This is a genomic window from Acidovorax sp. 62 (assembly GCF_002754495.1).
Lineage (GTDB): Bacteria > Pseudomonadota > Gammaproteobacteria > Burkholderiales > Burkholderiaceae_C > Acidovorax.
Genome location: NZ_PEFJ01000001.1, coordinates 791,498 through 849,168 on the forward strand (window position 1 = coordinate 791,498; position 57,671 = coordinate 849,168).

41 protein-coding genes and 1 pseudogene (2 of these 42 running past the window's edge) are annotated in these 57,671 nt (G+C 65.4%); 25 read left to right on the forward strand and 17 right to left on the reverse strand.

Annotated features, from left to right (window positions below):
* Positions 1-1,482: the 5' portion of a gamma-glutamyltransferase gene (ggt, locus tag CLU86_RS03640; RefSeq protein ID WP_099740666.1), read on the reverse strand. It extends 312 nt beyond the left edge of the window; the window shows 1,482 of its 1,794 coding nt (coding positions 1-1,482); its start codon is at positions 1,480-1,482; its stop codon lies beyond the left edge, outside the window.
* 101 nt (positions 1,483-1,583) lie between these two features.
* Positions 1,584-2,291, reverse strand: a pseudogene (locus CLU86_RS03645) (GNAT family N-acetyltransferase); the annotation flags it as partial.
* 167 nt (positions 2,292-2,458) lie between these two features.
* Between CLU86_RS03645 and CLU86_RS03650 the strand changes: the two are divergent.
* Positions 2,459-4,009 (forward strand): PLP-dependent aminotransferase family protein, encoded by a 1,551-nt coding sequence (locus tag CLU86_RS03650; protein WP_099740668.1) that lies wholly within the window; start codon positions 2,459-2,461, stop codon positions 4,007-4,009.
* 229 nt (positions 4,010-4,238) lie between these two features.
* A complete protein-coding gene (gene uraH, locus CLU86_RS03655; protein ID WP_099740669.1) occupies positions 4,239-4,589 on the forward strand; it encodes a hydroxyisourate hydrolase in 351 nt (116 codons plus the stop codon).
* A gap of 151 nt (positions 4,590-4,740) precedes the next feature.
* On the opposite strand, the gene CLU86_RS03660 is transcribed toward uraH, so the two are convergent.
* Positions 4,741-5,292: a hypothetical protein gene (locus CLU86_RS03660; RefSeq protein ID WP_099658531.1), complete on the reverse strand. Its 552-nt coding sequence runs from the start codon at positions 5,290-5,292 to the stop codon at positions 4,741-4,743.
* Positions 5,293-5,377: 85 nt separating this feature from the next.
* On the opposite strand from CLU86_RS03660, the gene xdhC reads away from it, so the two are divergent.
* Together xdhC and CLU86_RS03670 are read left to right on the forward strand one after the other, a co-directional pair.
* On the forward strand, positions 5,378-6,184 hold the full coding sequence (xdhC, locus tag CLU86_RS03665) for a xanthine dehydrogenase accessory protein XdhC (protein WP_233195191.1): 807 nt from the start codon (positions 5,378-5,380) through the stop codon (positions 6,182-6,184).
* Between the two features lie 221 nt (positions 6,185-6,405).
* Positions 6,406-7,671, forward strand: coding sequence for a urate hydroxylase PuuD (locus CLU86_RS03670; protein ID WP_099740671.1), 1,266 nt, complete (start codon positions 6,406-6,408; stop codon positions 7,669-7,671).
* Between the two features lie 20 nt (positions 7,672-7,691).
* Here the strand turns inward: CLU86_RS03670 and CLU86_RS03675 are convergent, their stop codons facing one another.
* Positions 7,692-9,539, reverse strand: a complete 1,848-nt coding sequence (locus CLU86_RS03675) for an EAL domain-containing protein (RefSeq protein ID WP_369803803.1) — start codon at positions 9,537-9,539, stop codon at positions 7,692-7,694.
* A gap of 337 nt (positions 9,540-9,876) precedes the next feature.
* Here CLU86_RS03675 and CLU86_RS03680 point away from each other — a divergent pair, with 337 nt between their 5' ends.
* Positions 9,877-10,371, forward strand: a complete 495-nt coding sequence (locus tag CLU86_RS03680) for a hypothetical protein (protein ID WP_199175081.1) — start codon at positions 9,877-9,879, stop codon at positions 10,369-10,371.
* A 198-nt stretch (positions 10,372-10,569) separates the two neighbouring features.
* Here the strand turns inward: CLU86_RS03680 and CLU86_RS03685 are convergent, their stop codons facing one another.
* On the reverse strand, positions 10,570-11,607 hold the full coding sequence (locus CLU86_RS03685) for a porin (protein ID WP_099654895.1): 1,038 nt from the start codon (positions 11,605-11,607) through the stop codon (positions 10,570-10,572).
* Positions 11,608-11,961: 354 nt separating this feature from the next.
* Between CLU86_RS03685 and CLU86_RS03690 the strand changes: the two genes are divergently transcribed.
* Positions 11,962-12,585, forward strand: a complete 624-nt coding sequence (locus CLU86_RS03690; RefSeq protein WP_099654896.1) for a Crp/Fnr family transcriptional regulator — start codon at positions 11,962-11,964, stop codon at positions 12,583-12,585.
* Positions 12,586-12,904: 319 nt separating this feature from the next.
* Positions 12,905-15,001, forward strand: coding sequence for a diguanylate cyclase domain-containing protein (locus CLU86_RS03695; RefSeq protein ID WP_099740672.1), 2,097 nt, complete (start codon positions 12,905-12,907; stop codon positions 14,999-15,001).
* A gap of 28 nt (positions 15,002-15,029) precedes the next feature.
* Here CLU86_RS03695 and xdhB read toward each other — a convergent pair whose 3' ends face one another.
* Positions 15,030-17,318 (reverse strand): xanthine dehydrogenase molybdopterin binding subunit, encoded by a 2,289-nt coding sequence (xdhB, locus tag CLU86_RS03700; protein WP_099743253.1) that lies wholly within the window; start codon positions 17,316-17,318, stop codon positions 15,030-15,032.
* Positions 17,319-17,377: 59 nt separating this feature from the next.
* The gene (xdhA, locus tag CLU86_RS03705) at positions 17,378-18,898 is read right to left on the reverse strand and encodes a xanthine dehydrogenase small subunit (protein WP_099740673.1); all 1,521 of its coding nucleotides are present in this window, start codon (positions 18,896-18,898) and stop codon (positions 17,378-17,380) included.
* 99 nt (positions 18,899-18,997) lie between these two features.
* On the opposite strand from xdhA, the gene CLU86_RS03710 reads away from it, so the two are divergent.
* The 10 genes from CLU86_RS03710 to dcd all read left to right on the forward strand — a co-directional run bounded on the left by CLU86_RS03710 (position 18,998) and on the right by dcd (position 31,272).
* Positions 18,998-19,930 carry a LysR family transcriptional regulator gene (locus CLU86_RS03710; RefSeq protein WP_099654899.1) on the forward strand — a complete coding sequence of 311 codons (933 nt, stop codon included), beginning with the start codon at positions 18,998-19,000 and terminating at the stop codon, positions 19,928-19,930.
* 90 nt (positions 19,931-20,020) lie between these two features.
* Positions 20,021-21,616 (forward strand): ABC transporter ATP-binding protein, encoded by a 1,596-nt coding sequence (locus CLU86_RS03715; RefSeq protein WP_099740674.1) that lies wholly within the window; start codon positions 20,021-20,023, stop codon positions 21,614-21,616.
* Positions 21,609-22,679: an ABC transporter permease gene (locus CLU86_RS03720; RefSeq protein WP_099740675.1), complete on the forward strand. Its 1,071-nt coding sequence runs from the start codon at positions 21,609-21,611 to the stop codon at positions 22,677-22,679. The genes CLU86_RS03715 and CLU86_RS03720 overlap by 8 nt, the downstream gene beginning before the upstream one ends.
* Positions 22,679-23,599: an ABC transporter permease gene (locus tag CLU86_RS03725; RefSeq protein WP_099654902.1), complete on the forward strand. Its 921-nt coding sequence runs from the start codon at positions 22,679-22,681 to the stop codon at positions 23,597-23,599. The genes CLU86_RS03720 and CLU86_RS03725 overlap by 1 nt, the downstream gene beginning before the upstream one ends.
* Before the next feature lie 55 nt (positions 23,600-23,654).
* The gene (locus CLU86_RS03730) at positions 23,655-24,821 is read left to right on the forward strand and encodes a BMP family ABC transporter substrate-binding protein (RefSeq protein WP_099740676.1); all 1,167 of its coding nucleotides are present in this window, start codon (positions 23,655-23,657) and stop codon (positions 24,819-24,821) included.
* A 126-nt stretch (positions 24,822-24,947) separates the two neighbouring features.
* On the forward strand, positions 24,948-26,000 hold the full coding sequence (locus CLU86_RS03735) for an adenosine deaminase (protein ID WP_099740677.1): 1,053 nt from the start codon (positions 24,948-24,950) through the stop codon (positions 25,998-26,000).
* Between the two features lie 444 nt (positions 26,001-26,444).
* Entirely contained in the window at positions 26,445-28,025 is a 1,581-nt protein-coding gene (locus CLU86_RS03740) for a methyl-accepting chemotaxis protein (RefSeq protein WP_099740678.1), read from the forward strand.
* A gap of 84 nt (positions 28,026-28,109) precedes the next feature.
* On the forward strand, positions 28,110-29,237 hold the full coding sequence (locus CLU86_RS03745) for a BMP family ABC transporter substrate-binding protein (protein ID WP_099740679.1): 1,128 nt from the start codon (positions 28,110-28,112) through the stop codon (positions 29,235-29,237).
* Between the two features lie 69 nt (positions 29,238-29,306).
* Positions 29,307-30,608: a guanine deaminase gene (guaD, locus tag CLU86_RS03750; protein ID WP_099740680.1), complete on the forward strand. Its 1,302-nt coding sequence runs from the start codon at positions 29,307-29,309 to the stop codon at positions 30,606-30,608.
* Between the two features lie 91 nt (positions 30,609-30,699).
* Positions 30,700-31,272, forward strand: coding sequence for a dCTP deaminase (dcd, locus tag CLU86_RS03755; protein ID WP_099654908.1), 573 nt, complete (start codon positions 30,700-30,702; stop codon positions 31,270-31,272).
* Positions 31,273-31,327: 55 nt separating this feature from the next.
* Here the strand turns inward: dcd and CLU86_RS03760 are convergent, their stop codons facing one another.
* Positions 31,328-33,028, reverse strand: a complete 1,701-nt coding sequence (locus CLU86_RS03760; protein WP_099740681.1) for a diguanylate cyclase — start codon at positions 33,026-33,028, stop codon at positions 31,328-31,330.
* A 377-nt stretch (positions 33,029-33,405) separates the two neighbouring features.
* Between CLU86_RS03760 and CLU86_RS03765 the strand changes: the two genes are divergently transcribed.
* Both CLU86_RS03765 and CLU86_RS03770 read left to right on the forward strand, forming a co-directional pair.
* The gene (locus CLU86_RS03765; protein WP_099740682.1) at positions 33,406-34,281 is read left to right on the forward strand and encodes a neutral zinc metallopeptidase; all 876 of its coding nucleotides are present in this window, start codon (positions 33,406-33,408) and stop codon (positions 34,279-34,281) included.
* A gap of 218 nt (positions 34,282-34,499) precedes the next feature.
* Positions 34,500-35,996, forward strand: coding sequence for a DEAD/DEAH box helicase (locus CLU86_RS03770; protein WP_099740683.1), 1,497 nt, complete (start codon positions 34,500-34,502; stop codon positions 35,994-35,996).
* A gap of 129 nt (positions 35,997-36,125) precedes the next feature.
* On the opposite strand, the gene CLU86_RS03775 is transcribed toward CLU86_RS03770, so the two are convergent.
* The 8 genes from CLU86_RS03775 to CLU86_RS03810 form a co-directional block, all read right to left on the reverse strand.
* On the reverse strand, positions 36,126-36,812 hold the full coding sequence (locus tag CLU86_RS03775) for a nitrous oxide reductase accessory protein NosL (RefSeq protein ID WP_099740684.1): 687 nt from the start codon (positions 36,810-36,812) through the stop codon (positions 36,126-36,128).
* 7 nt (positions 36,813-36,819) lie between these two features.
* A complete protein-coding gene (locus tag CLU86_RS03780; protein WP_099740685.1) occupies positions 36,820-37,401 on the reverse strand; it encodes a nitrous oxide reductase accessory protein NosL in 582 nt (193 codons plus the stop codon).
* Positions 37,398-38,213 carry an ABC transporter permease gene (locus tag CLU86_RS03785; protein ID WP_099740686.1) on the reverse strand — a complete coding sequence of 272 codons (816 nt, stop codon included), beginning with the start codon at positions 38,211-38,213 and terminating at the stop codon, positions 37,398-37,400. The genes CLU86_RS03780 and CLU86_RS03785 overlap by 4 nt, the downstream gene beginning before the upstream one ends.
* Before the next feature lie 2 nt (positions 38,214-38,215).
* Entirely contained in the window at positions 38,216-39,166 is a 951-nt protein-coding gene (locus tag CLU86_RS03790; protein ID WP_199175082.1) for an ABC transporter ATP-binding protein, read from the reverse strand.
* Positions 39,141-40,418: a nitrous oxide reductase family maturation protein NosD gene (locus tag CLU86_RS03795; protein ID WP_199175083.1), complete on the reverse strand. Its 1,278-nt coding sequence runs from the start codon at positions 40,416-40,418 to the stop codon at positions 39,141-39,143. Before CLU86_RS03795 ends, CLU86_RS03790 begins: the two co-directional genes overlap by 26 nt.
* Positions 40,418-43,039 carry a NosR/NirI family protein gene (locus CLU86_RS03800; RefSeq protein WP_099740687.1) on the reverse strand — a complete coding sequence of 874 codons (2,622 nt, stop codon included), beginning with the start codon at positions 43,037-43,039 and terminating at the stop codon, positions 40,418-40,420. The genes CLU86_RS03795 and CLU86_RS03800 overlap by 1 nt, the downstream gene beginning before the upstream one ends.
* Before the next feature lie 321 nt (positions 43,040-43,360).
* Positions 43,361-45,286, reverse strand: a complete 1,926-nt coding sequence (gene nosZ / locus CLU86_RS03805; RefSeq protein ID WP_099740688.1) for a TAT-dependent nitrous-oxide reductase — start codon at positions 45,284-45,286, stop codon at positions 43,361-43,363.
* Between the two features lie 21 nt (positions 45,287-45,307).
* The gene (locus tag CLU86_RS03810) at positions 45,308-45,664 is read right to left on the reverse strand and encodes a hypothetical protein (protein WP_143226655.1); all 357 of its coding nucleotides are present in this window, start codon (positions 45,662-45,664) and stop codon (positions 45,308-45,310) included.
* Between the two features lie 205 nt (positions 45,665-45,869).
* On the opposite strand from CLU86_RS03810, the gene CLU86_RS03815 reads away from it, so the two are divergent.
* Positions 45,870-46,271, forward strand: a complete 402-nt coding sequence (locus CLU86_RS03815; RefSeq protein ID WP_099658535.1) for a cytochrome c5 family protein — start codon at positions 45,870-45,872, stop codon at positions 46,269-46,271.
* A gap of 10 nt (positions 46,272-46,281) precedes the next feature.
* Positions 46,282-47,352 (forward strand): FAD:protein FMN transferase, encoded by a 1,071-nt coding sequence (locus tag CLU86_RS03820; protein ID WP_099740689.1) that lies wholly within the window; start codon positions 46,282-46,284, stop codon positions 47,350-47,352.
* A 109-nt stretch (positions 47,353-47,461) separates the two neighbouring features.
* Here CLU86_RS03820 and CLU86_RS03825 read toward each other — a convergent pair whose 3' ends face one another.
* Positions 47,462-48,307: a symmetrical bis(5'-nucleosyl)-tetraphosphatase gene (locus CLU86_RS03825; RefSeq protein WP_099740690.1), complete on the reverse strand. Its 846-nt coding sequence runs from the start codon at positions 48,305-48,307 to the stop codon at positions 47,462-47,464.
* Between the two features lie 397 nt (positions 48,308-48,704).
* On the opposite strand from CLU86_RS03825, the gene CLU86_RS03830 reads away from it, so the two are divergent.
* From CLU86_RS03830 to CLU86_RS03845, 4 genes are all read left to right on the forward strand, one after another.
* Positions 48,705-48,992, forward strand: a complete 288-nt coding sequence (locus CLU86_RS03830) for an H-NS family nucleoid-associated regulatory protein (RefSeq protein WP_099654920.1) — start codon at positions 48,705-48,707, stop codon at positions 48,990-48,992.
* 862 nt (positions 48,993-49,854) lie between these two features.
* Complete coding sequence (locus tag CLU86_RS03835; protein WP_099743256.1) at positions 49,855-52,806, forward strand: aconitate hydratase; 2,952 nt, start codon at positions 49,855-49,857, stop codon at positions 52,804-52,806.
* 334 nt (positions 52,807-53,140) lie between these two features.
* A complete protein-coding gene (locus CLU86_RS03840; protein ID WP_099740691.1) occupies positions 53,141-56,467 on the forward strand; it encodes an EAL domain-containing protein in 3,327 nt (1,108 codons plus the stop codon).
* A protein-coding gene (locus CLU86_RS03845; RefSeq protein WP_099740692.1) for a bifunctional diguanylate cyclase/phosphodiesterase crosses the window boundary here: on the forward strand, positions 56,464-57,671 show its start. It continues 1,327 nt past the right edge of the window; the window shows 1,208 of its 2,535 coding nt (coding positions 1-1,208); it begins with the start codon at positions 56,464-56,466; its stop codon lies beyond the right edge, outside the window. Before CLU86_RS03840 ends, CLU86_RS03845 begins: the two co-directional genes overlap by 4 nt.

The window sequence follows — 57,671 nt, forward strand, 5'->3', positions numbered from 1 at the left end:
CGTGGGCTTGCCGTCCTTGAGCACCAGGGTGGGCGTCATCGACGACAGGGGGCGCTTCTTGGCGGCCACGGCGTTGGCGTCGCCGCCGACCAGGCCGTAGGCGTTGGCCACACCGGGCTTGGCCGAGAAGTCGTCCATCTCGTTGTTCAGCAAGATGCCAGTGCCCTTGGCGACGATGCCGCTGCCAAAGTTGGTGTTCAGCGTGTAGGTCACGGCCACGGCGTTGCCCGCCTTGTCCACCACCGAGTAGTGGGTGGTCTGGTCGCTTTCATACGGTTGGGGCTGGCCGGGCTTGATTTCCTTGGCGGGGCGGGCGCGGTTGCCGTCGATGGTCTTGGCCAGCGATTCGGCGTAGCGCTTGGAGGTCAGGCCCTTGAGCGGGATCTTCACGAAGTCGGGGTCGCCCAGGTACTCGGAGCGGTCGGCATAGGCCAGCTTGCTGCTCTCGGCCATGTAGTGCAGCGTCTGGGCGCTGTTCTGGCCCCATTGGGCCAGGGGCCACTGCTCCAGCATGTTCAAAATTTGCACCAGGTGCGTGCCGCCCGAAGAGGGTGGAGGCATGGTCACCACTTCATAGCCACGGTAGGTGCCGCGCACGGGTTCGCGCTCGGCCACCTTGTATTCGCGCAGGTCTTGCAGCGTCACAGCGCCAGCGTGCGGCGCGGTTTCTGCGGCAATCTTCTGGGCGATGGCGCCTTCGTAGAAGGCCTTGGCACCTTGCTGCGCGATCAGACGCATGGATTGGCCCAGGTCTTTTTGCACCAGCAGGTCGCCGCGCTTGAGGGGCTCGCCGTTCTTCCAGAAGATCTCGGTGGTGGCGGGCCACTGGCCCATGTTCTTCTTTTCTTGCTGCAGGATTTTGGCCAGGGTTTCGCTGACGGGGAAGCCCTTTTCTGCCAGCGCAATCGATGGCGCAATCACCTTGTCGAGCGGCAGGGTGCCCCATTTCTTCAGCGCATGCTCCATGCCGGCCACCGTGCCGGGCACGCCCACGGCGTAGTGGGTGTAGAGCGACTTGCCGTTGATGACATTGCCCTTGTCGTCCAGGTACATGTTGCGGCTGGCCTTGAGGGGTGCGACTTCGCGGAAGTCCAGCGCCACGGATTTGCCGGTCTTGGCGTCGTGCACCATCATGAAGCCGCCGCCGCCGATGTTGCCCGCGTTGGGCAGTGCCACGGCCAGCGCAAAGCCAATGCCCACAGCGGCGTCGACTGCGTTACCACCGGCTTTCAGAATGTCCAGCCCGATGCGCGAGGCCAGCTCTTGCTCGGTCGCCACCATGCCGTTGTTGGCCACCACGGGGTGGAACACGTCCATGTCGAAGTCATAGGCGGCGCTGGCGGCTGCAGCGGCGGCCGTTTGCTGCACGGCGGGCGCAGCAGCAGGGGTTGCAGTGGCTTGCGGTGGGGTCGAGCCGCAGGCTGCAAGGCTGGCCAAGGCCAGCGCAAGGCTGGCGGACAGCAGGGTTTGCCGGATGTTCATTCAGTCATCTCCTGGTTGCTGAGGGTTGGGTGTGCCAGTGTAGGGCGGTTGGGGCCCTGTGCAATGTTGCTGGAGTCCCCGCCTCAATCAGTGCCCGGCAGCGCCGCGCGGATGGCGGCGAGCGACTGGCGCTGCTGGCCTTGCGCGCCCAGGTTGCTCTCGCTCAGCCAGGTCTGCAGCGCTGCGCACACGGCAGGCCATTCGGCATCGGTGATGGAAAACCAGGCCGTATCGCGGGTGCGGCCTTTGTAGACCAGGGCTTGGCGAAAGATGCCTTCAAACTGAAAACCCAGCCGCAGCGCGGCGCGGCGCGAGGGCTCGTTCAGGCTGTCGCACTTCCACTCGTAGCGGCGGTAGCCCAAGGTGTCGAAGGCGTAGGCCATGAGCAAAAACTGCGCTTCGGTGGACGCGGGGGTTTGCTGTAGCAGCGGCGAGAAAGTGACATGGCCCACCTCAATGCAGCCATGGGTGGGGTCGATGCGCATCAGCGACAGGGTGCCCACGGGCTTGCCGGTGGCGGTGTCGATCACCGCAAAGTGGCGTGGGTCGGTGCTTAGTGCGGCCGTCTCGGCGTGTCGGCGGTACTCGTCTTCGCTGGAAAAGGGGCCGATGGGCAGGTAGGTCCAGTTGCGGCCGTCGGGTGCGGTTTGGTAGGCGGTAAACAGGTCTGTGGCGTGGCGGGCCGCGTTCAGTGGCTCCAGATGGCAAAACCGGCCCTTCAGCGTGACGCCGGTGGGCGCAGGCCGAGGGCTCCAGTGGGGCATGGGCTCGCCGATGGGTTGGCCGTATTCGTTGGTGCGTTGGGTCATGGTGGCTGATGGCAAGTGATGTGAGGTAGATGGCCAAAGGATGCACGCAAGGTGGTGCGCCAGAGTGCCACTCTAAAATGTTGGTGGCTCTGAAAAAAGAGCCACGTCAGATTCATTTGATGGTGCCACGATGGCGCCATCGTTCGCTCCATCCGGGCCCCACATCCATGTCAGAACTTCATGTGTCACCTGTGGCCGATGTGCTGCTGCAAACCCCCCTGCTGCGCGGGCCGGGGGCCGAGCCCTTGCAGCGCCAGCTGCTGCAGCTGCTGCGCTCGGCGATATGGGCGGGACGCCTGCCTGCGGGGTGCCGCCTGCCGGGCTCGCGTGCGCTGGCGGTGGACTTGGCGGTGTCGCGCAACAGCGTGACGGCCGTGTACGAGCAATTGGGGGCTGAGGGCTACATCGAGCCGAGCCGCCAGGGCACGCGGGTGGCGGCGCTGGGGCGGGGCAACGCATCGGCCCAGGCAGGGCAGGCGGTGGGGGCTGGCCCTGCGGCGCCGTTATCCAGCGTGGCCGGGCAGGCCGTGGGGCAGATGGCCGAGCGGGTGGCAAGGGTGCGCCCTGGACCAGCCGCAACGATGACCCCTGCGACCGTGGGTTCTGCCTCTGACGGTGCGCAGGCGTTTCGCCCTGGCGTGCCAGCGCTGGCGCGGTTCCCGATGAGCGCCTGGAAGCGATCGGTAGACCGGGCCTACCAGCGCGGCGGGGTCAGCGCCCTGGGCTATGGCGACCCGGCGGGCGAGCCCGCTTTGCGTCAGGCTTTGTCGCACCACCTGGCGGTGGCGCGGGGTGTGCTGTGCACGCCCGAGCAAGTCGTCATCACCGAAGGCGCGCAAGAGGCCCTGGCCCTGTGCGTGCGGCTGGTGGCCAACCCTGGCGACACGGCCTGGCTGGAAGACCCCGGCTACCGGGGCGCGCAAACCGCATTTGCCTGTGGCGACATGAACCTGGTGCCCATGCCCGTGGATGGCGCCGGGCTGGCGGTGCCCGAGGGCGCCTGGGCCGCGCAGCCGCCCCGGCTGGTGTACACATCGCCTTCGCACCAGTACCCCACCGGGGCCGTGCTGTCGGCGGCGCGCCGCCTGGCGCTGATCCAGCAGGCACAGCGCCATGGCGCGTGGTTGATTGAGGACGACTACGACAGCGAGTTTCGCCACGCGGGCGAGCTGATTGGGGCCATGCAGGGCTTGCAGCCCGGTGCGCCCGTGCTGTATGTGGGCACGTTCAGCAAGACGCTGTTCCCGGCGCTGCGGCTAGGGTTTGTGGTGCTGCCCGCAGCGCTGGCGGCACAGGCCCACACGCTGCTGCACGAGACGCTGCGTGGTGGCCACCGTTTTGAGCAATTGGCGCTGGCCGACTTCATCGACACGGGCCAGTTCACCCGCCACCTGGGGCGCATGCGCCGCCTGTACCGCCGCCGCCAGCAGGCCCTGCGCGAGGCCCTGGCCCAGCACATGGCCGTGCCACACCAGGTGCTGGGGGGCGACAGTGGCATGCACCTGACGGTGCAACTGCCACCCGATTGCCCCGACACGGCCCTGGCCGAAGCCGCCCGCGCCTACGACATGGCGCCCGCGCCGCTGTCACGCTTTGCGCTGGTGCCACGGCCGGGCTGCAACGGGCTGGTGCTGGGCTATGGCAATACGTCTGAATCGCAGTACCCGGCGCTGGTGCAGCGCCTGTCGGCGCTGGCATTGCAGGCACTGCAGGGTTGATTGCCGCCGGTTGGGACGGGCATGAAACCTGCTGAACGTTGAACGCAGCGGGCCGGGCGATTTCGTGCAGCGCGTGTTTTTGATGAACACAAACTGCATACACTTTGGGAATCCATCACTGCTCGCACAGGGGGGCGGCGCGGACCCCGTGGTCCGCCGTCTGCCTGGGGCATTGCTGCCCAGAGCCGCTTTTGCTTTCTTTGTTTGACCCACTTGCCGGAGACACACCATGGGCCTTAGCACCCACGTTTTAGACACCATGCACGGCTGCCCCGCTGCGGGCATGGGGGTGCGCCTGTATGCCACCCAGGGCGAGCAGGCCACGCTGATCAAGGCGCTGGTGCTCAACCACGATGGGCGCACCGACGCGCCTTTGTTTGACAACGCCAGCCTGCGCACGGGCACTTACCGGCTGACGTTTGATGTGGCGGGGTACTTCAAGGCCCGGGGCGTTGCATTGCCCGAGCCGAATTTTCTGAACCAGGTGAGCCTGGACTTTGGCATTGCCCATGCCGACCAGCACTACCACGTGCCCCTGCTGGTAAGCCCCTGGAGCTATTCGACCTACCGGGGGTCTTGAGTCTTGGGGTGCTATCAGGTCTTTTTGCTACTTAATTGATAGCTTCTTGCGCTTATTGAATGCGCCTTAGCGGAGTTTTTTTCCATCAATCAACCCATGAAGGCGGCCGCAGAGCCCGCCTCCATGGCCACCCACGCGTTCAGCCAGACGCTCAGTGTTGGCCTTCGGTGAGGGTATCGAGTTGGAAATTGCCGCTCTTGTCCCACAGCCAGGTGTCGATGTAGGTCACCTTGCCCATGCGGCTGGGTGTGGGGTAGGGGGCGGCGGCGCGCACGGTGCGCTCAATCTCTGCCACCACCTCGGGCGCGTGGCGGGGGGCGCGGGCCCAGTGCAGACGGGCCACGCGGCCTTGGCGGTCAATGTCTACCTCCAGCACGCCAATGGCGTACAGCATGGCGGGCAGTTTGCCTTGGTAGATGCGCTGCTGGTTCTGGCTGTAGAGGTGGGCCGCGGCATCCTTGCGGTAGTCGCGCGCGGAGATGGCGGCAGACGCTTTGGGCGCCACCACCGTGGCAGTCAGGGGCGCCGCCGCAGAGTCGCGGGCGGGCATCTTGCTGTCTTGCACCGCAGGCGCTTCCGGCGGTGGTGACTTGCAGGCGGCCAGTGCGGCCATGGCGCTGGCCAGCAGCCAACGCAGCCAGCTGGGGCGGGCGCCCTGGGCACGTTGCGCACGCTGGGCGCTTGAGGGTGGGGTGGATGGCATGCTGGGCGTGGAGTCTGAAAACTCGAAACACAGGGGTTGCATGCGGTACTGCCGCGTGCAACCTTTGAAAGGTGAAAGGGCCGATGTGACGGATGTACGTTTGCTGGCGGAGGCGCTACAGGGTGGCGCAAGCGCGTGGCTGGTGAGGGTGGAGTCTACCGAAGGCTCGGCCCCAAGGGAACCCGGGGCCTGGATGGCGGTGCTGGCCGACCGCGTGATCGGCACCATCGGCGGCGGCCACCTGGAGCACCAGGCCATGGCCGATGCGCGCCGCCGCCTGGCGGGAGAGCCCGGCGAGCCGCAGATGCGCTACGCCCTGGGCCCGGCCCTGGGCCAGTGCTGCGGCGGGGTGGTGCACCTGCAGTTTGAGGCGCTGGGCCCGGCGGATGCCGCCGGCCTGCCTGAGCGGCTGCAAGGCCCGCGCACGCCCGTGGCCCTGTTTGGCGGCGGCCATGTGGGCCACGCCCTGGCGCGGGTGCTGGCGCCGCTGCCCTTTGCATTGACGTGGATTGACAGCCGCGACGGCATCTTCCCGCCCGCACCGCCCGAGGGCGTGGTCTGCGAGCATTCCGAGCCCGTGCACATGGCCGTGCCCACGCTGCCAGCGGGCTCGCGGGTGCTCATCATGAGCTTCAGCCACGCCGAAGACCTGGACGTGGTGGCCGCTTGCCTGCGCCGCCAGCGGCAGCAGCAGGATCTGCCCTTCATCGGCCTGATCGGCAGCAAGACCAAGTGGGCCACCTTCTCGCACCGGCTGGCCGAGCGCGGCTTCACCCCGGCCGAGCTGGCGCAGGTGACCAGCCCGATAGGCGTGCCCGGCATCCATGGCAAGCAGCCCGAAGTGATCGCCGTGGCGGTGGCCGCGCAATTGCTGCAGACCCTGACGCCGTAGCGGGCCACGCGGCTTACTTGACGGGGCCGAATCTGGAACAATTCGTGCATACACTTTTGGGTGTTATCGGTCGGTGATTTTCGGTCGCAGCGGTGCCCCGGCCCGCCGGTCTTTCTTGTGTGGAAAGGCCAGCCAGCCAAGGTGCGCGACCTTCGTTTTCTGCTCAGAGCGCCCGCAGTGGTGAGCAGGTTTGCGGCGCCCTGCGCTGCCAAGGTTGAGATATGGAAAGCTACGTTCTCGACTGGGCCAACCTGCTGTTGCGCTGGGTCCATGTCATTACCGCCATCGCCTGGATTGGCTCGTCGTTTTACTTCGTCTTTTTGGACAGCAGCCTCACGCCGCCCGAGGACGAAGACCTGAAAAAGCAGGGCGTGAGCGGCGAGCTGTGGGCCGTGCATGGCGGCGGGTTCTACCACCCGGTCAAGTTCGCCGTGTCGCCGCCCAAGCTGCCCGGGCACCTGCACTGGTTCTTTTGGGAAAGCTACAGCACCTGGCTCAGCGGCTTTGCGCTGTTCACGGTGTCTTACCTCTACAGCGCCAGCACCTACCTCATCGACAAGTCGCGCATGGACTGGGCGCCCGCCACGGCGATTGCGGTGGCGCTCGGGTTCTTCGTGGTGTTCTGGCTGCTGTACGACGCGATTTGCCGCATCTTTGGCCAGAAGAAGAACGACGACGCCATCGTGGGCGCGCTGGTGTTTGGGCTGGTGTGCATTGCCGCCTGGCTGGCCTGCCACTGGTTTGCAGGCCGCGCGGCCTTTTTGCTGGTGGGCGCGATGATCGCCACAGCCATGAGCGCTAACGTGTTCTTCTGGATCATCCCCGGCCAGCGCACGGTGGTGGCGCAGATCAAGGCCGGGCAGCCGGTCGACCCGATCCACGGCAAGCGCGGCAAGCAGCGCAGCGTGCACAACACCTATTTCACGCTGCCGGTGCTGTTTGCCATGCTCAGCAACCACTACAGCTTTACCTGGAACCACCCGCAAAACTGGCTGGTGCTCATCCTGATGATGTTTGCGGGCGCGGCCATTCGCCAGTTCTTCGTGATGCGCCACGGCTACAAGCTGGGCCGCAATGGCAACCCGTTGCCGTACGCGCTGGTGGGCGTGGCCGTCATCCTGGGCGCCATTGTGTGGATGCGCCCGGTGCCTGTGGCGCCGGTGCCCGCATCTGCACCTATTTCTGCTCCTGTTTCAGGAGCTGTCAGCGCAGGTGCAGCAAGCGCTACAGGCCAAAATGATGCCAAGGCTGACTTTGCAGCGGTGCAAGCCGTGCTGGAGCAGCGCTGCTACCTGTGCCACGGCGCGCAGGTGCAGATGAAGAATCTGCGGCTGGACTCGCCCGCTTTGGTCAAGCAAAACGCCCAAGCCATTTACCAGCAGGCGGTGGTGCAAAAGCTCATGCCCATGAACAACGCCACCCAGATCACCGACGCCGAGCGCGCGCTGATTGGCCGCTGGTTTGAGGCAGGGGCGCAGGTGCCCTGACGGGCGCCAACGGGGGGATGTCAGGCCGCCAGCGCGCTCAGGTCTGAGGGCGTGAGCCCGCTGTGCAGCACCACCCCGGCGGAGGTCTGCTTGGCCTCGTGCTTGGCCACGGCGGCCAGGTTGGCCACCTCTTCGGCATGCCGAAAGCGCCCCGGTGTGATGTGCACCGCGCCCATGGCCAGCGTGGTGCACGGGAAGAACCGGGGCACGCCGTGCCGGTCTTCAGCCTGGATGCCGCCCGCCCGCTGCGCGGCCTCGTCAAACAGGGCCAGTGCTTCGCGGGCAAAGTCCTGCACGATGTTCTTGCAGCGCTGGCGCCAGTTGCTGCTCTGAAAGATCAGCATGAAATCGTCTCCACCCACATGGCCCACAAAGTCGCGCCGCGCATCGCAGTGCGTGGTGGCCAGGCGCGCCACCAGCCGGATCATCTGGTCGCCGCGCCAGTAACCGTAGTGGTCGTTGAAGGGCTTGAAGTGGTTCAGGTCGGCGTAGCAGGCGACGAACTCGGTGCCGTTGTCCAGCAGCCGCTGCATGTGCAGGCTGATGGGGATGTTGCCCGGCAAGAACGTGAGCGGGTTGGCGTGGCGGGCGGCCTCGATGCGCGTTTCGGTCACCGCGCGCACCAGCTGGTCGCCCGTGCCCAGGCCCAGGTAGCGGCCGTTGTCGGTGACGATGTAGCCGTCGCTCAGGTAGCGCTGGTCTTGCGATGTGAGGATGCCCACCAGCTGCTCCACATCGCAGTCCAGCTCCACCACGCGGGGGGCGGTGTTGGCAAACGCCAGGCAGGGCTTGCGGCCATGCACCTCGCGAAAGTACAGCGTGGCGTAGTGGTTCATGAACTGCTGGCGGTTGATGAGGGCCACGGGCCGCGTGCCGTCCACCACCGCCAGCGCGTGCAGCTCGGTGCGCTCATGGAACATGGCGGCCACCGCATCGTTGCTGGTGGTGGGGGCCACGGGCGGGGCCTGCACCACCAGCAGGCTGCGCAAAATGCTGGGCCGCGCCATCTGCCCCAGGTGCGGCAGCACGGCCACGCGGCGGTCGTGCAGCACTTCCAGCGCCGGGCCGTCCACGGCATCGCGCGGGGCCAGCGCGGGGCGGCCCAGCAGCCAGCCTTGGCCAAAAGGAATGTCCAGGTCGCGCAGCGCCCGCAGGTCGTCGCGGGTTTCAATGCCTTCGGCAATCAGCGTGGTGCCAAACACATCGGCAATGCCTTTGATGGCCTGCAGCATCTGCAGGTTGTCCGGCCGGTCGCTGATCTCGCGGATGAAGTACTTGTCGATCTTCACGAAGTCCGGCTTCACCTCAGACCACAGCCGCAGGCTGGAGCGGCCATCGCCAAAGTCGTCGAGCGCCATGCGCGCGCCGCAGGCGTGCACCGCGTCAATCGCCTGGCGCAGCAGGGGCATGTCGGTCACGCGCTCGTGCTCGGTGATCTCCAGCACCAGCATGCGGGCGCTCAGGCCCAAGCTGCGCACCGCTTCGCCCAGCCGCTGGGCCCCGATCAGGCCCACGCCGTGCACCAGGGCGTCGGCGCTGATGTTCACAAACAGCCGCCCGGGCGCGGCCTGCTCGCTCCACTGCGCCAGGGCCGTGAAGGCGCAAAACAGCTCAAAGTCTTGGAGAATGCCCTCGCTGCTGGCCTGGGCCAGCAAGGCATCGGGTGTATGCAGGGGCGTGCCCTGCGGGCCACGGATCAGCGCTTCGTGTGCGTAGATGCTGCCCTCGCGCAGGTCTGCCAGGGGCTGATAGACGCAGTGCAGCCCGCCCTCGCGCATCAACCGGGCCAGCGCGCCCGTGCTATGGCGTGCAGCGGGCGACAGCTGCGCCACCATCGCCTCTCGTCGGCTGCACTGAATGTTTTGCATCGCGTGTGTTGGATCCCTGAGCAGGGGCTGACGATAGCGACGACTTGTGACAATGTGGTTACAAATGGCGAAAACAAGGGAGATGGCCGCAGCCCCTCTGCGCTCATATGCCCGCTGCTGCAGCGGATACTCCCAGTCCGTCCCCAGGGGCGGTGTCTTCTGACAAACCCCACCAGACCTCACACCACCACACCACCACACCACCACACCACCACACCACCACACCACCACACCACCACACCACCACACCACCACACCACCACACCACCACGCTGCCATGCGCCTTTCAAAACACCGACCCCTCCACGCCGCACAAAGGCCAGGCACTGCAGCCCGCTTGCGCGGCCAGCTTCTGGCGCTGGTGGCCCCGCTGGTTTTGGCGGGCTGTGCCTCGGTGGCGGCCCCCACCTCGATTGCGCCCTTCAGCACCGATGGGTGCAGCCTGTTTCCAGACCGATCACCCGCCATACCGGCGGATTGGTGCGACTGCTGCCTGGCCCATGACCTGGCCTATTGGCGCGGCGGGCTTGAGGAGGCGCGCCTGCAGGCAGACATGGCCTTGAAGACCTGTGTGGAGCAAAAGACCGGCAACCCGGGCCTGGCCCAGACCATGTTTCTGGGCGTGCGGGCGGGCGGCGGGCCGCAGGTGCGCACCCCGTTCCGCTGGGGCTATGGTTGGCCGTATGGGCGGGGCTACCGGGGCTTGACCCAGGCCGAGGCCGCCGATGTGAGCGCCCAGGAGGACGCATACCGCGCCACCAACCCCAGCTTGCAGTGCCAGGGTGGCGGGCAGGGCGCTGGGGGCGTTGCACCGGTGCGCTGTAGCCCCTGATTTGCTATTTATTTTATAGCTGCTAGCGCTTATGGATTGAGCGCTAGGCGCCAATTTTCCTTGTATTGTAGAGGTCTTCCCCTGCGCAAAGCCGCCCAAGAAAAAGGGGCCTGAAACAGGCCCCTTGGCAAACCGTGATGTGCCGGGCAAGCACCCGCAGCGCGGCGCTGCGGGCCTGCCCATCCACCTCATGCCGCGTTAGAAGCGGTGGCGAATGCCCACGCCAAAGCTGGTGCCAGAGGTTTGGTTGGTGATCTTGTCGCCCATGAACATGGCGTACACGTCGGTGCGCTTGGACAGGAAGTGGTCGTAGCCCACGGTGTAGGTCTTGCGGTCCACCTTGGTTTGCGAGAGGTCGGTCTTCACCCATTCGACCAGCACCTTGCCCGAGGGGCCCACGGGCACCGAGGCGCCCAGTTGCACGGTCTTGGCCTTGTTCAGGCTGTTGTCGGCCTTGGCCTGGCCATAGCTCACAAAGGGCTTCACCACGCCGAAGTCGTAGGCGCCCAGCAGCATCCAGTCCTTCTTGGTGGTGCCCAGGTAGGTGCCTGCGCCGGGGTTGCTGATCTGGTCGCGCTCATAGAAGCCGGTCAGCGTCAGCGGGCCGCCAAAGTAGAAGAAATTGGCGCCCACGTTCTTCTTGCCGTTGTTGCCAGCCTGCTCGCCAAACTGGTACTGCAAGTTGGCCTTGAAGCCGCCGATGTCGGGCGTGCTGTACACCAGCTGGTTGCTCCAGCCCGTGTCAGACGGGGTGGTGGAACCCCAGCCTGTGCCGTTGAACAGAGGCACGTTCATGTGCAGGATCAGGGGCGAGAAGGTGAACGAATCGCCCAGCGGGTTGCCCACCACGGAGGGCAGGAAGTTGGGGGCCATCCAGCGGCCCAGCATCACCGAGCCAAAGCCGCCCGACAGGCTGACGTTGGCATCGCGCGAGAAGAAGGTGTCGTTGGTGAAGCGGCCTTGGCTGCCTGCGTCCACCTTGATGAACGAGGTCAGCAAGAAGTTGGCCTTGAGCCCGCCGCCCAGGTCTTCTGTGCCCTTGAAACCAAACCACGAGGTGGTCAGGCCGCCGCTATCGACCACCGACTTGCGGCCCGCGTCGCCTGAGTTTTTGATGGAGCCGGCAAACGCATCGGCCAGACCGGACACTTCGACCGAGCTTTGCGCATGGGCGCCGCCAGCGCACAGCAGCACGCCGCCCACCGAAAGGGACAGTGCCAACAGGTTTTTTTTCATGGGTTCTCCTGGGGTTGGAAGGGTTGTAAACAAGGCAAAAACAAAGAATGCCGCTGCAGTGGCACCGCTGCGCATTCGGCTGCGGTGGCGCTGCCGTTTGCCGCCAAGTGGTGCACTTCGCCTGCATGCCAGAAGGCTGAGCAAGTTCTGTGCCCTGGCGGTTGCATGTTGTCACTTTTGGCCCAAGTGCCTGTGATGCACGCGGATGCAGGGCGCTGAATGCGCCGGATTGGCAACAGGCCGACGGCTGCCAAAGGGGCATGGCTGCGGGCTTTGAGCTAATCGGGGTAGGTTCAGCGCGGCTTTTGATCTTGCTCAAAGCCTGAAGCGCGTGGGGGCGGCACATTCAATCGCATGCTGCCATCCAACTTATTTTCCTTGCCCGTCCAGACGGAAGTATTTGCCGCCGGCGAAGTGCTGCGCAGGCGCCACGAGGTGTTGACCTCGGTGTTGCACCTGGAGAGCGGCAGGGTGCTGCGGGGCTTTTATGAAGAAGGCTATCTGCGGCACCAGTTGGGTGCGGTAGAAGGCCCCTTCTGGCTGGACGCCGCCTCGGCCCTGCTGGGCCTGCCGCTGCCGGTGGACATGGTGGCCGAGACCCGCGTGCAGGTGCGCCGCGTCCCGATTGCCGACTTTCGCAGCAGCCTGGCCGCCATGCCCGAGGGCGCGCGCGGCCTGCTGCTGGACATGGCCATGGGCTACCGCCAGCAGTCTGAGCTGGCCGTGAGCCGCCTGGCGCACGATGCTGAAACACGCTGCGCACAGTGGCTGCTCAACCACGCGCAGCAAGACCCCTCGGGCACCATGCGCGTCACGCTGCACCAGCGCAAGCGCCTGATTGCGGCGCAATTGGGCATCGCCCCCGAAACCTTCTCGCGCGTGCTGCGCCACCTGCGTGAGATGGGGCTCATCCACGGCACCGGCAATGTGCTGAACCTGCCGCAGCCACTGGCCTTGCAGACCATGGCGGGCAGCTGATCTTCAGCGGTTAGCCGTCCGTTCATTCGACGAATCGCCCGCAGGGGCTGAGCGCCGTTCGTGCCGTGGGTTGCGCGGACGGCGTTTTTGTTGGGGGCTACGTGTGAAGGCGATCTGGCGAGATCGTCGACGGGCTTTGAACAGGTTCTTAGGGTTTCTCCGTGTGATTTGATGAGGGTTCCACCCAACCCGGGGGGCAGGGGGGCTGCGTATATTTGCTGGAACCCACCACGGTTCATCCAGCCCCCATGCCAGCAATCTCCACTGCCCACGCCGCTGTAGCCCCCGGGGCGGGGTTGCGCCACTGCTTGGGTGCGCCATGACCGCGCCGCCGTCTGCCGTGCAGCCGCCCGAAGCGCCCAGCTGGCATCTGCCGGGGCCGCTGGTGCTGCGGATGATGGCGGTGGCGGTGTGCGCCGTGCTGTTGGCCGGTGTGGGCGCGGCATGGCATGTGTCGCAGGTGTCCAGCCAAGAGGCTGTGCGCCGGGTGGTGGCGCAGCAGACCGACGAGGTGGAGGTGATTGCCCGCCTGCTGGCCAGCAAGATCGAGCAAAGCCAGAAGGTGCTGCGCACCGTGGCGGCAGGCATTGCCCCGCGCATGCTGGAGCCCGCCAATGCCCCTGAAGCCCTGCCGTACCAGAGCCTGCCTGCGCTGGGTTTTTTTGACGCCGTGCAGATTGCAGGCAGCGATGGCGAGCTGCGGCTGAACCTGCGCGGTGGGCACGCAGTGCCACCGGCCTCGCTGGAGCCTGCCGAGCGCGATGTGCTGCGCCGCACGCTGGCGGATGGCAAACCCCAGGTGTCGGAGCTGATTGCCGGGGGCACGGGCGATGCGCGCATTGCCTTCACCATGCCGCTGCACCGCGAGGATGGTGCGGTGCTGGGGGCTTTGGCCGGGGCGCTCAAGCTGCAGTCACAAGGCTTGCTGCCCCCGTCGATGGCGCTGCCCGAGCGCGATGAATCGCGCCTGGTGGTCTTCTCGCGCGACGGCACCATCCTTGCGCATTCAGACCCCACCCGGGTGCTGGGCAATGTGCGCGATGAAGCGGGCCTGTCGGATGTCTATGCCCGGTGGCTGCAACAGGCGCAGCCGCTGGTGGGCCGTGGTGCGACACAGGTGTTGCCTGAGCACATTGTGAGCATGGCGGGCATGCCGCTGCCGCAGTGGATGGTGGCGCGGGTGAGCCACTCACGGGCGCTGCTGGCGCCCCTGGCCGGTGCCCAGCGCGATGCGTGGTGGGTGCTGGCGGGCGCCATCGGTGCAGGCGTGTTGGCCCTGCTGGGCTTGCTGGGCTGGATGGCCCAGCCACTGGCCCACCTGCGGCTGGCTGCCCAGCAGCTGCTGCGCCACGACACCAAGGCGCCCAGGCTGTGGCCCCAGGCGGGTGGCGAGGTGGGCGATGTGGTGCAGGTGCTGGAGCGTCTGGCCCGCCAGGGCAGCCACCATGCAGCGTTGCAAACCACGCTGGGTGGGCAGTTTCAGGCGATTCTGGACCACGCCTCGGTGGGCATTGTCATCACCCGCCACGGCATGCTGGAGGTGGTGGGGCGCCAGACCTGCTTGATGCTGGGCTACACCCCCAAAGAGCTGCAGGGCAAGCCCGCGCGCACCATTTACGCTTCGGCCGAAGACTACGCGCGCACCGGCGCCCGGGTGCAGGCCGAGTTTGCGGTGCACGGCGCGTTTGATGGCGACGTGTGTTTCATGCGCAAGGACGGCAGCCCGGTGTGGGCGCGTGTGCAGGGCCGTGGCGTGCGGGCCGATGCGATGGATGGCGGCACGGTGTGGATTCTGGAAGACATCACCGCCGTCCGCCAGGCGCAGCAGCAGCAGACCTGGGAGGCATCGCACGACGCACTGACCCAGCTCTATAACCGCACCGCCTTTGACCAGCGCCTGGGCGCCTTGCTGGCCGAGCGCAGCACCCGCGTGCGCGATGACGGTGCACCCGCCCAGGCTGGTGCACTGGCAGAGGGCGTGGTGCTGTTCATGGACCTGGACCACTTCACCGTGGTGAACGACCTGGCGGGGCACGATGCAGGCGACGATGCGCTGCGCCATGTGGCGCGGCTGCTGGAGTCGCAAGTGCGCCAGATGGGCTGGGCCGCCCGCGTGGGGGGCGATCAGTTTGCCGTGGTGTTGCCAGGCTGTGCGCTGGCACGGGGCCAGGCCGTGGCCGAGCAACTGCGACAGGCGGTGCAGGCCTGGGCGCCGTCCTACCAGGGCAGCAGTTTTACCTTGAGCATGAGCATCGGGTTGGTGGCGCTGGACGCTTCCATGCCCGATGTGGCCGCCGTGCTGTATGCCGCCGACATGGCCTGCTATGACGCCAAGCGCGCAGGCCGCAACCGAGTGGAAACCGGCCGCGCGCGCGAGATGCCCGCATCTGGGCGCATGGCGCTGGGCTCTGCTTGAGGGTTGCTCGGGCTTTCTAAACCGGGCTTCAGCCCAGCCGCCCCAAGGCCCGGAGCACGTTCTCTGCTGTGGCTGGCGCAGTCAGCACCACGGGTGTGCTGGCTGCTTTCTCGCCACGCCCCGCAGCCACCGCGTTGCGCAGCGCCTCGTACACGCTGATGGCCAGCATGAAGGGCGGCTCGCCCACGGCCTTGCTGCCGCCCACGTTGTCTTCGCGATTGGCCTCGGGCCACAAATCCACTTTGAAGTGGGCCGGGATGTCGCCCGTGGCCGGGATCTTGTAGGTGCTGGGCGCGTGGGTGGTGAGCAGGCCCTTGTCGTTCCACACCAGTTGCTCGGTGGTGAGCCAGCCCATGCCTTGCACAAAGCCGCCCTCGATTTGCCCCACGTCGATGGCTGGGTTGATGCTGTGGCCCACGTCATGGAGGATGTCTACTTTCAGCACGCGGCTCTCGCCCGTCAGGGTGTCTATCACCACCTCAGAGCAGGCCGCGCCGTAGCTGAAGTAGTAGAACGGCCGGCCGGTGAGGGTGGCCTTGTCGTAGTGGATTTTGGGCGTGCGATAGAAGCCGTCGCTCCACAGCTGGATGCGGTTGGCGTAGGCTTCTTTGACCACGGCTTCAAAACTGCGGGTGGCCTGGGGCGAGATGACCTGCCCCCCCGCGAAGCGGATAGCCCCGGCGCCACAGCCGTCAAGCCCGCACACGAACGATGCCAGGTTGTCGCGCACATGGCGCGCGGCGTATTGGGCCGCGCGGCCGTTCAGGTCGGTGCCGCTGCTGGCCGCCGTGGCGCTGGCGTTGGGCACCTTGCTGGTGTCGCTGGCCGTGACCAGCACGCGGTGCAGCGGCACACCCAACTCATCGGCCACGATCTGCGCCACTTTGGTGTGCAGGCCCTGGCCCATTTCGGTGCCGCCGTGGTTCACCTGCACGCTGCCATCGGTGTACACATGCACCAGCGCCCCCGCCTGGTTGAACAGCGTGGCCGTGAAGCTGATGCCGAACTTGACCGGCGTGATGGCGATGCCGCGCTTGAGCACTGGGCTTTGCGCGTTCCATACAGCAATGTCGGCCTGGCGCTGGCGGTAGCTGGCGGTCTGCTCCAGCTGCGGCAGCAGCGCATGCAGGATGTTGTCTTCCACCGCCATTTGGTAGTGGGTGACGTTGCGGCCCTCGCTGGCATCGCGCCCATACAGGTTGGCCAAACGCACATCCTGCGCGTCGCGGCCTAACGCCCGGGCGATATCGCCCAGGATGGCTTCGATGACGATGACGCCCTGCGGGCCGCCAAAGCCTCGGAACGCCGTGTGGCTCTGGGTGTTCGTCTTGCAGCGGTATGAAGCAATCTCCACATCGCTCAGGTAGTACGCGTTGTCGGCGTGGAACACGGCGCGGTCGGCCACGGGGCCGGACAGGTCGGCGCTGAAGCCGCAGTTGACGGCCATCTGCAGCTTGAGGCCCGTGATGCGGCCGGTGTCGTCAAAGCCCACGTCGTACTCGTAGGCAAACGGATGGCGCTTGCCGGTGACCATGAAGTCCTCGTCCCGGTCCAGCCGCAGCTTAACGGGGCGGCCCAGCTTGTTCGCGGCCACGGCGGCCCACACGGCCAGGTGGCCGGCTTGCGTCTCCTTGCCGCCAAAGCCACCGCCCAGGCGGCGGCACTCCACGCGCACGGCGTGGTTGTCAATGCCCAGCGCGTGCGCTACCCAGTGCTGCACCTCGCCCGGGTGCTGCGTGCTGGAGTAGATCCACCACTGCTTTTGCTCCAGCGGCAGGGCGTAGGCGATCTGGCCTTCCAGATAAAAGTGCTCTTGCCCGCCCGCTTCAAAGGCGCCGCTCAACCGGTGTGCGGCTTGTGCCAAGCCTGCGGTGGCATCGCCCCGGCGCACAAACACCGGCGGTAGCACGTAGCTTTCGGCCTGCAGCGCGTCTTGCACCGACAACACTGCGGGCAGGGGCGTGATGTCCAGCTTGACGGCGCGCACGGCGCGGCGCGCCTGCATCACCGAGTCGGCCACCACCAGCCCAATGACCTGGCCCATGTGCTGCACGGTGCTGTGGGCAAACACGGGCTCGTCGTGGGCAAAGGCGGCCAGCAGCTTGTCGCCGGGCACGTCCTGCGCCAGCACCACGCCACGCACGCCAGGCAGGGCCAGGGCCGCACTGGCATCCACGCCATTGAGCGTGCCGTGCGCCACGGTGGAGAGGATGGGCGCTGCATACAGCGTGCCCTTCACCTCGGGCAGGTCGTCGATGTAATGTGCGGCGCCAGCGACCTGGGCGCGTGCGCTTTCGTGGAAGTGCGATTGCCCCATGGCGGTGCGTGCAGGGGCGGGCAGGGCGGTGTCGGGCACGGTGTGGTCGGTGGAAGGTTTCACAGCATGCCCTCCAGGTGGGCCGCGTGCAGTTGCGCAATGCTGGCCGGGGCGCCGCCCTGGCTTTCCAGCCAAAAGCGCTGCAGCAGATTGCCCAGCACTGTGCGGCGGTAGTCGCCACTGGCGCGCATGTCGGAGATGGGGCTGAACTCGGCCTGCAGCACGCGCATGGCTTGCTGCACAGTGGCTTCGGTCCAGGGCTGGCCTTGCAGTGCGGCCTCGGTTTGCTGTGCGCGCACCGGGGTGGCGGCCACGCCGCCGGCGCCGATGCTGGCGCGCTGCACCGTGCCGCCTGCAATGTCGAGGTTCAACACCAGGCACACGGCGGAGATGTCGTCGTCAAAGCGCTTGGAAATTTTGTACGCCTTGAGCTGCTCTGTGGCCGATGGCTTCGGCACCACGATGCGCACCAGCAGCTCATCGGGCGCCATCACGTTCTGGCGGTAGCCGGTGTAAAGGGCTTCCAGGGGCAGCGCACGCTCGCCCCGCGCCTGGCTGGCCAGCACCACCTGGGCACGCAGCGCGATCAGCAGCGGCATGGAGTCGCCAATGGGCGAGCCGTTGGCCACATTGCCGCCGAGGGTGCCCGAGTTGCGCACGGGCAGGCCCGCAAAGCGGTGGGCAAACTCGGCCAGGCTGGGCCACTGGGCGGTGAGCTGGGCAAAAGCTTCGGTCAGTGTCACGGCGGCGCCGATGGCGATGTGCTCTGGCGTTTCGTCGATGCGGCGCAGCTCGGCGGCGCGCGTCACGTCCAGCACCTGGGGAAACTGGCGGTGTTGCTTGGTCACCCACAGGCCCACGTCGGTGGCGCCTGCCACCACCTGTGCCTGGGGGTGGGCAGCGCGGGCGGCCAGCAGTTCGGCTTGGGTGGTGGGGGTGATGTAAGCCAAATTGGCCTCTGGCGCTTGTGGGGTAAGCGCAAGCAGCTCTAATTTTTGTAGCAACTCGGTTTCATTCACGGCCATGGGAGGCAGCTGGGCCATCTGCTGCGCGGCGTCCAGAATGGGGCGGTAGCCCGTGCAGCGGCACAGGTTGCCTGACAGGTCTTGAGCAGCCTGGGTGCGCGAGATGCTGCGGCCCTGGCACACCTGGTTTTGGTACATGCCGAACAGGCTCATCACAAAGCCGGGGGTGCAGAAGCCGCATTGGGAGCCGTGGCACTGCACCATGGCTTCCTGCACCGGATGCAGTGCGCTGCTGTCCCTCGGCTGCGTTGAGGTGGCCACCGGCTGGATCAGCGGGTCTTCGGCCAGGTCCTCCGCCGTCCACAGTGCCATCCCGTCAATCGAATGGGCCAGGCGAATGCAGCTGTTGACGGCGCTGTAGCGCACCTTGCCGTGGCCATCGGCCTCGCCCAGCACCACGGTGCAGGCGCCGCAGTCGCCTTCGCCACAGCCTTCCTTGGTGCCGGTGCAGCCCAGGTCCTCGCGCAGCACCTCCAGCAAGGTGCGGTCGGGTGGTACATTGCCCAGCGCCACGGGCTGGCCTCGGCGCAAGAATTGCAAGGGTCGGGTCGTCATGAAAGATACCGCTTCAATTTCTATTTGTTCATCAGAGGGTAGGGCGCCGCGCCGCTGCCAGCATAAGCACAAGCTTATGACACCCATGCAAGCCCCGCTATGAGAGACCAAGCCCTTTTCGACAAGATAGACCTCCATCTGATAAGGGTCTTGCACACCGTGCTCACTGAACGCAGCGTATCGAGGGCCGCCGTCCGCCTGGGCATGCACCAGCCTGCGGTGTCGGCCGCGCTCAAGCGCCTGCGCGACCTGGCGGGCGATCCGCTGCTGGTGCGATCGGGCGCCAGCATGATGCCCACCGATGCTGCGCTGCGCATGGTGGAGCCCGCCGCGCTGATCCTGCGCTCGGCCGAGGCGCTGTTCTCCGACGCACGGGGGTTTGACCCCCGCACGGCCACCCGCACCTTTCGCGTGGCGGCCAGCGACTACCTGGACCCGCTCTTCTTGCCCCAGCTGGTGGCCCGCATCAAGGCACAGGCGCCGCTGTGCCCCATTGAAATTCTGCCCCTGTCGGCCGACGCGCACTACCACGCCCACCTGGCCCAGGGCGATGTGGACGTGGTGATCGGCAACTGGCCCCAGCCCCCGGAAGACTTGCACATGGGCCGCCTGTTTGGCGACGAGGTGGTGTGCCTGGTGAGCCAAGACCACCCGGCCGTGCGCCGGGGCTGGACCGAGGCTGACTGGCTGGCGGCCGAGCACATTGCCCCCACGCCCACCCACCCCGGTGCGCGTGGCGTGATCGATGCGCACCTGGACAGCCTGGGTCTTTCGCGCAACATCACCGCGCGGTGTGCGCATTTCAGCGCCATTCCACACATCGTGGCCTCCAGCCTGCTGGTGTTGACCACGGGGCGCCAGTTTTGCGAGCGGTTCACGGCGCAGCTGCCGGTGGCCATTCTGCCCAGCCCGGTATCGTTTCCGCGCCTGTTGTACTACCAGCTGTGGCATGCGCGCACCCACCATTCGGCAGCGGCCATGTGGCTGCGCGACAGCGTCAAGTCCGTCGCTGCATCGCTACGAAAAGAATAGCTGCTTGCGCATGCTGAATAAGCCGCAAGGCATGATTTGCCCCTATACGACCAAAGATAACAAGTTGTAATTCTGAGAGACAATCCCCGCATGAGTTCTCCCCCCATTCCTTCAGCGCCTGGTGCGGCGCCGCCACGGCTGCAGCTGGCGGGCATCACCAAGCGCTACCCGGCCGTGGTGGCCAACAGCGGCGTGTCGCTGACGGTGCAGCCCGGCGAGATCCACGCTGTGCTGGGTGAAAACGGCGCAGGCAAGTCCACGCTGATGAAAATCATCTACGGCTCGGTCAAGCCCGACGAAGGCAGCGTGCACTTCAATGGCCAGGCCGTGCAGGTGCGCAACCCGCAGGAGGCACGGGCCTTGGGCATTGCCATGGTGTTCCAGCACTTCAGCCTGTTCGACACCCTCACAGTGGCCGAAAACGTGTGGCTGGGGCTGGACAAGAGCCTGACGCTGACCGAGGTCACCAGCCGCATCACCGCCAAGGCCGCCGAATACGGCCTCGACATCGACCCCCTGCGCCCTGTGCACACCCTGAGCGTGGGCGAGATGCAGCGTGTGGAGATCATCCGCGCCTTGCTCACCAACCCCAAGGTGCTGATCCTGGACGAGCCGACCTCGGTGCTCACGCCCCAGGCGGTCGAAAAGCTCTTTGTGGTGCTGCGCAAGCTGGCGTCTGAGGGTTGCAGCATTCTCTACATCAGCCACAAGCTGCACGAGATTCGCGCGCTGTGCACCGCGTGCACCGTGCTGCGGGGCGGTAAGGTCACCGGGGTGTGCAACCCGGCCGAAGAGACCAACGCCTCCCTGTCGCGTCTGATGATTGGCGCCGAGCCGCCAGCGCTGGAGCACCGCGCGGTGCAGACCGGCGCCACGGTGCTGCGCGTGCAGGGCCTGTCGCTGCCGCGCGCTGACCAGTTTGGCGTGGACTTGATCGACCTGGAGTTTGAGGTCAAGGCGGGCGAGGTGGTGGGTATTGCGGGCGTGTCGGGCAATGGCCAAAAAGAGTTGCTGTACGCCTTGTCGGGCGAAGACCAGCGCGCCGAGCCCGCTAGCATCCAGGTGGCAGGCCAGAGCGCAGGCCGCATGGGCCCCAGCCAGCGCCGTGCCCTGGGCCTGCACTTTGTGCCTGAAGAGCGCTTGGGCCGGGGCGCCGTGCCCACCATGGGCCTGGCGCACAACCTGCTGCTCACGCGCACCAACTCGGTCGGCGGCAGTGGCTGGATCAAGGTGGGGGCGCTGCAAAAGCATGCCGAGGCGCTGATCCAGCGCTTCAACGTCAAGGCCGGTGGGCCCAACGCGCCCGCCAAGTCGCTGTCGGGCGGCAACCTGCAAAAGTTCATCGTGGGGCGTGAGATCGATGCCGCGCCGAAGCTGCTCATCGTCTCGCAACCCACCTGGGGCGTGGACGTGGGCGCGGCCGCGCAGATTCGCGGCTCGATTTTGGCGCTGCGTGACGCGGGCTGCGCAGTGCTGGTGGTGAGTGAGGAGCTGGACGAATTGTTTGAAATTTGCGATCGGCTGCATGTAGTGGCCAAGGGGCATTTGTCGCCCTCTGTGCCGCGTGCCGAAGCCACGGTGGAGCGCATTGGCGAGTGGATGAGCGGCCTGTGGCACGCCGATGTGCAGGCCCATCTGGCCCATGCTGCGCAGCAGGCCACCGCCGGGGAGGCTCAGCATGTTTAAGCTGGAACCGCGCCCCCAGGCTTCGCGCCTGTGGACCTACGGCTCGCCGCTGCTGGCGCTGGCCGTGACGGTGCTCATTGGTGTGGCCCTGTTCATGGCGCTGGGCAAAGACCCGGTGCGGGGCTTGCAAGTGTTCTTCTGGGAGCCGATCAAGTCGCAGTACGCCCTGGGCGAACTCATGGTCAAGGCCACGCCGCTGCTGCTGATTGCGCTGGGGCTGGCGGTGTGCTTTCGCTCCAACGTCTGGAACATTGGCGCCGAAGGGCAGTTTGTGATCGGCGCCGTGGTGGCGGGGGGCGTGGCGCTGCTGGCCGACAAGACCACCGGGCCGTGGATCGTGCCCGCCATCTTGCTGGCCGGGGTGCTGGGCGGCATGGCGTGGGCGGGGCTCACGGCGCTGCTGCGCGACAAGTTCAATGCGAACGAAATCCTGGTGAGCCTGATGCTCGTGTATGTGGCCACGCTGGTGCTGGGTTACCTGGTCTATGGCCCTTGGAAGGACCCCATGGGCTACAACTTTCCGCAGACCAAGACGTTTGAGAAGGTCACGCAGATCCCGCGGCTGATGCAGGGCTCGCGCGTGTCCATTGGCCTCCTGCTGGCGCTGGCCGGGGCGGGGGCGCTGTGGGTGTTTCTGTTCCGCACCCGGGCGGGCTTTGCCCAGCAGGTGGGTGGGTTGGCACCGGCAGCGGCGCGTTACGCGGGCTTTTCATCGCGCCGCGCGCTGTGGACGGCACTGCTGATTTCGGGCGGCGCAGCGGGCCTGGCGGGTGCGTTGGAAGTAGCCGGGCCGATTGGTCAGCTCACACCCTATGTGCCGGCAGGCTACGGCTTCGCCGCCATCATCGTGGCCTTTGTGGGGCGCTTGCACCCCGTGGGCATGATCCTCTCGGCCATTTTGATGAGCATGTTCTACATCGGCGGCGAGCTGGCGCAATCGCGCATGGGCCTGCCCAAATCGCTCACGGGCGTGTTCCAAGGGCTGCTGTTGTTCACGCTGCTGGCGTGTGACACGTTGATTGCCTACCGCATACGCTGGGTGGCCTCGAAGGGAGGCAAGTGATGGAATCGTACGCACTGCTTATCGGCGCCACGCTCAGCGCGGGCACCGTGCTGGCCATTGCGGCCCTGGGCCTGCTCATCAACGAAAAGGCGGGCATCGTCAACCTGGGGGCCGAGGGCATGATGCTTTGCGCCGCCATTGCGGGCTTTGCCACCGTGGTGCACACAGGCAACACCTGGCTGGGCTTTGCCGCAGGCATGGCCGCAGGCGCGTTGCTGGCTGCCATCTTTGGTGTGCTGGTGATCTGGCTCAACACCAACCAATACGCCACGGGGTTGGCGCTGAGCCTGTTTGGCGTGGGTTTCTCGGCATTTGCGGGCATCAGCTACGTGCAGGCCAAGCTGCCTGAGTCGCCCAAGTACGCTGTTCCGGTGCTCGGCGATATTCCGCTGGTGGGGCCTGCGCTGTTCCAGCAGCATCCGCTGGTGTACATCACCATGGTGCTGGTGGTGGCGCTGGTGTGGTTCCTGTATCGGTCGCGCGCCGGTTTGGTGCTGCGCTCGGTGGGCGAGTCGCCCGAATCTGCCCATGCCCTGGGCTACCCCGTGCGCCGCATCCGGCTGCTGGCCGTGGTGGCGGGCGGGGCGCTGTGTGGGTTGGCGGGGGCTTACATCTCCACCGTCTACACCCCGCTGTGGGTGGAGGGCATGGTGGCCGGGCGCGGCTGGATTGCGCTGGCGCTCACCACCTTTGCCACCTGGCGCCCGGCACGGGTGTTGCTTGGTGCTTACCTGTTTGGTGGGGTGACGATGCTGCAGTTTCATTTGCAGGCCACGGGCGTGCAGGTGGCCAGCCAGTTGCTGAGCATGTTGCCCTATCTCGCCACCATCGTGGTGCTGGCCCTGATCTCGCGCAACCCTGCATGGATTCGCGTCAACATGCCTGCGTCCCTCGGCAAGCCGTTTTACCCCGGCTCATAATGGTTGTTTTCCGTTTTTCCCCTCCGTTTTCACTGTTTTCTCTCAAGGAATCGACATGACCGATTTGCAAAAGCGTTCGTTGTTCAAAGTGGCGGCGCTGTCTGCCCTGGCTGCCGCTGCCGTCGTGGGCTGCGGCAAGACCGAGGCCCCAGCGCCCGCACCGGCCCCAGCACCTGCGCCGGCTGCCTCTGCTCCAGCACCCAAGCCTGAGCCACTGAAGATCGCTTTTGCCTACGTCGGCCCTGTGGGTGACGGCGGCTGGTCTTTTGCGCACGACAACGGCCGCAAAGCCATCGAAAAAGAGTTTGGCGACAAGGTTGTGACCAGCTTTGTGGAAAGCGTTCCTGAATCTGCGGACGCCGAGCGCGTGCTGCGTGATCTGGCTGGCCAAGGCAACAAGCTGATCTTTGGCACCACCTTCGGCTACATGGAGTCCATCCAGAAAATCGCTGGCGACCTCAAGGATGTGAAGTTTGAGCATGCCACCGGCTACAAGACGGCCGAGAACGTACGCACCTACGACAGCCGCACCTACGAAGGTGCCTACATGGCTGGCGTGATCGCTGGCGCCATGACCAAGTCCAACACGCTGGGTGTGGTGGGCTCGGTGCCAATCCCTGAGGTGATCCGCAACATCAACAGCTTCACGCTGGGTGCGCAATCGGTCAACCCCAAAGTCAAGACCAAGGTGGTGTGGGTGAACGAATGGTTCAGCCCGCCCAAGGAAACCGAAGCCGCCACCAGCCTGATCAACGGCGGCGCTGACGTGCTGTTCCAGAACACCGACTCCCCCGCTGTGCTCAAGACTGCGCAAGAAAAGGGCAAGCGCGCCTTTGGCTGGGACAGCGACATGACCGCCTACGGCCCCAAGGCCCACTTGGCATCGGCCGTCATCAACTGGGGCCCTTACTACGTGAAGGCCACGCGTGATGCGCTGGAAGGCAAGTGGAGCACCGGCCAAAGCTGGTGGGGTGTGAAGGAAGGCGCGATTGACATCGTCTCCATCGCTGAAGACGTGCCTGCCGAAACCAAGGCCAAGGTCGAAGAAGTGAAGAAGGGCCTGGCCGACGGCAGCTTCGTCATCTGGAAGGGCCCCATCGCTGGCCAGGACGGCAAGCCCGTGCTGGAAAAAGACGCCGTGGCCGACGACAAGTTCCTGGGCGGCATCAACTTCTACGTCAAGGGCGTGGAAGGCAAGATCCCTGGTGCCGACAAGAAATAAGCCACCGCTTTTTACTTCACCGGGCCGCCTTCGGGCGGCCTTTTTCATTCTGTCCTTGGTTTGAACGGTTTGCATCCGGGCACCAAAAGGGCATGATGTTTTCAACCCTACCCACGGAGCTTGCCGATGTTCAAAGTCCCTCCCATTTCCGCCGAGCGCTTGCCCGATCTGCTGCGCCAGATGCCCAAGGCCGAGCTGCACATTCACATCGAAGGCTCGCTGGAGCCTGAATTGATCTTTGCACTGGCCCAGCGCAATGGCGTCACGCTGCCGTATGCCGATGTGGAGAGCCTGCGCAAGGCCTACGCCTTTACCAATCTGCAGAGCTTCCTCGACATCTACTACGCAGGTGCCAGCGTGCTGCTGCACGAGCAGGACTTTTACGACATGGCCTGGGCCTACTTTGAGCGGGCTGCGGCCGACAACGTGGTGCACGCCGAGTTGTTCTTTGATCCGCAAACGCACACCGAGCGCGGCGTGCCGATGGTCACGGTGGTGCAGGGCCTGCACCGGGCCTGCGTGGACGCAGGCCAGAAGCTGGGCGTGAACGCCTCGCTGATCCTGTGCTTCTTGCGCCACCTTAGCGAAGAGTCTGCCTTTGAAACGCTGGAGCAAGCCCTGCCGTTTCGCGACCAATTCATCGGCGTGGGGCTGGACAGCAGCGAAGTGGGCCACCCGCCCGAGAAGTTTGCGCGCGTGTTTGCCCGCTGCAAGGAATTGGGCCTGCACCTGGTGGCCCATGCGGGCGAAGAGGGGCCGCCCGCTTACATCTGGAGCGCGCTCGATGTGCTCAAGGTCGAGCGCATTGACCATGGGGTGCAGGCGGTGCACGACGCGGCGCTGATGCAGCGCCTGGCGCAAGACCGCATCCCGCTCACGGTGTGCCCGTTGTCGAACCAGAAGCTGTGCGTCTTCCCCAACCTGGCCGACCACAACCTGGGCAAGCTGCTGGATGCGGGCCTGGCTGCGACGGTCAACTCCGACGACCCGGCCTACTTTGGCGGCTACATCAATGAGAACTTCACCCAGCTCTTCGCGGCCACGGGCCTCACGGCCAAGCATGCTTACCAGTTGGCTTTCAACAGCTTCGAGGCCAGCTTTGTGTCCAACCCCCAAAAGCGGGCCTGGGAGCACAAGCTCAAAGAGACCTTTGAGACGTTTGTCGAGCACGACTATTGAGGTGCCGGGGTCTGGTGCCCCGGGTTGGCGATGCGTTGCATGAAGACGCCGAGAGTCGCTGCCACGCTGCGTTGCAAGTCTTCGCGATAGCTACGGCTCTACGGCTTTCGCTGCGGTTGGCGCCTTGCCTGGCGGCGATTTCGACCTCTTTGTCATCAACGAACTTCCACCGCGGGACTCCAGGGCCGTAACCCGCGGCCCTGGCTGCGCCCCTTTGGTTGGGGTGTGGCGGATGGGTTTGACAATCCGTTCACCATTTGTGTTTTGTCAGGTGTGCGGGGTATCATGTTGCACTTTGTTGCGTTTGGCCCTGTGCGCCCGACGCTCGGACTGTGGCGCGACGACTCCCATGAGCGGTTTCGGACGGAGGTCGTGCTGCTTGCTGCCAGGCCCCCACACGCGGGTGCTGTTCGGCCAGTTCCGTAACCCACACCCTCATCACCTATGTTTCTCAATCAGCTATCCATTGCCAAGCGCCTGGCCTGCGTGCTCGGCCTCATTCTTTCGCTGTCGCTGCTGACCAGCCTGTTTGCCGTGTTCAAGCTGCGGCAAATGGGCGAGGTCACCGATGCCATGCTGGCGGTGAACCTGAAGACCGAGCGCGCTGCTGCAGACTGGCTGCGCAACACCACCGCAGGCGTGCAACGCGCAGCCGCCATTGCCAAGAGCAGCGACGCCAGCCTGATCGAGTACTTTGCCCCCGCCACGGCGGCGGCCATTTCTGAGACCAACGAGCTGCAGAAGTACGTCGAATCGCAGATGGTGACGCCTGAACAAAAGGCGCTGAACGACAAAATCTCGGACATGCGCAAGGCGTACCTGGCGGCGCGTGAAGAGGTGAGCAAGCTGAAAAAAGCAGGTGACACCGAGGGCGCTGCCAAGGCCTTTGCCGAGCGCTTTGAGCCCATGGCCCGCACCTATGTGGCAGGCGTGCAGGAAGTGGCCACAGGCCAGCGCGCCCAGCTGGACGCCGCCGCCAAGCGCAACGACGAGCTGCGTTCGCAAACCAGCATGCTGCTGGTGGTGTGTGGCCTGGTTTCGCTGCTGCTGGGGCTGGTGCTGTCGTGGTACCTGTCGCTCAGCATCACGCGCCCGCTCAAACGTGCCGAGGCCAGCGCCCAGGACATCGCCAACCTCGACCTGACCGGGCAACCTCAGGCGTCTTACTCCAACGATGAAACCGGGCACTTGCTGCGCGCCATTGACCAGATGCGCACGGTGCTGCAAACATCGCTGCAACAAGTGCGGGGTGTGGTGGACAACATCTCCACCGCCAGCCACCAGATCGCCTCGGGCAACCAGGACTTGAGCGCCCGCACCGAAAACGCCGCCAGCAGCCTGCAAGAAACGGCCAGCTCCATGGAAGAGCTGACCAGCACCGTGCAGCACAGCGCCGATGCGGCCACCCAGGCCAGCGTGCTGGCCAACTCGGCCGCGCAAGTGGCGCAACGTGGGGGCGATGTGGTGGCCCAGGTGGTCAGCACCATGGACCAGATCAACAACAGCTCCAAGAAGATCTCCGACATCATCGGCGTGATCGACAGCATTGCCTTCCAGACCAACATCCTGGCGCTGAATGCCGCCGTGGAAGCGGCCCGCGCTGGTGAGCAAGGCCGTGGCTTTGCCGTGGTGGCCAGCGAAGTGCGCAGCCTGGCCCAGCGCTCTGCCAATGCCGCCCGCGAGATCAAGGGCCTGATTGGCGCCAGCGTGGAGAGCGTGGATGCCGGTGCCCGCCTGGTGAGCGATGCGGGCTCGACCATGGACGAGATCGTGGCCAGCGTCAAACGCGTGACCGACATGATGGGCGAGATCAGCGCCGCCACCAAAGAGCAAAGCCATGGCATTGGCCAGGTCAACATTGCGGTGACGCAGCTGGACCAGATGACGCAACAGAACGCGGCGCTGGTGGAAGAGTCCACCGCTGCGGCCCAGAGCCTGAACGACCAGGCTTTGCGCCTGAGCGAAGTGGTTGGGCAGTTCCGCCTGGGCTACCAGGGGGATTCCACACTCAAGCGCCTGGCCTGAGCAAGCGGTAGAATCCGCACCTCTTGAAAACCGCTGCCCGGCGGTTTTCTTGTTTCTGAACTTCGGGCCATGTAGAGGAACACCATGTACAAAAACCTCGCCACCGCACTGCGTGCGGCTTGCGTGAGTGCGCTTTTCGGCGCCGTAACCCTTTCCCCCACTTTTGCGCAGACGGCCACGGCGGCAGCGCCCGCCAAGTCCGAGCCCATCAAGGCTGGATTTGTCTACGTCTCGCCCATCACCGAAGCTGGCTGGACGCGCCAGCACGAAGAGGGGCGCAAGGCCGTCGAGGCGGCTCTGGGCAGCCAGGTCAAGACCACGTTTGTGGAGAACGTGGCCGAGGGGGCCGATGCCGAGCGCGTGATTCGCGACCTGGCCGCCACGGGGCACCAGATCATCTTCACCCCCAGCTTTGGCTACATGGAGCCCACGCTCAAGGTGGCGCAGGACTTTCCCCATGTGAAGTTCGAGTCCATCACCGGCTACAAGCAGGCACCCAATGTGGCGACGGCCAATGCGCGCTACTACGAAGGCCGCTACCTGGCCGGCATGGCGGCGGGCCGCATGAGCAAGACCGGTGTGGCGGGCTATGTGGCGGGCTTCCCCATCCCCGAAGTGCTGCAGGGCATCAATGCCTTCACGCTGGGCATGCGTTCGGTCAACCCCCAGGCCAGCGTGAAGGTGGTGTGGCTCAACGTGTGGTTTGACCCGCCCAAGGAGCGTGATGCCGCCATGGCGCTGTTCAACCAGGACGTGGACGTGATCGCCTTCCACACGGGCTCTACCGCCGTGATGGCAGCCGCGCAAGAGCGCGGCAAGATGGCTGTGGCCTACCACTCCGACATGCGCAAGACTGGGCCCGATGCACAGATCATTGCCGTGACGCACCAGTGGGGCGCGTACTACACCGAGCGGGTGCGCGCCTTGCAAAACGGCCAGTGGAAGCCGGGCAACCTGTGGGGTGGCGTGCGTGAGGGCATGATCCGCGTGGGCGACTTTGGCTCCAAGGTGCCGCAGGCCGTGCAGCAAGAAGTGCTGGCCGCGCAGAAGGCCGTGGGCGCTGGCAAGCTGCACCCCTTCCGCGCAGGCAAGGTGGCGGTGCGCGACACCGAAGGCCGTGAGGTGATTGCGCCCGGGCAGACGTTGAGCGATGTCCAGATTCTGCAAATGAACTTTCTGGTCGAGGGCGTCAAAGGCTCGCTGCCGCGCTGACCCATCTGCTTCTATTGACTATCCGCTCACGGGTATAGGCCCAGTGCGCAGGCCCATTAAGCTCCAGCCATGCAAGTATTTCGATCTGCCCTGTTGCGCTTTGCCGAAGATGGCCAAGCCCTGTACGACGAAGACGGCCTGCTGGCCGTGGCCCCCGATGCCCAGGGCCGCCAGCGTGTGGTGGCCGCAGGCCCTTGGCAGGCGCTGGCCGCGCAGTGGACGGGGCAGGGCGCCGTCACGCACTGGCCGGGCCGCATTTTGGCGCCGGGCTTTGTGGATTTGCATGTGCACTTTCCGCAGACGGATGTGATTGGTTCGCCCGCTGATGGCCTGCTGCCCTGGCTGGAGAACTACACCTTTCCCCACGAATCGCGTTTTTGCGCGCCGGAGTATGCCGACGATGTGGCAGCGTTCTTTGTCGACGAGCTGCTGCGCAACGGCGTGACCACGGCCCTGGCGTTTGCCACATCGCACCCAGCATCCGTTAACGCTCTCTTTGGTGAGGCCCAGCGCCGCTGCCTGCGGCTGGTCACGGGCAAGGTGCTGCAAGACCGCCATTCGCCCGACGGCGTGCGTGACCAGACTGAGCAAAGCCTGCTCGACACCGAAGCCCTGATCCAGCGCTGGCATGGCGTGGACCGGCTGGGCTACGCCATTACCCCGCGCTTTGCGCCCACCAGCACGCCCGAGCAATTGCGCGGCGCGGGCGAACTGGCGGCCCGCTACGGCGACGTGTGGATCCAGTCGCATGTGGCCGAGAACCTGGATGAAATCCGCTGGGCGCGTGAGCTGTTCCCGCGTTCGCGCAGCTACCTGGCGGTGTACGACGACTTTGGCCTGATGCGCGAGCGGGCCGTGTATGCCCACTGCATCCACTTCGACGATGCCGACCGCGCCCTGATGCGCGAGCGCAAGACGGCCGCAGCCGTCAGCCCCACCAGCAATCTGTTTCTGGGCAGCGGCTTCTTTGACTACGCGGGCGCTGACCGCGCCGGGTTTCGCTACGGGCTGGCCAGCGATGTGGGCGGGGGCACCAGCTTCAGCCCGTTTCACACCATGCTGGCGGCCTACTACGTGGCGCGCGAAGGGCAGACCAAAACCGGCTTGAGCCTGAGCCCAGCGCAGCTGTGGTGGCAGCACACCGCTGGCGCGGCGCAGGCCATGGGGCTGGCCGGGGTGGTGGGCAACCTGCAGCCTGGCTGCGAGGCAGACTTTCTGGTGCTCAACCCCCAGGCTACGCCACTGTTGGCCCGCAAGACGCAGCAGGCACAGAGCCTGGATGAGCTATTGTTTGCGCTGATCGTACTGGGCGACGACCGGGTCATCGAGCAAACCGTGATTTCTCAAGCAAAATACGCCCCTAGCGCTTGATGTAAAAGCGCTACCAGCTACATATTTAATAGCATTTCGCCCGTTGCGCCGATCCGCAGCCGGGCGGGTGCTGCAGCGCAGGAGTCAACCGATGAGTATCAAGAGCGACAAGTGGATCCGCCGCATGGCCGAACAGCACGGCATGATCGAGCCCTTCGAGCCCGGCCAGATCCGTGAACGCGACGGCAACAAGATCATCAGCTACGGCACCAGCAGCTATGGGTACGACATCCGCTGCGCGCCAGAATTCAAGGTCTTCACCAACATCCACAGCACGGTGGTGGACCCCAAGAACTTCGACGAAAAGAGCTTTGTCGACTTCCACGGCGACAGCTGCATCATCCCGCCCAACAGCTTCGCGCTGGCCCGCACGGTCGAGTACTTCCGCATCCCGCGCAACGTGCTCACCATCTGCCTGGGCAAGAGCACCTATGCGCGCTGCGGCATCATCGTCAACGTCACACCGTTTGAGCCCGAGTGGGAGGGCTACGTGACGCTGGAATTCTCCAACACCACACCCCTGCCAGCGCGCATTTATGCGGGCGAGGGGTGCGCCCAGGTACTGTTCTTTGAGAGTGACAAGGACGACGTCTGCGAGGTCAGCTACAAGGACCGTGGCGGCAAGTACCAAGGCCAGGTGGGCGTGACACTGCCCAAGGCCTGAGGCCAGGTCTGAGTCCCTGCCAGGCCAGGCCTCAAGCGGGGCTGGCCGGCTCGGGCTACCCCTGCACCACCACGCGGTTGCGGCCCTGGCCTTTGGCTTCGTACAGGGCTTCGTCGCCCCGGCGCATCAGGCGCTGCGCCGTGTCATCGGCCCCGCGCAGGGTCGATACGCCCGCACTCACGGTGATGCGGCCTACCACCGGGTCGGTGAGGGCTGCCTGCGCATCCACCAGCGTCTGGGCAATGGCCCGGGCGCCGTCCAGATCGGTGTCGGGCAGCAGCGCTGCAAATTCTTCCCCTCCCAGCCGGGCGACCACGTCCGAATCCCGCAAGCGCTGGGCCAGCGTGTGGGCCAGGCGCTGCAGTACCTCATCGCCCACGTCGTGGCCGTGCGTGTCGTTGATGCGTTTGAAATGGTCCACATCCACCGTGATGAGCGACAAGGGACGGCCACTGCGGCGCGCCAGCGCCAGGGCGTAGTTCATCTGCGCATCAAAGCCCCGGCGGTTGAGCAGGCCGGTCAGTGGGTCGCTGCGGGCTTGCAGGCCCAGCTCGCGGTTGGCGTCTTCCAGTTGCTGGGTGCGCAGCTGCACCTGGGCTTCCATGGCCTCGTTGGCGGCCAGCAGCCGGTGGGTCATGCGGCGCAGGGCCCACGACAGGCGCCGCACCTCGCGGCTGCTTTGTGTGGCCGGGATTTCTGCCCCCGGCTTGCCCGCTTCCAGGTCCCGCGCGGCGCGGGCCAGTGCGTCCAGGTCTTCGCTCAGGCGGCGTGCGGCCAGCCAGGCCAAAAAGGCGGCGATCAGGGCGGCAACCAAGCCCCCCAGCAGCGCGCGCTGCACCGCTTGCTCCGCCTCTGCAAAAGCGATGTCGACCGGCATGCGCGCCACGATGTGCCAGCCCAGGTCGCTTTCGGCGTTGCGGGCATGCATGCGGGTGTGGGCGGTGAGGTATTTTTTGTCGTCCACCCACCGCAGCACCGGGGGCGTGCCGGGGTTCTGGGCATCTGCAGGCACTCTGGCAAAGGAGGGGTCGGGCAAGGTCTGGCCCAGCTTTTGCAGCAAGGCTTGCTGCTCTGCCGGGGCGTGAATGAGCTGGCCAGCTTTGTCAAAAATGAACACCTCCAGCTGCTGCGCATGGGCGGCCGCAGGCATCAGCGTCTGGATCATTTCGTTGATCCACTCCCAATACCCGTGCACGCCCAGCACACCCACCGTAGTGGGGCCGATGCGGATGGGGGCCGAGAAGTCCACGAAGCGGTAGGGATCGCCATTGCGGCTGGGGGGCAGCAGGCTTTCCAGCAGCTTGGCGGGGTGCACATCGCCCACATGGGCGTTTTGAATGCCCGCCTGGAACCAGGGCCGCTCACTCACGTTCTGGCCCACCAGCATGTTGCCCGATGCGGCCCGCACAATGCCCTGGGCGTCTGCCACGCCCAGCCACAGGCTTTGGGGGTGGATGGCCTGCTGGCGTGCCAGCATGTGGATGACCTCGGGGGCCTCCAGCCCGTTGCGCCAGAGCACTTCAGACGACGCAAGCACCTGCACCTCGCGCACACGGTCAAACAACCCATTGGCCAGCAATGCGGCAGTGTTGTCGGCCACGCCTTGCAGCGATGCCCCTGCATCGCGCTGGATGCGTTGCTTCAGCACTTCGCCAAACCCCACCGACAGCAGCACCGACAAGGCCACGACCAGGGTGCCAAACACCAAAGCGATCTGGGTGCGCAGGCTGTGCCCTGGGGTGGAAGACTCGGTCATGGTCGGTTGGTGGATTCGTAGAAGGTGGGTGCGCCCGCAAAAGCGGCGCAGTGCTCAAATCAGAACCCGGTTTCAGGGCCGGGTCGGCTGCATGGTGGTACTTTACACAGGGCTGGGGTCGGGGTCCAAAATAGACCCATCCCTTCGCAGGCCGAAGTGCATGTCTTGGCCCGCTTGATGCCTCACGCTGAGGCGGTGCCCCGCAAACAGGTTCTGAGAGCGGCCAACACAACCCCCTGGCGTCGTTGTCCCGTCTTGTCGTACCGCTCGTATTGCCTGCGACGGAACGCCTGGCCAGGGCCGCTTCGCTGGATTGTGTTAACCGCTCTAAGATAGCCCACAAACCCTGCTGTGTGGCGGGATGCAGGAGCGATATCGTGAAATGGGAAGGCAACCGGGAATCCGACAATGTGGAAGACCGCCGGGAGGATGGCGGGGGCGGTAGCAGCCCGATCTTTGGGGGGCGCAGCATTGGCATCGGCACCATCGTGATCGCGCTGCTGGGCGGCTGGATTCTGGGCGTCAATCCGCTCACCATCCTGGGGCTGCTCAGCGGCGGTACGCCCCCGGCCCATGTGCAGCAGGCCCCTGCCCACCGGCCTCCGGCCGACGACAAGCTGGCGCGGTTTGTATCCACCGTGCTGGCCGATACCGAGGACGTGTGGAAGACAGTCTTCAGCCAGGGAGGGGGGCGCTATCAAGAGCCGCGCCTGGTCTTGTTCCGTGGGAGCAGGCCCACCGGCTGCGGCACTGGCTTAGCGGCCATGGGCCCGTTTTACTGCCCCGCCGACCGCAAGGTCTACATTGACCTGGGCTTTTACGAAACGCTCAAGAACCGCCTGGGTGCGCCGGGCGATTTTGCGCAGGCTTATGTGATCGCCCACGAGGTGGGCCACCATGTTCAGAACTTGTTGGGCATCAGTGCCAAGGTCGATCAGATGCGCGGCCGTGTGAGCCAGAAGGAATACAACGCCCTGTCGGTGCGGCTGGAGCTGCAGGCCGATTGCTTTGCCGGGGTGTGGGCGCACCATGCACAGAACGCGCGGCAGATTCTGGAGCAGGGTGATGTGGAGGAGGCCATGAACGCTGCCGCCCGCATTGGCGACGATGCCCTGCAGCGTGCTGGCGGTGGGGCGGTGGTGCCCGACAGCTTCACCCACGGCACCAGCGCCCAGCGCCAGCGCTGGTTTCACACGGGGCTCAAGCAAGGCAGCGTGCAGTCGTGCGACACGTTTTCTGCCCGCAGCCTGTGAGCAAGCCCACGGGCAGGGTGGGGTTGGGGCTATGGCGTGCGGAATGCAGTGGTTTCGTGTTTTTGATGGAAATGCTGGGCAGACCCATTGAAATAAGCGCTGGCAGCTATTGATTTAATAGCGATTTCGGGTTTTCTCGGGGGGCAGGGGGTGGCGTGGCGGTTCGAATTGCGAAAAAAATGCCTTTGTCAGCCCACGGTGCGACAATAGCGGGCTAAATGACAAGTTCTTTTTCCAATTTATCGCTGGCCGAGCCGCTGGCGCGCGCCGTGGCCGAAATGGGCTACGAGTCCATGACGCCCATCCAGGCGCAGGCCATTCCGGTCGTGCTGACCGGGCAAGATGTGATGGGGGCCGCCCAGACTGGCACTGGCAAGACCGCAGCCTTCTCGCTGCCATTGCTGCAGCGCCTGCTCCAGCACGAAAACAGCTCTACATCGCCTGCCCGCCACCCCGTGCGTGCCCTGGTGCTGTTGCCCACGCGTGAGCTGGCCGACCAGGTGGCCCAGCAGATTGCGCTGTACGCCAAACACACCAAGCTGCGCAGCACGGTGGTGTTTGGCGGCATGGACATGAAGCCCCAGACGCTGGAGCTGAAAAAAGGCGTTGAGGTGCTGGTAGCCACGCCAGGCCGCCTGCTGGACCATATCGAAGCCAAGAACGCGGTGCTCAACCAAGTCGAGTACGTGGTGCTCGACGAGGCGGACCGCATGCTGGACATCGGTTTTCTGCCCGACCTGCAGCGCATCCTGAGCTACCTGCCCAAGCAGCGCACCACGCTCTTGTTCAGCGCCACGTTCTCACCCGAGATCAAGCGCCTGGCCAGCAGCTACCTGCAAAACCCCATCACCATCGAGGTGGCCCGCCCGAACGAGACGGCCTCCACCGTAGAGCAGCGCTTTTACAGCGCGGGCGACGATGACAAGCGCCGTGCCATCCACCAGGTGCTCAAGACCCGGGGCATCAAGCAGGCCTTCATTTTTGTGAACAGCAAGCTCGGTTGCGGCCGCTTGGCCCGCAGCCTGGAGCGCGAAGGCTTGAAGACCGCTGCACTGCACGGTGACAAGAGCCAAGACGAGCGCTTGAAGGCGCTGGAGGCCTTCAAAAAAGGCGAAGTGGATTTGTTGGTGTGTACCGACGTGGCCGCACGTGGGCTGGACATCAAGGATGTGCCCGCCGTGTTCAACTTCGACGTGCCCTTCAACGCAGAAGACTACGTGCACCGCATTGGCCGCACAGGCCGCGCGGGGGCCTCGGGGCTGGCGGTCACGCTGGTGTCGGGCAGCGATGCGCGCCTGGTGGGCGACATCGAGAAGCTGATCAAGAAGAAGATCGACCTGGAAGCGCTGGAGTACGACGAAGACCGGCCCAAGGAGCGCATCAATGACGGCCGGCGTGCCTGGCGCGATGGTGCTGACTCCAGCGATCCGCGCGATGCCGGTGCCGCCCACCGCCGCGAACCCCGAGAATCTCGCGAGCCCCGCGAAGGGCGTGAACACCGCGAACACCGTGGCTTTCGCCCAGCGGCTGTGTCGCGCGATCCGTTCTTTGCCAAGCCGTACGAGCCCTGCACCACCGATGCCGCCCCCGCCTGGGAGGCTGCAGCCAAGGCGCCCGTGCGCAGCGGCGTCTCTGCCAACATCAAGCCCAAGCGCAAGGTGGCGGCATTGTTCAAGGCTTCGGCCCCTGTCCCCGAGCCTTCCAGCCAATCCTGAGTGGACAGGATCTACCCAGGTCTGTAGGTTTTTAGATCTTTTAGGCTGCTAGCGCTTGATTGATAAGCGCTGGTAGCTATAAAAATAATAGCTGTTTCGGCTGCCATCTCAAAGGCACCATAGGCCGTTTCAGTGCGCGTGGGTTTCTGCACTGCCGCGCTGGGGTGCCAGCGACTGGAGCAGTGCTGCGTCCACCGCCGCAAAACCGAGCACCCGCCCCCCGCGCTGCTGCGCAAATCGCTGTGCAGCCACCGTGTCGGCAAACGCTGGCAGGTTGCCCGCCCGCATGGGCCCCAGGGCCGACGAGCCCGCCACATACACCGCCTGTGGTGCGTCCACCCATGCCCCTGTGACCGTATCGGTCACGTAGCGGGCCACGATGGCCTCAAGGGTGCGGCCCCGCGTGTAGTGGGCCACATTGCCCAGGTACTGCATCAGGCTCAGCGGCGAGTCGAAAAAGTAGGCATCCCCGTCCGCAAAAATAACCTGCGCCGCCCAGGCGCGCGCGCGCGCCGGGTACATGCCGCACACCGGGCAGCGGGCGTCGGCGGGCACCTCACGTGCAGCGGCCAGGGCCTGGCCGGATGCTGGGTTGTACGGCGTGGGCGGGGCCACGATGCACACGTCGTCCCCCACGCCGGGCAGGTTGGCCGAAGGGATGCTGCCCTGCGCAGCCCGCGCCTGCCATTGCCAAACCGCTACACCGGCCGTGCCCAGCAGCAACGCGGCCAGCGCGGCGCGCCGGGTGGGCTTGCGTGCGCCGCCATGGACGGGGTGGGCGGGATGGGCAAGCGGAGGATGGGGCAGCAGGCGCATGGCGGCCTCACATCCGGGTGTCTTGTTGCGCCCCGCCGCTCAGGTCCACCATGGCGGGCTTGATCTCGGCAAAACGCAGCACCTTGCCACCGTATTCGGCGGCGAATTTCTGCGCGTCGGCCTCTTGCGCAAAGCTGCCGATGGTGGGGCCCATGGAGCCGTGGCGCTTGCCGCCCACCACGTAGAGGGCCGTCTTGCCATCGATCCAGTGGCCCTGCGGTGCATTCCAGTCGGCTTTGCCCATGTCCTGCACGTACACGGCCTGCACGGCGCGCACTTGTTCGCCGGCCAGCAGGGTGCTGAACAGCTCCACCGTGTCGCAGAAGAACGAGGGCTTGTCCTGCCCCGCAAAGCGCACCTGCGCCTTGGGGCCGGGGTAGTCGGCCAGCAGCATGCCGTCGAGTTCGCAACTGGTGGTGCGGTCGATCTCCACGGGTTTCAGGGACTGCGCGCTGTTGTCCGCCTGGCTGCAGCCGGTCAGGCCCGTGAGGCCGGTGAGCGTGCCCAGCGATGTGAGGGCCGCCCAGCCCAGCAGTTGGCGCCGTGTGGCGCACGCGCATTGGTATTGGTTGTGGGATTTTTTCGTCATGGCTTGAATCTCCAGCTCGCCAGGCCCAGGGGCACCACGATCCAGCCCGCCATCACCGCACCCATCAGCCATGGCTTGGCCAGGGCAGGGGGCACGATGCTGGTCAGGCCGTACAGGGTGCGCACGTCGTCCAGCGAGAACACGTTGAGGATGCGGAACACGTCGGCCGGGTTGAGCAGCAGCAGGTAGGCCATGGCCTCGCCGCCCACGCTGCCGCCCGTGGCCACCAGGGCGCCCAGCAGCAGCAGGTCAAACACCAGCACAAAAAAGAACCAGGCGGCAATCGCCAGGCCCGAGGCGCGTGTGCGCTCGTGCGTGAGCACCGACAGCAGCACGGCCAGGCTCAAAAAGGCCAGCCCCAGCAGCACCGAGCTGGCCATGAAGCCGCCATAGTGGAACAGCCCCGCCCAGCTGAACTGCCGATACAACAGCACCGCGACCAGGCCAAATCCTGCGAGGGTCGAAAGCGTGAGTGCCGCGGCCAGCCCCAGGTACTTGCCCAGCAGCAGCTCCAGCCGTGTGATGGGCAATGACAGCAGCAGATCGAGCGAGCCGCGCTCGCGTTCGCCCACGATGGCGTCAAAACCCAGCAGCAGCGCGATCAGCGGGATCAGGTAGATGACGAGGCTGACCAGGCTGGCGATGGTGAACTCGATGGAGCGAAAGCCCACCGTGCCCTGCTGAGCGCCGCCAAAGTAGGCGATGGCCAGCGAGAACACGGTGAACACCAGCGCCACGGCCAGCACCCAGCGGTTGCGCATGCGGTCGCGGAACTCCTTGCCCGCGATGGTGACGATTTGGGTGAATTCCATGGTCAGTCTCCGCGCAGCCCGAAGTACACGTCTTCGAGCGAAGGTTCGTGGATGTTCACATCCAGCAGCCGTGCGCCCAGCGGCGCCAGGGCGGCGAGCACGGCCATCTTGGCGCTGCGGGGGCATTCCACGCGCAGGCCGTCGGGGGTGGCTGTGGTCGTGATGCCGGGCAGCGCGGCCAGTGCCAGCACACCCGCCGCTTGGTCCGTGGCGGCCAGCGTGAGGGCGATGGCCAGCGGCATGTGTGTCTGCTCGCGCAGCGCTTGCACGCTGCCCAGGGCCTGCAGCTTGCCAGCGGCCAGGATGGCCAGGCGGTCCACACGCTCTTGCAGCTCGGCCAGGATGTGCGAGGTGATGACGATGGTCACGCCCCGGGCCTGCAGGCCGCGCAGCGTGGCGTAGAAGTCGCGGATGGCCTGGGGGTCCAGGCCGTTGGTGGGCTCGTCCAGCAGCAGCACCTGGGGTTCGCCCAGCAGCGCCTGTGCAAAGCCCAGGCGCTGGCGCATGCCCTTGGAGTATTCGCGCACGGGGCGCTTGCCCGCGTGGGCCAGGCCCACCTGTTCGAGCAGTACGGCGCATTGCGCCAGGGGCGCGCCCTTGAGGCGGGCAAAAAAGTGCAGCGTCTCCAGCCCGCTCAGGTTGTCGTACAGCACCACGTTCTCGGGCAGGTAGCCCAGGTGGCGCCGTGCGGTGCGAAAGTCGCGCCCCAGCACGCGGGTGCCGCCCACGCGGATCTCGCCCTCGGTGGCGGGTGTGAGTCCCAGGATCATCTTGAACAGCGTGCTCTTGCCCGCGCCGTTGTGGCCGATGAGGCCCAGGATTTCGCCGCGCTCCACGCGCAGGTCGATGCCGTCCACGGCGTGCAGTGCGCCGTAGTGCTTGTGCACGCCCCGCACCTCAATGGCGGGCTCGCGCAGGTTGGTCAGCTCAATGGGGGGTGGGTTGCGGGTCACGCCAGTGGCTCCGTTCGGGGTGGTTGGGTTGCATGCGGGGCGCGGGGTCGACCACCGTGGGCACGCGCAGCACCGGAAATTGCTGGCCCACCAGGCGCAGTGCCTGCACGGCAGGGCTGGCCAGCAGCAGCTTGATGGTGGGGTGGCGCCAGGTCAGGCGGTCCACCATGTCGTTGGCTTCGTAAGGCACATCGCCCACGCCGTTGCCGTCGCGGTCCCAGCCCAGGTAGTTGCTCCAGTGGTTGCCGCCGCCGGTGCCCCAGCGCTCGTCGCGGGCGCCCACGTAACGCACCTGTTCGCGGTTGCCGACGAAGTCGTTGTTGTCCACCTTGTTGCGGGTGGAGCCGGCCGACAGGTGCACGCCCACCGTGTTGCGCGCCACCAGGTTGCCGCGCAGGGTGACGTACTCCACGTCGTAGATGAAAAAGCCCCGGTTGTTCTCGGCCACCACGTTGTTCTCGATCACCGAGTCCTGCATGGTGCGCAGCATGATGCCGTGGTCGGTGTTGCCCCAGGCGCGGTTGTTGCGCACCACCTGGTCGCGCACTTCCATCAGCGCCAGGCCGCCCCGGTTGTAGTAGGTGTCGTTGTCCTCCCACAGGTTGTAGTAGGAGTTCATGTAGTGCGTGCCGTAGCGGCTGTGGTGCAGCTTGTTGCCCCGGAACACGGCATGGTGGGATACATCCACATACAGCGCGTCTCGCACAAAGCTGATGTGATTGCCCTCGATGCGTGCGCCCGTGGTGTTGTACAGCTGCACCCCGTTGCCACGCTGGGACGAGCCCACATCGCGCAGGCCGGTGATGGTGTTGTGCAGCACCTGCACGTCGTTGGCCTTCTCGATCCACAAGCCGAACAGGTTGTAGGTGAGGTCGTTGTGGCGCACCACGGCGCGGTGCGCGCCAGGGAAGATGTAGATGCCCGCGTTCTGGTCCTTGAGGCTGGTGCCCGAGTCGCGCACGATCAGGCCTTCGATCACCACGTCGGGGGCGGTGACGCGGATGGTGTCGCCCGCCTGGCCGCCGCTGAGCGTGGGGCGGTCGATGCCGCGCAGCGTCAGGGCCTTGTCGATGCGCAGGTTCACGCGGTAGGCGCCGCGCAGCACCTCCACCGTGTCGCCCGGTTTGGCGGCCGTGATGGTGGCCTGCAGGTCTTGTCCGGGGCGCACCCGCACGGTGGCAGCGTGGGCGGGCAGGGCCAGCAGGCACGCAGCCAGCGCCACGAATGCGGTGGCAGCAAGGGGGGGCTTCATCACGCCAATCCCACCACGGCCTTGATGGCCAGGAAGAGTGCTGCGCCGATCAGCAGGTTCTTGAAGCCCACGTAGCTCAGCATGTCCATCACGCCCGCCCGGCGGTACTGGCCCTGCCACCAGGGGCCGTCCTTCACATAGCGCTTGCCCGACAGGCGTATCAGCACCTCGTACACGCTCCAGCCAAACCACCAGCCGATGATGGCGCCCGATGACAGCGAGCCCATGGCGGTCAACACCCAGGCCACGCTGGCAGCGACGGCCATCGAGAAGCCCGCGATCTGCAAGCCACGGCCGGATGCCCAGCCTTCGCGGCTCCAGGGCCACAGGTGGTCCACCAGCTCCAGAACGACCCAGCGCAGGCCTTTGGCGTCGGCCTTGTGTGCGGGCAGTGCTGGCGTGGTGGGCATGCGTGGGTCTGGCCCCTGGGCGGCCTTGGCCGAAATCTGGTCTTGCACCGTGGCGGGGTGGATCGGGATGAAGTAGCCGTTGGCGCCGATGGGCGTGATCTCCAGGCCGTCCTTTTCGCGGCGCTTGCGTTCCTTGGCCAGGGGCGGGCAGCCCTTGGTGTCGGTGTAGAGCACCATGCAGTCCAGGCAATGCAGGCATTCGCGGTGGTCGATGCGGCCATCGGCGTCGATGGCCTGTGCACCGCAGCCCACGGCGCAAGCCTTGCAGCTGTTGCAGTCCTGCTTGCGCTTCAAACCAAACCAGCGGAACGTGCTGGGCATGGCCAGCGACGCGCCCAGCGGGCAGATGTATTTGCAATAGGGCCGCTCGATGAAGATCGACACGCCCAGGATGGCCGCCACAAACAGGCTGTAGGGCCAGGCGCGGTTCAGCACACCGACGAGGAAGGTGGTCTTGAACGGCTCCACCTCGGCCAGCTTCTCAGCCAGTCCCATCGAGAACATCGACACCACCAGCAACCCGAAGAACACCGCGTACTTGACCCACTTGAGCCGGTCGTGCCACTTCTGCGGCAGCTGGGTCTGAAAGCGCTTGAGGCCCACCGCGCGCGCGATCTTGTAGATGCCCTCCTGCAGCGAGCCAAACGGGCACATCCAGCCGCAGAACAACCCGCGCCCGAACAGGAACACCGTGACGATGATGAAGATCCAGAACAGGAAGATGAACGGGTCGGACAGGAACAGCGACCAGGTCCACTGGAACAGCAGCGAATGGAACCAGGTCAGCACCTGCGTGATGGAGGGCTGCGCCATGGCGCCAAAACCGATCCAGCCAATGCTGAGGGCCCAGAAGCTGTACTTGAAGGCGTTGACGGGCCACTTGTTCTTGTGGGTGGACAGGCGGGTGAGCTTTTCGCGCAGGGCGTAGACCACGCTCACGGCGACCAGCAGCACGGCGAACAGTGCGATCTCGACCGCGCGCGACTTCCACACGCGCACCCAGGGGGCGTCGGGCTCCTCAATGGTGGGGCGCCCGCCTTGCAGCATGGCGGCGGGCAGCCAGTAGGGCGTGTCAAAGCTGGTGAAGCTGCGTGTGCCCGTGGCCCGGTCCACGCGGTTGCCCAGAAAGCTCAGCTTCCAAGGATAGGCGGCCGAGAAGGCGGGTGAGCGGATGATGAAGATGACCGATTCGTTGTAGCTGGGTGCGCCTGCGGCCTCGATGCCGTACAGGTTGAGCGCGTCCAGGTCGCGGAAGGTGAACGAATCCGCCCCCTGGCGCACCTGCACGCGGTCGTAGATGCCGCCGCGCACGAAGCCCGATCCCTTGAACGATTCCTTGCCGCCGGTGCGGACGATGAAGAAGGCGTGTTCGCCCTCCTTGAGCTGCAGGCGCAGGTTGTTCCAGCCGTTCTCGCCCAGCACGCTCTTGCCAATGTCGGGGTGGTTCAGGTCGCCAAACCACAGCTCGATGAACGGGTCGGGGCCTTTGTCCAGGCCCACCTGTTCGGGCAGCACCCGCAGGCGCTGCACGGTGCCCTGCTGCACCAGTTCGGCCCAGCTCAGGCGTTTGCCGGTTTCGGCATAGCGGGCGGGTTCACGCACCGTGGGCGCGAGGATGCCCACCTGCCGCGCCACGGCCGAGCCCGAGGCCATCATGACCTGGTTCTGTGCGATGACGGTGACCGTGGCGCCCGAGATGGCGTCGAGGCCCAGCACGTTTTCATCGGGGCGCGACTGGCCCACCTCGATCTTGTCGGCCACCGACTTGCCCAGGTACTGGGCGTTGAATTTCAGCAGCGCGGATTCCGGAATGCCCAGCAGCAGGATCGGCTCGGAATGCTTGAGCACCTTCACGCCCACGAAGCGGCCCTGTGTGTCCATGCCGATCAGCGTGACGACGGGCTTGCCCGAGTAGGCGGGGGTGTCGGTGATGTCTGTGGACAACATGACGTAGCCCAGCAGCTTCTTCTGGGTACCGTTGTTGTCGTAGGCCTCCACATAGGGCGGCTGACCCTTGCGTTCAGAGAAATGGCTGGCGCCGGGAAACACGTCCTTGCACGGCACCAGCGCGCACATGTCGCGCGCGGTAGGCAGGTCCGCAGGCAGCTCAGCCTCGTAGGCGCCTGCCGCAGCATGCGCGCGCGGCGCCAGCCAAAGTGCTGCCAACAAGACCAGAAGAAGCGTGGCGAACTGCCGACGGAGGGAAATCATGGGACTATCTTTTTGATAGCTGCTAGCGCTTATTGATAAAGCGCTAGCGGCCAATTTCATTCAAATATTTATCTGCTCGGCTTTGCGGAGGTGCCATTGCTGAGAGTTGTGCAGGGCTTCGACAAGCTCAGCCTGAACGGGCTGGGGGAGGTCAAAACACTCCAGCTCTACAAGAAGCGCGGCCTGCGCAACTGGCGCGCTCCAGGCGAGGGCCACCGCGCAAGGGCCGCCCCGCCGCGCTGGTGGCGTCCCCCTTCCCGGAGCGCGAAGCGCGCAGAGAGAAGGGGGAAGGCGCTCAGCGCCTCAGGGGGATGCTCCGAATCACCCCTCCACGATCATCCGAGTGCGCATTTCCAAATGCAGCGCATGGCAGAAGTGCGTGCAGTAGCACCAGAACACACCGGGCTTGTCGGCCACGAAGCTCACCGACTTGGTCTCCAGCGGGTTCACGATGAAGTTCACGTTGTAGTTCGGGATCGCGAAGCCGTGGGTCAAGTCTTCGATCTTGTCCAGGTTGGTCAGGATCAGCGTGACCTCGTCACCCTTCTTGAGCTTGAACTCGCGCAGGCTGAAGGCCGGGGCTTGCGAGGTCATCTTCACGGTGACCTTCTTGCCATTGCGGAACACGCCGGACTCCTTGGGGTCCTTGACGGCCAGCGGGAACTCGTCGAGCGTGTAGACCTGCTTGGGACGCACCAGGTCGCGCTTGAAGATGATGAAGTCATGGGGCTCGCCACGCACAGGGTGGTCGGCCAGCAGCACCATCTTTTCGCCAGAGATGTCGATGAGCTGTTCGTTCTCGGGGTGCAGCGGGCCCACGGGCAGGAAGCGGTCCTTGGAGAACTTGCAACCCACCGCCAGGATCTTGCCGTCGGCGGCCTTGGTTTCGGACTGCGAGGCATTCAAGTGGCCGGGCTGGTATTGCACATCGAGGCGGTCCACCACGTACTTGGCGGTCTTGTCGCCTGCGTGGAACTTGATGGCGGCCTCCACGTTCCACTTCACGACCTGGCTGTCCAGGAACAGGGTGGTGTAAGCATTGCCACGGCCGTCAAACGCGGTGTGCAGCGGGCCCAGGCCCAGTTCCACTTCGGCCACGATGGCGGAGTCCAGCTTTTCAAGCTTGCCGTCAAAGTAGTCCAGCACCTTGGCCAGCTCGATCACGGTGCCGGTGGGCGAGAGCTTGCCAGCGCAGATGAAGTACTTGCCGTCGGGGCTGGCGTTCACGCCGTGCGGGTTCTTGGGCACCGACACATAGGCCGTGAGGGCAGTCTTGGGGTCCTTGTTGGCTTCGTGCGTGCCGTCCACCACAGGCACCTTGCTGGTGCCGATGGTCTTGAACTTGCCGGCCTTCACGGCGGCTTCGATGCGGCCCACGTTGAAGAACAGGCAGGCGTCGCGCTCGGCGGACATCATGTCCTCGTACTTCGCGCCCATCTCGGTGTTGTACTGGTTGGTGGCGGCCAGCTTGCCGTCGTACGACGTGGCCACCAGGTCGCAGTTGCCGTCGATCAGCACTTGCCAGCGCACTTCCATCGTTTCTGCATCCACGCAGCTGAACATGGAGCGGTATTTGCTGGAGTCTTCGGTGCCCGTGTTGGGCATGGGAATGGCGAACTCACCGCCGCAGAACACGCGCGTGGTGTAGTTGATGGCCGGGTCCACCGGGTCGGCCTTGTCCGGGAAGATGCCGTGAAAGCCCTGCACGTTGGGCAGCTTGGTGATCTTGTCGCACACGAAGTAATCGAGGCGGATGCGGGCCACGCGGCTGTTGATCTTGTCGTTGATCCAGGCGTAGCGGCCGTCATAGTTGCCGTCCTTGTACGAGGCGTGCGTGTGGTGGGTGTCGGCCACCGTGTATTCGAGGTGACCATCGGCCTTGGTGCCCATCACGGCCTTGGACTCGTTGGTGATGCCCCAGCCCACGAGCGCGTCAGGCACGAAGCAGGGAATGCGGGTGATTTCGCGGCCGGAGGGCAGACCCAGCACGCGCATGTCGCCCGTGTGGCCGCCGCTCCACAGACCGTAGTAGGTGTCCAGTTCGCCGGGCTTGAGGTGGGGGTTGGCACCACCGGCCGCGTGGCTGGCGGCGGGGGCGGCCGATGCCGGTGCTGCAGGGGTGGCAGCACTGGGCTTTTCGGTGCAGGCGGCCACACCTGCGGTCAGGCCCACGAGGGCGGCGGTGTTGATGAAGCTGCGTCGGCCCAGGCCGGCGTTGGCGGGTTGCAGGTCTTTTTTATCGCTCATGGTTTACCTCTTTAGGATGGCTCAGGAAAAAACAGGGGGAGCCCGCGCTGGCGGGCGATGGTGCGAAAGGGGAGGCTCCAGCGGCTGGCGGTGCCAGGTGGCATAGATCAGCGGTGCGGGCGGTGGCGGCACTGTTGCGGCCACCTGGGGCGGCGGTGCATCGGCAGGCAGGCACAGGGGGCAGTCCAGGCTGGCGGCGTCTGCCGGGGCCATGCCGTCGGGGGTCTGCACCACCCACTTGGCTGCGCCGGTGCCAGAGCACACCAGCTCCATCGCCCGGGGGTGCAGGGCCGGGGATGCGGCCGCCACCAGCAGTGCGAAGACGAAACAGGCCAATACCCACAGTCGCAGTGTTCGGTGTTGGCAGGTGAGTAACATGGCGGTGATAATAGATTCACCTAATATGAATCATATTGATCTGGGTCATCCTTTGGCGGGGCTCCCCCCTGTCCATCAGGGCCCTGCCAAATTACATTGCTTTCACTGTTGGAGCCGATGGCTGGCAAGGCGCTGTGTATGGCCTGTGTTGCCTTTGGCCTTGAATGTTTGACGGTTTGGACTTAACGAAGACAGGATGTTTGAGATGAAAAAAATTTCCATGGTGTGTGCGGCGGCGGCCTTGGCGTTGACCCTGGTCGGATGTGGTGACAAGAAGCCTGCGGAAGCCCCTGCGGCAGCGGCACCGGCCCCTGCGGTGGCAGCTGCGCCTGCGGCCCCCGCTGCGCCAGAAAACACGGTGGGCAAATCGGTGTACGGCAAAACCTGTGCGATGTGCCACGCCGCCGGTGTGGCCGGAGCCCCCAAGCCCGGGGACAAGGCCGACTGGGGCCCCCGCATTGCGCAGGGCAAAGACGTGTTGTACAAGCACGCCCGCGAAGGCTTTACCGGTGCCAAGGGCATGATGCCGGCCCGTGGCGGCGGCGCCAGCCTGACGGACGATGAAGTCAAGGCCGCTGTGGACTTCATGGCCGATCAATCCATCTGACGGAGGCGGCATGCGGCACAAAGCCTTCTCCTCTGCGGTGCCTGCCCTAGGGCGTCGGCGCTTGGTCATGGCGGTGCCGCTGCTGGGCGGCTTGGCCTGGGCTTGGTCAGGCCGTGCCGCTGCGCTGGAGGCCGCGCCAGGTGCCGTGCAAGGCGTTATCCTGCGCGACCGCCAGACACTGCTGGGCACGGCGGTGGACATCGTGGTGCAAGGCCCGGATAAGGCCCTGCTGCGGCAAGCGGTGGACCAGGCCTTTGCCCGCATGCAGGCGCTGCAGGCCTTGCTCAGCCGCTTTGAACCCCACAGTGCAGTGCGCCGCATCGGCGATGCTGCGGGCGTGCGCGCCGTGAAGGTGCCGCCGGTGGTGATGGGCGTGCTGCAAGAGGCCCAGCGCGTGTCTGCCGCGACCGGAGGCGCTTTTGATGCCACCGTGGGTGGTCTCAAGGCCTGGCATTTTGGGGCCGGTGAGCAGCGCATGCCCGATGCCCGCGAAGTGGCTCGCCAGTTGCAGTACGTCAATGCCGGGGCGCTGGTGCTGGATGCGCGCGCTGGCACGGCGTTTTTGCAGCGGCCCGGCATGGCGCTGGACTTGGGGGGCATTGCCAAGCTGCCGATTCTGGAAGCAGGCATGCAGGTGCTGCAGGCGCATGGCATAACCAACGCCATGGTCAACGGTGGTGGTGATGTGCTGGTGCAAGGCCAGTTGCAGGGCCGACCGTGGCGCGTGGGGCTGCGCGACCCGCGTGCACCGTCGCAGTTGCTAGGGGCTGTGGCGTTGCAAGGCCCCACCGTGGTGGCGTCGTCAGGCGACTACGAGCGCTGCTTCATGCATGCAGGGCAGCGCCAGCACCATGTGCTGGATCCCCACACGGGCTGGCCTACGCAAGGCGTGCACGGTGTGAGCCTGGTGGCCCGCTCGGTGGCCGAAGTCAACGGCCTGGGCACCGCCATGATGGTGCGGGGCCCCGAGGCTGGCCGGGCGCTGGCTGAGCAAACCCCGGGCCTGGCAGTGCTGATGGCGCGAAGCGATGGCAGCATTTGGCAGTCTGCGGCAATGCAGCGCAGGCTGGTGTCGGTGTAGTCACGGCCACTTTGCGCGGTTCAGCCATTCGCAGCGGACATGCGACAGGTCGCCGACAGCGTTTCAGCGCTGTGGTCTGAGTGATCTGGCTACAGCGCTGGCGGTTTGCTCAATTGCCCGGTGCCTGGGCTTGTTCGCAATGCACCTGGATCAACTCGCGCTGTGCCAGCGTGCTGCCGAACCGCACAGCGCTGAGGCAGCCGCCCCAGACGCAGCCTGTGTCCAGCCCCAGCAGGTGAGGGCGGTTCAACCAGCCCAGCGTGGACCAATGGCCAAAGGCCATCACCGTGTTTGCAGTGCGGCGGCCTGGGGCTTCGAACCATGGCACCAAGCCTGCCGGGGCGCTGGCTGCGCTTTCGGTGCTTTCAAAATCCATCACCCCCTCTGGCGAGCAAAAGCGCAGGCGCGTGAAGGCGTTGACGATCACCCGCAGCCGCTCGGTGCCTTCCAGGGCGCTGCTCCAGCGGTCAGGCAGGTTGCCGTACATCTGGTGCAAAAAATCAGGCAGGTCGGGGCCCTTCAATACAGCATGCACCTCATCGGCCAAAGCCAGTGCGTCTTGCGCCGTCCACTGCGGCAATACGCCTGCGTGCACCATCAGCAGCGTTTCGCCCGCATGTTCGTGCTGGCGTGCCAGGGGTTGGTGGCGCAGCCACTGCAGTAGTGCATCCCGGTCTGGGGCGTCCAGCACGTGGTGGAGCGTGTCGCGCTTGGAGGGCTTGCGCGCGCCATGGGCGGCCGCCAGCAGGTGCAGGTCGTGGTTTCCGAGCAGCGCGCGCAGCGCGTCGCCATGGGCGGCGCAGCGGCGCAGCACGGCCGCTGATTCGGGGCCGCGGTTGACCAGGTCGCCCAACAGGTAAACGGTGTCGCGGCTGGGTGAAAAACCAATGCTGTCCAAAAGCCTGCCCAATGCGCTGTCGCAGCCTTGAATGTCGCCGATGCAGTAAATAGCCATGTCGTTCCAAAAAGGGGTATCGCGCTGATTTTCCGCCAAGTCAGCTTCGTAGAGCGCTCTCCTGCCAATACCGCGCAGCCTGCACCGCAATGGTGAAATGGCGGTGTGGTGAGATACACGGATTTTCTGATGTGGGTGATGTCGGTATTGGCAGACCAGACCGTGGCCAGATTCTGAATGGGCCCATTCCATGCAAGAGGTGGCATGGCTATGCCCCGGGAGGGTTGGACGGGGCTGTGGGCACTGGGGGCTGAATCGCTGACCCTAAATACAGTCTTTTTGAAGGTGTTATTTGAATTCCTTGCGGAACTCCATCAATTTTCCGGGCTCAAGGGCACTGGGCGCTATTTTTTTCTTATAATCGCGAAACTGCCCTACTTACTTTTGATTACGCACCATGACCACTTACAAAGAACTGCTGAAGCAACGTGAAGCCCTGGAGCAACAAATCAGCGAAGCCCGCCGACGCGAACTGAGCGACGCTGTGAACCAGGTCCGTGCTTTGGTGGCTGAATTTGGTTTGACTTCGCAAGACGTATTCCCCACGGGCCGCGCACGCAGCGCCAGCGCAGGTACCAAGGTCGCTCCCAAGTACCGCAATCCCGCCACCGGTGAAACCTGGACAGGCCGTGGCAAGGCGCCCAAGTGGATTCAAAACGAAAACCGTGAGCAATTCATCATTTAATGACCGGCATTCACGGTCAATATAAAAAAAGCCCGCGTTAGCGGGCTTTTTTTATGGCTGCTCCATTGGCATGCAGGTTTCCAGGATTTTGTCACCAGCCATTGCAGCAGGGTTTTGGGCCCATCGGGGGGAAAAGTAGGCTGCGTTTTACCCCCGCATCGTTCCCGGCGGTTTTCCATGCAAACACTTTGGTGTCATTTTGACGTTTTGGAAACAATGGGGCTCCTGCGGTGTGCTTCATCACTATCACCCCCTTTCCTAATCAAAGTTAAAGATGCGGTTAGGGCTTTGGGTGGCATTGCGATGGGGCAGTTTGGGGCGTGGGCATATTGCGGCCAGAGAACTGCGCAATACAGGTACGGCGCGCTTTTCCTGCCGGGGGATGGGCGTTCAGGGTGAGAAGGGGTGGTGCTTGGCGGGCTTCTCTTGTGCCGCAAGGTTGTGCGTGTGCGGTTTAAGTCGTTAACCCGCTTGGGGTTATCCGTAGACGTGTCCTGGTTATGCCCGCCAACGAAGTTTCCGTGCCACGCACGATGGCCCCAGCGTTCTGTGTGTGAATCATCGTGCCCCGGGCCTTGTGGCCTTGGCGGCCTACCTCGCGGCGTCCCCTCGCCATAGCGGCTGCCGCTGGATGTCCCCACGATTGCATCCTAGCCTGAGGGTGCCAGAATGGAAGCAGCGCCCCCAGAACCAGTGGATGACCTTTCGTGCCCTCGAAAAGACCGTTAACGGGTTTTGACGCCCGCGCCTTTGCCGTCCGGTCGTGCCACCAGTGCCTTGGTGCTTGCGGCAAATGACCGGGCGGGAGGGGCCCACGCTCTTTGAACCGGTTTCTCCCCCGTTGTCTTCACAGGAGTTCGCCATGGCCTCATCGCCCAAGCCAGCCACAGCCTTGCCGTCTGCCCCCGCGCACCACGCGTTTTCCTACACCCTCCAGCGCTTTCAGACAGCGTCTGGCAAAGAGGGGCAGTTCTATTCCCTGCCCGCGCTGGCCAAGCAGTTCCCGCAGATCCGCCGCCTGCCCGTGTCGATCCGCATCGTGCTCGAATCGGTGCTGCGCAACTGCGATGGCCGCAAGGTCACGGCCGAGCATGTCAAGGAGCTGGCCCACTGGGCGCCCCAGGCCGAGCGCAAGGACGAGATCCCTTTCGTCGTCTCGCGCGTGGTGCTGCAGGACTTCACCGGTGTGCCTTTGCTGGCCGATCTGGCCGCCATGCGCAGCGTGGCCGCCAAGCTGGGCAAGAACCCCAAGAAGATCGAGCCCCTGGTGCCGGTGGACCTGGTGGTGGACCACTCGATCATGGTCGACCACTACGGCAAGAAGAATTCGCTCGATCTGAACATGAAGCTGGAGTTCCAGCGCAACCGCGAGCGCTACGAGTTCATGAAGTGGGGCATGCAGGCCTTTGACACCTTTGGCGTGGTGCCCCCGGGCTTCGGCATCGTGCACCAGGTCAACCTCGAATACCTGGCGCGCGGCGTGCACAAGCGCAAAGATGGCGTCTACTACCCCGACACCCTGGTTGGCACCGACAGCCACACCACCATGATCAACGGCATTGGCGTGGTGGGCTGGGGCGTGGGCGGCATCGAGGCCGAGGCCGCCATGCTGGGCCAGCCGGTGTACTTCCTCACCCCCGATGTGGTGGGCTTTGAGATGACTGGCCAGCTGCGCGAAGGCGTGACGGCCACCGACCTGGTGCTCACCGTGACCGAGCTGCTGCGCCAGCACAAGGTGGTGGGCAAGTTCGTCGAGTTTTTTGGTGAGGGCACCCGCACCCTGGCGTTGCCCGACCGGGCCACCATTGGCAACATGGCACCCGAGTACGGCGCCACCATGGGATTCTTCCCGGTCGATGAAAAAACGATTGACTACTTCCAGGGCACGGGCCGCACCAAGGCCGAGATCGAAGCCTTTGAGGCCTACTTCAAGGCCCAGGGCCTGTTCGGTGTGCCGCTGGCGGGCGAGGTGGACTATTCGCAGGTTGTCAAACTCGACCTCGGCAGCGTCACCCCCAGCCTGGCAGGCCCCAAGCGCCCGCAGGACCGCATCGAGCTGGGCCAGGTCAGCCGCCAGTTTGCGGATCTGTTCAGCAAGCCCAATGCACAAAATGGCTTTAACCGCCCGGCCGAGTTGCTGCACACCCGCCACCATATCCACCGGGGCCAGGACGTGGTGCAGGAGGCCGCGCCTAAGGACCAACCCGCGCCCGCAGGCGCGCCGCGTTCGGTGGCCGAGATGGAAGGCAACAAGCCCGCGTTGGCCACGGCCCACGCTGATGCCGCAGCCGCCATGCCCACCAAGGGGGCGGACCCCACCGTGGGCAATGGTGACGTGTTGATTGCTGCCATTACCAGTTGCACCAACACCAGCAACCCCAGCGTGCTGCTGGCTGCCGGTCTGCTGGCCAAGAAGGCAGTGGAAGCGGGGCTCAAGGTGCAGCCGCACATCAAGACTTCACTGGCCCCTGGCTCGCGCATCGTCACCGAATACCTCACGCAGACCGGCCTGCTGCCTTACCTGGAAAAGCTGGGCTTTGCGCTGGCGGGCTACGGCTGCACCACCTGCATCGGCAATGCGGGTGACCTCACGCCCGAGCTGAACGAGGCCATCACCAGTAACGACCTGGTCTGCGCGGCGGTGCTCTCGGGCAACCGCAATTTCGAGGCGCGCATTCACCCCAACCTCAAGGCCAATTTTTTGGCCAGCCCGCCGCTGGTGGTGGCCTATGCCATCGCGGGCACGGTGCTCAAGGACCTGATGACCGAGCCGGTGGGCCAGGGCAAGGGAGGCAAAGACATTTACCTGGGAGACATTTGGCCGACCAGCGACGAAATCCACGCGCTGCTGAAGTTCGCCATGAACGGGAAGACCTTCCGCGAGAACTACGCCAAGGTGGCGTCCGACCCCGGCAAGCTGTGGGAAAAGATCAAGGGCGTGGGTGGCAACGCCTACACCTGGCCCGCCAGCACCTACATTGCCGAGCCACCGTTCTTTGCCCAATTTGCTATTGAAAAAGGAGCTGCTGGCGCTTATGAATCAAGCGCTGGAGGCCAAAATAATGCCAAACTTCCCTCGGTGCTGGGCGCCCGCGTCATGGCGCTGTTTGGCGACTCCATCACCACCGACCACATTTCGCCCGCAGGCTCCATCAAGGAAAGCTCGCCCGCCGGCCAGTGGCTGCTGCAGCACGGTGTGCAAAAGGCGGACTTCAACAGCTACGGCGCGCGCCGGGGCAACCACGATGTGATGGTGCGCGGCACCTTTGCCAACGTGCGCATCAAGAACCTGATGATTCCACCCACGGCCGATGGCTCGCGCGAAGAGGGCGGCGTGACCGTGTTCCAGAACGAGGGGCCGCTGCAAGGCGAGAAGATGTTCATCTTCGACGCCGCCATGCAGTACATGGCGCAAAAGACCCCCACCGTGATCTTTGCGGGCGAGGAATACGGCACCGGCTCCAGCCGCGACTGGGCGGCCAAGGGCACGCAGCTGCTGGGCATCAAGGCCGTGGTGGCACGCAGCTTTGAGCGCATTCACCGCTCCAACCTGGTGGGCATGGGCGTGCTGCCACTGCAGTTCAAGGCCGGGCAGTCGTGGGAGACGCTGGGCCTCGTGGGCAGCGAAGTCATCGATGTGGTGCCAGACCCCGCGCTCACGCCGCAAAGCGATGCCAAGCTGGTGATCCACCGTGGCGATGGCACCCACCAGGAGGTGATGGTGACCTTGCGCATCGACACCCCCATTGAGGTGGATTACTACCAGGCGGGCGGCATCCTGCCTTTTGTGTTGCGACAACTGCTGCAGCCTTGAGGTGGGCCCGCCGGGGGGCAGGGGGTGCGCCAACGGCTTGGCGTTGGCGGCGTACCCGCGCCGCAACGGCGGGGAAGAGTGGATGGACAGGCGTTAACGCCTAGATACACTCAAAGCTGTGCAGAGCCTCTTTTGCGCAGGCTGCTGCGGTAGCGCCCCGACCCGTGTGGTGGAGGAGGTTCACCGATGGGGTCGGGAATGTGCGCAGCTGCTGCGTGTGCGGTTGGGGCTTTCAAGGTGGTGTGGTGTGCGGGCCTGCACGGGCGCCTTGCGGTGCGGGCTCCAAATTCCAAATGCTTGTTGTGGCTCACGTTTTCGAATCGGCCCCTGCCCTATGCGTTTTCTTTCTCGCCGCTCTCTTGCAGGCGCCTTTGCCTCAGATTCACCCGCTGTGACGGTGGTGCTGGTGGTGGCCGCCCTGGTGCTGTTGCTGCCGCCCCTGTCCGTGCTGCTGGGGGGCGAGGGGCATGCCCTGCACGGGGTTGAGCCCTTGATGGAGCTGGCCTCGGTGCTGCTGGGGCTGCTGGTGGTTTCGGTCTCCTTGAACGTGCTGGACCCGCGCGAGCAGGGCCGCTCTAACGTGCTGGTGGTGGGGTTTGGTCTGGCCGCGGTGTGCAATTTTCTGCATGGTGCCGTGGCCCACTCGCCCGAAGGGCATCTGGCAGCGGGCTCGGCCGATGTGTCGCTGTGGATGAGCACCTGGGCGCGCCTGGCAGAGTGGGCCGCGCTCACCTTGGTGGCGGCACGTTACTCCTTGCCGGGGCAGCCCCGTGCCTGGGCGGCGGCCGCGGGCCTGTGGGCGTTTGGCATGCTGTGGCTGGCTTCGGTGGGCGTGCCCACCTGGTTTGCGCACACAGGGCTGCGCAAGCCCCTGGGGCTGGTCCTGGTGGTGGCGTTGGGGGCCACGGCCGTGTGGCTTTACCGGGGCACAGCGGTGCAGGGGCGTGAGCGGTTCATGGCCTGGGCTGCGGGCGCTTTCATGTGTGGTGAGCTGGTGGTGGGCTTGGGGGGCGGCATGCAAGGCCAGCACTCCACTTGGGGCAACCCGCTGGCCCACGGCTTTCGGGTGCTGGCCTATGCGCTGCTGTTCCAGGGCGTTTTCATTGCGGGCATCCGTCGCCCTTATGTGCAGGTGCGCGAGGCGCAAGAGCGGCTGCGCGACAGTGAGTTGAGGCTGCAGCTGCTGGGGCGCAACCTGCCCCACAGCGTGCTCTACCAGATCGTGCGCGAGGCCGATGGCACCACCCGTTTTGTGCACATGGGGGATGCGATTGAGCGGCTCAATGGCGTGACGGCGGCGCAGGTGCTCAGCGACATGGAGGTGCTGCACCAACAGATCGTGCCCGAAGACCTGCAGGCGCTGGTGGCCGCGCGCCGCGAATCGTTTCACGCCATGGCATCGATGGAAGTGGTGGTGCGCATGCGTCGCCCGGACGGTGAGTTGCGCTGGATGCGGCTGAGCGCCTCGCCGCGTGCGCTGGAGGGCGGCCGGGTGATCTGGGACGGGGTGCAAAGCGACATCACCGCCGAGCGCCAGGCCGAGGTGGCGGCCCATGCGCACGAGGCGCAGATGGCCGACGTGCTGCGGCGGGTGCCCGGCGGCGTGGCGCGCATCGACCGCGACCTGCGTGTGCTCTACATGAACGCGCAGCAGGCCGACTGGCTGCAGCAGCCGGTGCAGGCCCTGGAGGGGCAGCGCCTGCCCGAGGTGATTTCGCCCTGGCTCATGGCGCGTTTGCGTGGGCCGATTGAGCAGGCGTTTACCGGGCAGACCGTGGTGTTTGAGCACCGGTCGGACTCCGAGAGGGGCACCCAATACTGGCGCACCACCATCGTGGCCGAATCGGCCGAGGGCCAGTCGCCCCCTGCGGTGGTGCTGTTTGCCTATGAATTGACGGACGTCAAGCGCATCGAGCTGGAGCTGGCTGAGCAAAAGACCCACCTGGCCAGCGTGGTCAACGCCATGCCCGACATGGTGTTCCTGAAAGACGTGGAGGGTGCGTACCTGGCCTGCAATCCAGTGTTTGAGCGGTTTGCGGGCCGCCCGGAGCGGGACCTCCTGGGCCTGACCGACCTGGATTTTGTGCCCGAGGCCGACGCCCAGAGGTTCCGGGCCATGGACCGCCGGGCCATTGCGGCCTGGCAGCCAGTGGTGTACGAGGAGACTTTGACCTTTGCCGAAGACGGCTACCAGGGCCAGTTTGAAACCATCAAAACCCCCATCCGCGATTCGCAAGGCCGCGTGACTGGTGTGCTGGGGGTGTGCCGCGACATCACAGACCGCAAGCGAGCAGAGCAAGAGATCGAAAGGCTGGCGTTCTACGACGCCCTGACAGGCCTGCCCAACCGGCGCCTGCTGCTGGACCGGCTGCAACGCTCCATCGCCGCAGGCCAGCGCACCAAAGCCCAAGGGGCGCTGCTGTTCATCGACCTCGATAACTTCAAAGACTTGAACGACACCCTGGGCCACGACATGGGCGACCAGCTTTTGTCGCAAGTGGCCGCCCGCCTGGTGGGCAGCGTGCGCGAAGCCGACACCGTCTCACGCTTTGGGGGCGACGAATTCGTCGTCATGCTGGAAAACCTCAGCGCCGACCTGCACGAAGCCGCCAGCCAGGCAGAAATCGTCGCCGACAAACTTCTGGCCAGCCTGAACGAACCCTTCGCGCTGGACGGAGGCCAACACTACAGCACCCCCAGCATCGGCATCACCCTGTACGGAGAACAACGCCTGACGGTCGATGAACTGCTCAAACGCGCAGACCTGGCCATGTACCAGGCCAAAGCCGCAGGACGCAACACCCAACGCTTCTTTGACCCCGACATGCAAGCGGCGGTGAACGCCCGCTCCAACCTGGAAGCCGACCTGCGCCAAGGCCTGGCACGGGGCGAACTCATGGTGCACTACCAACCCGTGGTGGACCACGACGGCAAACTCGTGGGGGCAGAAGCCCTGGCACGCTGGCGCCACCCCCAGCGCGGCATGATCAGCCCGGCAGACTTCATCCCCCTGGCAGAGCAAACCGGCCTGATCCTGCCACTGGGGCAAACCGTACTGCACACCGCCTGCAGCCAACTGGCCGCCTGGGCGCAAAACCCGGCCACAGCGCACCTGACCCTGTCGGTGAACGTCAGCGCCCGGCAATTCAGACAAGCAGGCTTCGTGGCCCAAGTGCTGGGCACCTTGAAAGACTGCCAGGCCGACCCGCACCGACTCAAACTCGAACTCACGGAAAGCCTGCTGCTGGGAGACATCGAAGACACGATAGAGCGCATGGAGCAACTCAAGAAAGAAGGGGTGGGCTTTGCGCTGGACGACTTTGGCACGGGGTACTCGAGCTTGAGCTACCTCAAGCGGCTGCCGCTGGACCAGGTGAAGATAGACCAGAGCTTTGTGCGGGACGTGCTGAGCGACCCGAACGACGCGGCGATTGTGAGGACGATCCTGGCGCTGGCCAAGAGCCTGGACCTGGAGGTGGTGGCCGAGGGGGTGGAGACGGCGGGGCAGCTGGGGTTCTTGAGGCTGCATGGGTGCGAGGGGTTCCAGGGGTATCTGTTTGGCAGGCCTGTGCCCGTGGACGTGTTTGAGCGCGACCATGACCTGAGCCACCCTGAGGGCGCACAGCCCACGCAACCCCCACCACCCGGGGCGCGTGCATGACCGCAGCGGTGCTCTGGATTGACGAGGATGTGGCACACGCGCAGGCAGCCCAGGCGCTGCTGGCCACCACGTTGCCCGATTGCCGGGTCGTGCATGGCACCTGTGCAGCCGATGCCGCGGGGGCGTTGGCCTCGCAGGCGTGGCGGGCTGTGGTGCTGTGCCTGCCGCCCACGGCCACCGATGTGGCCGGGCCGCTGGCGCTGTGCGCCGGGCACCCCGTGCTGCTGTGTGTGGCCCCGGCGCAAGAGGCGCTGGCTGCGCGGGGCTTTCGCTGTGGGTTGGGCGACTATGTGCTGCGCGCGCAGGTGCCTCTGGACGCGGATGGCGCGGCGGCCCATGCGCATCTGCCTGAGCTGCTGCAGCGGCTGGCCGCGCTGTTGCAGCAGCCCGTAGTGCCTCAGGGGCCAGAGCAGCCCCAGGCCCTGGGGCAATTGCAGCGGCAGCGGCTGGCGCTGCAGGCCACGCTGGGGCGCATGAGCCAAGGCATCTTCAAGACCGGGCCCGACGGCCGTGTGCACATCTACAACCAGCGCGTGCTGGAGTTGTTGGACCTTCCCGAATCGCTCATGACCACCCAGCCCACGCTGGCGCAGGTGACGCAGGTGCAGGCGCAGCGCGGTGATTTTGGCGAAGGCTATTCGCTGGTGGATGCGCGCGGGCAGGCGTACGTGGCCCAGGGGGCTGTCGCGGCATCGCCCGCCCTGTACTGGCGCGCCACCCGCGATGGCCGCACGCTGGAAGTGCGTACCACGGCGGTGGACGATGGCGGCCTGGTCCGCACCTTTGCCGATGTGAGCGACTATGTGCGCGTGGAGGCCGAGCTGCGCGAGAGCGAGGCGCGCTTTCGCTCGCTCAGCGATCTGTCGTCAGACTGGTATTGGGAGACCGATGCCCGAGGGTGCTTTGTGCAACTGGCGGGCGACTTGAGCATCAACGGCATCACCCAGGCAGACGTGCTGGGCCGCACCCGCTGGGAGCTGGGCGCGCTGAACATGAACGAGGCCGACTGGGCTACCCACCGTGCCGTGCTGGTATCCAAACAGCCCTTTCGCGACCTGGAACTGCAGCGCAGGCGCCCTGACGGCACCTTGCACTGGATCAGCGTGAGCGGCGTGCCCTTGCTGGACGGGCAGGGCGCTCTGCGGGGCTATCGCGGCGTGGGCCGCGACATCACCGAGCGCAAGGGCGTGGAAAGCCAGATTGA

What these genes read in the sequence shown, in the direction of transcription:
- CLU86_RS03650 (WP_099740668.1), top strand. Translation starts at nt 2,459, where the DNA reads ATGTCAGAACTTCATGTGTCACCTGTGGCCGATGTGCTGCTGCAAACC.
- uraH (WP_099740669.1), top strand. Translation starts at nt 4,239, where the DNA reads ATGGGCCTTAGCACCCACGTTTTAGACACCATGCACGGCTGCCCCGCT.
- CLU86_RS03660 (WP_099658531.1), bottom strand. Translation starts at nt 5,292, where the DNA reads ATGCCATCCACCCCACCCTCAAGCGCCCAGCGTGCGCAACGTGCCCAG.
- CLU86_RS03670 (WP_099740671.1), top strand. Translation starts at nt 6,406, where the DNA reads ATGGAAAGCTACGTTCTCGACTGGGCCAACCTGCTGTTGCGCTGGGTC.
- CLU86_RS03675 (WP_369803803.1), bottom strand. Translation starts at nt 9,539, where the DNA reads ATGCAAAACATTCAGTGCAGCCGACGAGAGGCGATGGTGGCGCAGCTG.
- CLU86_RS03685 (WP_099654895.1), bottom strand. Translation starts at nt 11,607, where the DNA reads ATGAAAAAAAACCTGTTGGCACTGTCCCTTTCGGTGGGCGGCGTGCTG.
- CLU86_RS03690 (WP_099654896.1), top strand. Translation starts at nt 11,962, where the DNA reads ATGCTGCCATCCAACTTATTTTCCTTGCCCGTCCAGACGGAAGTATTT.
- CLU86_RS03695 (WP_099740672.1), top strand. Translation starts at nt 12,905, where the DNA reads ATGACCGCGCCGCCGTCTGCCGTGCAGCCGCCCGAAGCGCCCAGCTGG.
- xdhB (WP_099743253.1), bottom strand. Translation starts at nt 17,318, where the DNA reads ATGGGGCAATCGCACTTCCACGAAAGCGCACGCGCCCAGGTCGCTGGC.
- xdhA (WP_099740673.1), bottom strand. Translation starts at nt 18,898, where the DNA reads ATGACGACCCGACCCTTGCAATTCTTGCGCCGAGGCCAGCCCGTGGCG.
- CLU86_RS03710 (WP_099654899.1), top strand. Translation starts at nt 18,998, where the DNA reads ATGAGAGACCAAGCCCTTTTCGACAAGATAGACCTCCATCTGATAAGG.
- CLU86_RS03715 (WP_099740674.1), top strand. Translation starts at nt 20,021, where the DNA reads ATGAGTTCTCCCCCCATTCCTTCAGCGCCTGGTGCGGCGCCGCCACGG.
- CLU86_RS03720 (WP_099740675.1), top strand. Translation starts at nt 21,609, where the DNA reads ATGTTTAAGCTGGAACCGCGCCCCCAGGCTTCGCGCCTGTGGACCTAC.
- CLU86_RS03725 (WP_099654902.1), top strand. Translation starts at nt 22,679, where the DNA reads ATGGAATCGTACGCACTGCTTATCGGCGCCACGCTCAGCGCGGGCACC.
- CLU86_RS03730 (WP_099740676.1), top strand. Translation starts at nt 23,655, where the DNA reads ATGACCGATTTGCAAAAGCGTTCGTTGTTCAAAGTGGCGGCGCTGTCT.
- CLU86_RS03735 (WP_099740677.1), top strand. Translation starts at nt 24,948, where the DNA reads ATGTTCAAAGTCCCTCCCATTTCCGCCGAGCGCTTGCCCGATCTGCTG.
- CLU86_RS03740 (WP_099740678.1), top strand. Translation starts at nt 26,445, where the DNA reads ATGTTTCTCAATCAGCTATCCATTGCCAAGCGCCTGGCCTGCGTGCTC.
- CLU86_RS03745 (WP_099740679.1), top strand. Translation starts at nt 28,110, where the DNA reads ATGTACAAAAACCTCGCCACCGCACTGCGTGCGGCTTGCGTGAGTGCG.
- guaD (WP_099740680.1), top strand. Translation starts at nt 29,307, where the DNA reads ATGCAAGTATTTCGATCTGCCCTGTTGCGCTTTGCCGAAGATGGCCAA.
- dcd (WP_099654908.1), top strand. Translation starts at nt 30,700, where the DNA reads ATGAGTATCAAGAGCGACAAGTGGATCCGCCGCATGGCCGAACAGCAC.
- CLU86_RS03760 (WP_099740681.1), bottom strand. Translation starts at nt 33,028, where the DNA reads ATGACCGAGTCTTCCACCCCAGGGCACAGCCTGCGCACCCAGATCGCT.
- CLU86_RS03770 (WP_099740683.1), top strand. Translation starts at nt 34,500, where the DNA reads ATGACAAGTTCTTTTTCCAATTTATCGCTGGCCGAGCCGCTGGCGCGC.
- CLU86_RS03775 (WP_099740684.1), bottom strand. Translation starts at nt 36,812, where the DNA reads ATGCGCCTGCTGCCCCATCCTCCGCTTGCCCATCCCGCCCACCCCGTC.
- CLU86_RS03780 (WP_099740685.1), bottom strand. Translation starts at nt 37,401, where the DNA reads ATGACGAAAAAATCCCACAACCAATACCAATGCGCGTGCGCCACACGG.
- CLU86_RS03785 (WP_099740686.1), bottom strand. Translation starts at nt 38,213, where the DNA reads ATGGAATTCACCCAAATCGTCACCATCGCGGGCAAGGAGTTCCGCGAC.
- CLU86_RS03795 (WP_199175083.1), bottom strand. Translation starts at nt 40,418, where the DNA reads ATGAAGCCCCCCCTTGCTGCCACCGCATTCGTGGCGCTGGCTGCGTGC.
- CLU86_RS03800 (WP_099740687.1), bottom strand. Translation starts at nt 43,039, where the DNA reads ATGATTTCCCTCCGTCGGCAGTTCGCCACGCTTCTTCTGGTCTTGTTG.
- nosZ (WP_099740688.1), bottom strand. Translation starts at nt 45,286, where the DNA reads ATGAGCGATAAAAAAGACCTGCAACCCGCCAACGCCGGCCTGGGCCGA.
- CLU86_RS03810 (WP_143226655.1), bottom strand. Translation starts at nt 45,664, where the DNA reads ATGTTACTCACCTGCCAACACCGAACACTGCGACTGTGGGTATTGGCC.
- CLU86_RS03815 (WP_099658535.1), top strand. Translation starts at nt 45,870, where the DNA reads ATGAAAAAAATTTCCATGGTGTGTGCGGCGGCGGCCTTGGCGTTGACC.
- CLU86_RS03820 (WP_099740689.1), top strand. Translation starts at nt 46,282, where the DNA reads ATGCGGCACAAAGCCTTCTCCTCTGCGGTGCCTGCCCTAGGGCGTCGG.
- CLU86_RS03825 (WP_099740690.1), bottom strand. Translation starts at nt 48,307, where the DNA reads ATGGCTATTTACTGCATCGGCGACATTCAAGGCTGCGACAGCGCATTG.
- CLU86_RS03830 (WP_099654920.1), top strand. Translation starts at nt 48,705, where the DNA reads ATGACCACTTACAAAGAACTGCTGAAGCAACGTGAAGCCCTGGAGCAA.
- CLU86_RS03835 (WP_099743256.1), top strand. Translation starts at nt 49,855, where the DNA reads ATGGCCTCATCGCCCAAGCCAGCCACAGCCTTGCCGTCTGCCCCCGCG.
- CLU86_RS03840 (WP_099740691.1), top strand. Translation starts at nt 53,141, where the DNA reads ATGCGTTTTCTTTCTCGCCGCTCTCTTGCAGGCGCCTTTGCCTCAGAT.